Genomic DNA, 40,878 nt, shown 5'->3' with positions numbered 1-40,878 from the left:
TTCTCCTCGGCCGGAGCCTCGGTGGCCGCCACGGCCTCGGCGACGACGGCCTCGGCGGCCTCGACCACCGCGGCCTCGGCCACGGCAGCCTCGGCGCCCGACGCGCCACCGCGCGAGCGGCGGCGACGACGGCGCGGCGCGGCCTCGCCCTCGGCGCCCTCGACGGCCGGGGCCGTCGCGGCGGACGCGGTCACCGCGGCAGCGGCCTCGCCCTCGGCGCCGACCTCGGAGCCCCGGCGGGTGCGCCGGCGCTCGCGGGTCCGCTTCGGCTTCTCCTCGGCCGCCTCGACGGCCGGGCCGCCCGGACGGCCGGAGCGACCGGAGCCGCCCGAGCCGCCGGAGCCGTTCGAGCCGCCGGAGCCGTTCGAGCCGGCGGACCCGCCGCGGCCACCCCGGCCGGAGCGCGCCCCGCGCCCGCCGGTCTCGCCGAGGTCCTCGACCTCCTCCGCGCCCAGGCCGGCGCGGGTGCGCTCCGAGCGGGGCAGGATGCCCTTGGTGCCCGGCGCGATCTTCAGCAGCTCGTAGAGGTGCGGCGAGGTGGAGTAGGTCTCCTCCGGCTCGTTGAACGGCAGGTCCAGCGCCTTGTTGATCAGCTGCCAGCGCGGGATGTCGTCCCAGTCGACCAGGGTGACGGCGGTGCCGGAGGCGCCGGCCCGGCCGGTGCGGCCGATCCGGTGCAGGTAGGTCTTCTCGTCCTCGGGGCACTGGTAGTTGATGACGTGCGTGACGCCCTCGACGTCGATGCCGCGGGCGGCGACGTCGGTGCACACCAGCACGTCGACCTTGCCGTTGCGGAAGGCCCGCAGGGCCTGCTCGCGGGCGCCCTGGCCGAGGTCGCCGTGGACCGCGCCGGCCGCGAAGCCGCGCTGGGTCAGCTGGTCGGACACGTCGGCGGCGGTGCGCTTGGTGCGGCAGAAGATCATCGCGAGCCCGCGGCCGTCGGCCTGCAGGATGCGCGAGACCATCTCGACCTTGTCCAGCGAGTGCGCGCGGAAGATGTGCTGCTCGATGTTGGCGACGGTCGCGCCGGTGTCGTCCGGCGCGGCGGCCCGGATGTGCGTCGGCTGGCTCATGTACCGGCGGGCGAGGTTGATGACCTGGCCCGGCATGGTGGCCGAGAACAGCAGGGTCTGCCGCTTGGCCGGCAGCATGGTGATGATCTTCTCGACGTCGGGCAGGAAGCCCAGGTCGAGCATCTCGTCGGCCTCGTCCAGGACCAGCGCGCGGACCCTGGACAGGTTGAGCTTCTTCTGGCCGGCCAGGTCGAGCAGGCGCCCCGGGGTGCCGACGACGATGTCGACGCCCTTGGTGAGCGCCTCCACCTGCGGCTCGTACGCCCGGCCGCCGTAGACGGCGAGGACGCGCACGTTGCGGACCTTGCCGGCGGTCTGCAGGTCGTTGGTGACCTGGGTGCACAGCTCGCGGGTCGGGACGACGATCAGCGCCTGCGGGAAGTCGGTGAGCTGTTCCTCGGTGGCGCGGCCGGCGTCCACGTCGGCGCGCACGACGGCCCGCTCGATCAGCGGGAGGCCGAAGCCGAGGGTCTTGCCGGTGCCGGTCTTGGCCTGGCCGATGACGTCGTGGCCGGTCAGCGCGACCGGCAGGGTCATCTCCTGGATGGGGAATGGGTGGACGATGCCGACGGCCTCCAGGGCCTCGGCGGTCTCCGGGAGGATTCCCAGCTCTCGGAACGTCGTCTTGATGGGTTCAGCGGTGGTGGACAGGGTGCTGCCTCTTCCGTGTGGGAGGGGCCGAGAGCGAGCGGCGGGCGGGCGGGCGCGCGGCTGCGTACGGACCTGGACGGTCCTGAAACAGCTGCGCGGACGCACAACCGCGCCGGTCCCTGCGGCCGGCCGGTGCGCGCGGCCCGATGGCGGGGCGCGTCGCCGGCGGCGTCGGGGAGGATTCCCGTGAGGGACCTGCGCGGGACCTCCGCCGGGTGGGCGCGGTCTCGGCGGCCCTCGCTCGGCCACTGATGCGGTGCCAAGGCTTGAAGTCCAAGCCATGGTCGGAGCCGATCGGCTCTCCGACCGGGCATCCGCGTACGTGAGTACCCGTGCCTCCGATGCGGACACGTCCGAGGGGACGGTGCCGCTGGGGAGCGGGCTTGCGCGGGACACCGAGACGGCGGTGACACCGTGCGAGCACGACGGGGCTCCGTACCACCATACAGTCAGGCGACGACTCGAACACGTGACGCGTCTGACATTGCCCCCGGCGACCGGCGCGTGACCGGGCGTTCCGGGTGGTCACCCGGCACGCCCGGGGGCTGCCGGTCCGTGTGGGGGAGCCGGGCGGGCGGGACTAAGGTGGCGGGTCATGGAGACCCATGGTGAGACGCAGGACGAGGCCGGCTCGATCGGTGACTGGGCGAGCTGCTCGGCCGACCCGGGCTACCGCGCGGCGGTGCTGGACCTGCTCGGCGCCCTCGCGTACGGCGAGCTGAGCGCCTTCGAGCGGCTCGCCGAGGACGCCAAGCTGGCGCCCGACCTCGCCGACAAGGCGGCCCTGGCCCGGATGGCCTCCTCCGAGTTCCAGCACTACCAGCGCCTGCACGACCGGCTCGCCGAGATCGGCGCGGACCCGCAGGAGGCCATGCGCCCCTTCGTCGAGCCGCTGGAGCTGTTCCACCGCATGACGGCGCCCTCGGACTGGCTGGAGGGCCTGGTCAAGGCCTACGTCGGCGACGCCATCGCGACGGACTTCTACCGCGAGGTGGCCGTCCGCCTCGACGACGACACCCGGGACCTCGTCCTCGGCGTCATGTCCGACACCGGCCACGCCCAGTTCGCCGTCGACAAGGTGCGCCAGGCGATCGAGGCCGACCCGCGGGCCGGCGGCCGGCTCGCCCTGTGGGGCCGGCGGCTGATGGGCGAGGCGCTCAGCCAGGCCCAGCGGGTGGTCGCCGAGCGTGACGCGCTGTCCAACCTGCTGGTCGGCGGCGTGCAGGTGCAGGGCTTCGACCTGGTCGAGGTCGGTAAGATGTTCAACCGGATCACCGAGGCGCACACCAGGCGGATGGCCGCCCTCGGCCTGGCCTCCTAGGGCCCGTCCCGACGACGCGCCCTACGCCGGCCGGTGCCGCCGCGGCGCGCGGTGGGCGCCCCCGCGGTGCGGGTGGTGCCGGTGCGCCGGGGCCCGGCCGGCGGCCACGTCGGGCCGGGCCAGCATCGAGGTGAGCACCACCGAGGCGACCGCCGCCGCGAAGGCCGCTCCGGCCGGGTAGCGCCCGGCGAGGCCGAAGGCCGCGACCGCCCCGCCGACCAGCGCCGCCGCCACCGCGGTGCCGAGCACCAGGGCGCGGGCCGCCGGGAAGTACGCCGGCAGCGCCAGGAGCGCGGCCAGGCCCACGACCAGGCCGATGAGGGCGAAGACGATCGACTCGACCAGCAAGGCTGCCTCCCCGGGGGACGGGCGCGCGGCACTCGAACGGCCGCACCTGCGCCCTACCCCGGTCCGACCGGCCGTACACGCAACGGTGCCCCGCTCCCTCGGGGGGAACGGGGCACCGGGCGGGCGACTCAGAGAGTGCCGAAACCGACCTTGCGGACGGCCTGCTCGCCGATCTCCACGTACGCCAGGCGCTCGGCCGGGACGATGACGCGGCGGCCGTGCTCGTCGGTCAGCGAGAAGAGCTTCGAGCTGCCCTCCAGCGCCTTGGCGACCGCGCTCTCGACCTCATCGGCAGTCTGCGTGCTCTCGATCACGATCTCGCGCGGCGCGTTCTGCACGCCGATCTTGACCTCCACGGCTTCCGTCCCTCCGGGGTTGCAGCCATCCACGCGCGGGCACCGGAGCGCCTGGGACAAGCGTTCGCGACGACCGCGCCGTACGGCTTCACCATAGAGCACGCGATCACCGCGGAGGCGAAGGTCAGCGGATCACCGGAGCCCACCGCGGCCGCGGGCCGGCCCTAGGCCGACTCGCCGGCCGGGTGCATCGGGAAGCCCTTCAGACCGCGCCAGGCGAGGCTGGCGACCAGCCGGACCGCCTCGTCGCGCGGGATCTCCAGGCCCTGCGACAGCCAGTAGCGGGCGGTGATCTGGGCGAGGCCGCAGACCCCGGCGGCGAGCAGCTTGGACTCCGCCTCGGGCAGGTCGGTGTCCTCCTGGATCACCTGGCTGACCAGCGTCGCGCTGGCCTCCGAGGCCCGCTCGACCCGCTCGCGCACGGCCGGCTCGTTGGTCAGGTCCGACTCGAAGACCAGCCGGAAGGCGCCCGACTCGCTGGAGACGTAGTTGAAGTACGCCTCCATCGTCGCGGCCACCCGCAGCTTGTTGTCGATCGTGGTGGACAGCGCCTCGCGGGTCGACTCCACGAGGGCGTCGCAGTGCTTGTCCAGCAGCGCCAGGTAGAGCTCCAGCTTCCCGGGGAAGTGCTGGTAGAGCACCGGCTTGCTGACCCCGGCGCGGTCGGCGATGTCGTCCATGGCGGCCGCGTGGTAGCCCTGCGCGACGAACACCTCCTGGGCGGCACCGAGCAGTTGTTCACGGCGGGCGCTTCGCGGCAGGCGGGCACCGCGCGGGCGCTCCTGCGCCTCCTGGATGGCCGTCACGGCGCTCCTCACTTCGGGGTTCGTACGGGGCTGCGAGGTGACCGATTCTACTTTTCGGTAACCGCGTCCGCGTTCGGCGGACGTGAGAAAAGCCCCCGGCCTCCTTGTCAGGAGCCCACAATACGGCGCTGACCTCGGCATCGGCAGTGGTGTGACGGGGGTGGAACGGCCCGGCCACGCAGGGTGCCCGCCCGGCGGCGGCCGCCCGGCCGGCGCTCACTACCATCGTCCACCATGAGCGGCGCTGAGCAGCAGATACGGTCGGTCGAGGTCCCCGGTGCGGTGCTCGCGGTGCACCGGCCGGCCGGTGCGGGCGGGCCCGGCGGGCGAGGGGCGGACGGGCGGGAGCCGGGGCTGTTCGTGCACGGGCTCGGCGGCTCGGCCAGCAACTGGAGGGCCCTCATGGGCCTGCTCGCCGACCGGATCGACGGCGAGGCCGTGGACCTGCCCGGCTTCGGCGCCTCCGCGCCGCCCGCGGACGGCGACCTGAGCGTCAACGGCCACGTCCGGGCCGTCATCGGCTACCTGGAGGCCGCCGGCCGCGGGCCCGTCCACCTCTTCGGCAACTCGCTGGGCGGCGCCGTCGCCGTCCGGCTCGCGGCCCTGCGCCCCGACCTCGTCCGCACCCTCACCCTGGTCTCGCCCGCGCTGCCCGAGCTGCCGCCGCAGCGCACCGCCTGGCCGACCGGCCTGCTCGCGGTGCCCGGGCTGCCCGGTCTGCTGGGCCGGCTCCCGGCGGGCGCGCGCGGCCCCGAGGAGGCCGCCGACGGCATCCTGCGGCTGGTCTACGGCGACCCGGACGGGCTGCCCGCGGCCACCCGGGCCGAGGTGGTGGCCGAGTACCGGCGCCGGCTCGCGGTGCCGCACGCGGCGCGGGCCCTGGTCGGCTCGGTGCGCGGGATCGTCTCCGCCTACACCGAGCGCGGCGAGCAGGCGCTGTGGCGCCAGGCCGGGCAGGTGCGCGTGCCGGTGCTGCTCGTGTACGGGCTGCGCGACAAGCTCGTCTCCTACCGCTCGGCCCGGCGGGCCTGCGCGGCCTTCGCGGACGCCCGGCTGCTGGTGCTCCCGGAGTCCGGGCACGTGGCGATGATGGAGCACCCCGGGCAGGTGGCGCGCGAGGTGCGGGAGCTGCTGGCCGCCCGCGCCCGGTAGCGGCGGCGCTAACGGCCCCGTTCGCGGCGAGGTCACGCCGGTTCACTCGTTCAGGTGGCAACCAGGCATGTGACCGATGGATGGCCGCGGGCCGGTCCTACCTTTCTGCTGCCGGACCGAACAGGTGTGGGGGGAGAGCCACACACGCCGCGCCACACGGCGGGCAGCAGGCGGTCGGCCACCAGCTTCCGCAGCCCCCGGGAGGGGCAGCAAGAGGAGGTCTTCCGTGCGCGTCGCGCTGCTCACCGAGGGTGCCCGTCCGTACCCGGGCCGTGGCACCGGACCCTGGTGCGACCGGCTGGCCGAGGGCCTGCCGGAGCACGGGTTCGAGCTCTACCTGCTCACCGGCCCGGACGCCCTCGGCGTCGGGGACCGGATCTCGCCCGCCTGGCGCGGGGTCCACGAACTGGCGCTGTGGGGGCGCAGGCCGGCCGGGCGGGCCCCCGGCGCACTCCGCAGACGCCAGTACGCGCGGGCGTACGAGGAACTGGTGCGCGCCCTGGTCCTGCCGGGCGAGCGCGACGGGTTCGGGGCCGGGCTGTACCGGCTGGCCGCGCTCGCCCGGGAGGACGCCGGCCTGTCCGCGTTCCTGGCCTCCGCGCACGCCCGCCGCGCCCTGGAGCGGGTCTGGCGGCTGCCCGGCGCGGACACCTCGGCCGGGCAGCCGCTGGTGTGCGACGTCCTGGTCGCCGCCGACCTCCTGGAGCAGTGCCTGCGCCCGCTGTCCGCGCCCTGGTACGGCACCGGGCCCGGCGGCCTCGGCGGCGCCGACCTGTGCCACGTCGTGGGCGGCGGCCCGGCCGCGCTGCCCGCCCTGGTGGCCCGGCACCTGCACGGCGTCCCGTTCGTCGTCACCGAGCACGGGCTGCACCTGCGCGAGCAGTACCTCGGCTACCGCGAGGCGCCCTACCGGTGGCCCGTCCGGGCCCTGCTGCTGGCCTTCTTCCGGGCGCTCACCGAGGAGACGTACCGGCAGGCCGCGATACTGACCCCGGGCAGCGCGCACGACCAGCAGTGGCAGCGCCGCTGCGGGGCTGACCCGGCGCGCACCCGGGTGGTGTACGAGGGCACGCCCGCGGTGTCCCGGCCCGCCGCCGGACCGGAACCGGCCGCGCCGACCCTGACCTGGGCGGGCGCCCTGGAACCCGGCCGCGACACCGAGCTGATGCTGCACGCCTTCGCCCGGGTGCGGGCCGAACTCCCCGACGCCCGGCTCGTCGTCCACGGCGAGGAGGCGCGGCCCGGCTACCTCGCGCACTGCGCGGCGCTGGCCGGCCGGCTCGGGATCGCGGCGGCGGTGGACTTCACCGGGCGGCCCGACTCGCTCGCCGCGGCCTGGGAGAGCGGCACGGTGGCGGTGTTCTCCGCGCTGGCCCAGCGCCGGCCGCGGCTGCTCGCGGACGCGATGTTGAGCGGGCGGGCGGTCGTGTCGACCGACGTCGGGGTGGCCCGCGAGGTGGTCGGACCGACCGGGCTCCTGGTGCCCCCGCGCGACCCGAGCGCCCTGGCCGGCGCCTGCCTGGCGCTGCTGCGCGACGAGGAGCGGCGCTCGCGGCTCGGGCTCGCCGGACGGCTCAGGGCGCAGGAACGCTTCGCCGTCGAACCGGTGATCGGCGCCTTCCGGGAGATCTACCTGGAGCTCGTCTCGCAGTTCCCGGCCTTCCCCGACGGCGGGGGCGGCGGCACGCCCGGCGAGGCGCCCCGCCCGTTCGCCCGGCCCGCCGAGTTCTGGCTGCGCGGCGGCGCCGACGGGGTCGGCCGCGGCGCCCCCGACGACGCGGCCGAGGACGGCGGCGACGGAGCGCGGGAGCGCGGGGGCCGGCTGCGGACCCCCGGCCGTCCGGCGGCCCTCCGGGCGGACGGCGGGAGCCTGGAGACGGACCCCGGCGCCCTCGCGGAGGCGGTCTGATGTCCGCGGGCGGCGCGGAGGCGGGGGGCGGTGCCGGCCGCCCCTCGGGCGATCCGGTGCGCGAGGTGATGGCCGAGCACCGGGCGCTGTGCGAGCGGGCCGTCGACCCGCTGGAGATCGCCGCCGGGCTGGAGGAGGCGGGCCTCGGGGCCGAGGCGGCGGCCCGCTGCCGGCACGCCGACCTGTTCGCGCTGGCCGACGAGCTGTACGCGCGCGTGCCGCGCCGCCCGTACGTGCCGCCGCAGCCCCCCGGCCGGGAGTGCGGCGCCGCCGCCAGGGCCACGCTCGTCGCCGTCGCCCTGGCCGCCCCGCCGTGCGCGGCGGTGGCCTGGTTCGGGGCGCGCTGGCCGGTGCTGCTGACCGCCGCCGTCCCGCTCGTGCTCGTCCCCGCCCTCACCGCGGACCGGCCGGCCCGCCCGCCCCGGCCGCCGTTCGCCGGCCCCGCCGCCCCCGACGGCCTCGGCCCCGAGGCCGCCCCGCCCGGCACCGGCACCCGCTGGCGCCCCGCCGCCCTCGCCTACGGCCTCGGCCTGGCCGCCCTCCTGCTGCTCCCGCCCGCGCTGCCCGGCGGGGACCGCCCGCTGACCATCGCCCTGGCGCTGGCGGCCGCCGCGTCGGCCGGGTCGGCCGAGCGGGCGGCCCGGTGGTACCGGCAGGTCGGCCGGGGCCACCTGGGCGCGGCGGGCACGCTGGCCGAGTTCCGGGCCCGGATGCGGCCGGTGCTGCCGGTCGCGGTGGCCCTGCACCTCGCCGTCCTCGCGGTGCTGACCTTCGCCGCGCTCGCCGTGCTGACCGTCGTCGCGCCGCGCCCGGGGCCGTCCCGCGGGGGCGGGCTGCTGCACGTGGCCGCCGAGCGCTCCGGCGCCCTCCCGTGGGCGGCGCAGGGCGTGCTGGGCCTGCTGCTGGTGCTGCCCGCGCTGCTGGCGCGCTGCGGCCGGTGGACCGCGGCCGCGCTGGGCGCGCTCGCGGGCCCGGCCGCCACCCTGGCGGTGCTCGGGCTCGGCCGCTCCGGCCCGTCGGCCGCTCTGCTCGGCGGCGGCGGCGTCGCGGCGGTGCTGCTCGGGTACGCCTGGGCGGTGCTCGGCCGCGCCGAGGCGCACCGCTGACCCGTACCGCGCGCCCGTCCGTCCGTCCGCCCGCACGCCCCGATCCCCTGGACCCCGGCCGTCGAACCGGCCCCCGTACATGCCCGATTTCAGCCCGCCAGGTCGACCCCGACCTCGCTTCGTGGAAGGACACCCCCGATGAGGGTGCTGCTGCTGGGTGCCGACGGCTTCATCGGCCGCCGCGTCACCGACCGTCTGCTGCTGGACCAGGAGTTGCAGGTGACGGTCCTCGGCCGGCGCGACTCGGCCGACATCCGCTTCGACCTGACCACCGGAAGCCCGGGCGCGCTGGCGCGCTTCCTGGACGCCGTCGCCCCCCAGGTGGTGATCAACTGCGCGGGCGCCACCTACGGCAGCTCGCGCACCCTGATCCGGGCGAACACGCTGGCGGTCGCCACCGTCTGCGAGGCGATCCGGCGCAGCCGGGAGCCGGCCCGGCTGGTGCACGTCGGCTCGGCGGCCGAGTACGGACCGGTGCCCGGCGGGGTGCCGGTGTCGGAGCAGGCCGAGCCGCGGCCGGTCGGCCCGTACGGGGTGTCCAAGCTGGCCGGGACGGAGCTGGTGCTGGCCTCCGGCCTGGACGCGACGGTGCTGCGGGTGTTCGACGTGGTGGGCCCGGGGGCGCCGACCGCCTCGCTGTTCGGACGGCTCGCGGAGGGGCTGCGCCGGGCGCTGGAGCGGGACGAGTCGCAGGTGCGGATGCCGGACCTGTCCGGATACCGGGATTTCGTGGACGTGCGGGACGTCGCGCGGGCGATCCAGTCGGCGGCGGTGTCGGCCGCGACCGGGGTGATCAACATCGGCAGCGGGCACGCCGTCCGGGCCCGGGACGCGGCGCAGCTGCTGGTGCGGGCGGCGGGCTTCGAGGGGGCCGTCGTGGAGGAGAACCGGCAGGTCCTGCTGCCCGCGCAGGCCGTCGCGGCGGGCGGGGACCACCCGCCCGGGCACGCGCCGGGGCCGTACCTGCCGGGGCACCGCCCGGAGGGGCCGCGGGCCGAGGGCCGGCCGGCCCCGGGGGAGCCGGTGCCGTGGCGGCAGGCGGACGTGCGCACCGCCAGGGACCGTCTCGGATGGCGGACGCAGGTGCCGCTGGAGGAGTCGCTCGGGGACGTCTGGCTGGAGACGGCCTGCCGGGTCTGAGCGGTCCGGGCGGCGGCCCGGCGGGCGCGTCCGGCCCGTTGGGAGGGGCCGGGGCGCCGTCCGGGGGGGCCGAGGCGGCGGGTCCACGATCCGACGCCGCCCGTCTCGCCCATCGGACGGGCTGTCTCGGAATACCGGAGGGGCGTGACACTGTTGGCGTAGCAGAGCCACCCGAGTGGCGGAGCAACATGCCCACAGACAGGCTGGCCCCGGCCACCTGAAACCGACGACCATCGGAGTTTCCGTGTCGCTGCCACCCCTGGTCGAGCCGGCCGACGAGCTCACCGTTGACGAGGTCCGCAGGTACTCGCGCCACCTGATCATCCCCGACGTGGGCATGGCCGGGCAGAAGCGGCTGAAGAACGCCAGGGTGCTCTGCGTCGGCGCCGGCGGCCTCGGCTCGCCCGCGCTCATGTACCTCGCCGCGGCCGGTGTGGGCACGCTGGGCATCGTCGAGTTCGACGTGGTGGACGAGTCGAACCTGCAGCGCCAGATCATCCACGGCCAGTCCGACATCGGCCGCTCCAAGGGGGAGTCGGCGCGGGACTCGGTCAAGGAGATCAACCCCTACGTCGACGTGATCCTCCACGAGGAGCGCCTCGACAACTCCAACGTCATGGAGATCTTCTCCGGCTACGACCTGATCGTGGACGGCACCGACAACTTCGCCACCCGCTACCTGGTGAACGACGCCGCGGTGCTGCTCGGCAAGCCGTACGTGTGGGGCTCGATCTACCGCTTCGACGGCCAGGCCAGCGTCTTCTGGGCCGAGCACGGCCCCTGCTACCGCTGCCTGTACCCGGAGGCCCCGCCGCCGGGCATGGTCCCCTCCTGCGCCGAGGGCGGCGTGCTGGGCGTGCTGTGCGCGTCGATCGGCTCGATCCAGGTGACCGAGGCCATCAAGCTGCTGGCCGGCGTGGGCGACCCGCTGGTCGGCCGGCTGATGATCTACGACGCCCTGGAGATGAACTACCGCCAGGTGAAGGTCCGCAAGGACCCGAACTGCGCGCTCTGCGGCGACAACCCGACGGTCACCGAGCTGATCGACTACGAGGCCTTCTGCGGCGTCGTGTCGGAGGAGGCGCAGGCCGCCGCCGCCGGTTCGACGATCACCTCGAAGCAGCTGAAGGAGTGGCAGGACGAGAAGGAGGACATCTTCCTGATCGACGTCCGCGAGCCCGGCGAGTACGAGATCGTCAGCATCCCCGGCGCGGTGCTGATCCCGAAGAACGAGTTCCTCATGGGCGACGCCCTGGAGAAGCTGCCGCAGGACAAGAAGATCGTGCTGCACTGCAAGTCGGGCGTGCGCTCGGCCGAGGTGCTGGCCGTGGTCAAGGCCGCGGGCTTCTCGAACGCCGTGCACCTCGGCGGCGGCGTGCTCGGCTGGGTGAACCAGATCGAGCCGCACAAGCCGGTCTACTAGGCCCGGCGCGCACGTACGGAGGAGGGCCCCACCGCTCGGCGGTGGGGCCCTCCTCCGTACGCGCGCTTGTCTCGTGACGCTCAGAGCGCGTGCTTGCGCTGGAGCACGTTGTAGGCGATCCAGCCGGGCAGCACCGGCAGCCAGAAGGTGAGCGCCCGGTAGAGGAACACCGCCGGGGTGGCGACGGCGGGGGAGACGTCGGCGACGGTGAGCGCGCCGATCAGGGCGACCTCGACCGGGCCGATGCCGCCCGGCGTGGGGATCGCGGAGCCGGCCGCGTTGGCGGTCAGGAAGACGACGGCGACGGCCGAGAAGCTGACGCTGCCGCCGAAGGCCTGCACGGAGGCGTCCAGGCAGGCGGTGAACGAGAGCGTCAGCAGCAGGATCCCGCCGAAGCCGGTGACCAGCTTGCTGGGCGTCTGCATCAGGTCGAGCATGCGCGGCACCACGCCGAAGAACAGCGAGCGCAGCCGGCCCAGCACGAAGCGGCGCAGCGGCGCGACGGCGGCCACGACCAGGGCGAGCACGGCGGCGGTCAGCACGCCGATGATCACCGCGCGGGAGGCGGAGAGGTCGCCGTTGGTCTGGCTGCCGGTGATCAGGCCGAAGCTGAACAGCAGCAGCAGGTGCCCGGCCAGGCCCGCCAGCTGGGAGGCGCCGACGGAGGCGACCGCCTGACCGGAGCGGATCCCGGCCTTCTGCAGGTAGCGGGTGTTGAGCGCGATGCCGCCGATCGCCGCCGGGGCGACCAGCTTGACGAAGGAGCCGGCCAGCTGGGCGGCCACGGTGCGCCGGAACGGCAGCTTTTCGGGCACGAAGCCGGTGAGGCTCATCGCGGCGGCGACGTAGCTGAAGGCGGCCGCCACGAGGGCCGCCGCGGCCCAGGCCCAGTCCATCTGGGAGAGCTTGAGCTGGGCGGGCTTGATGGTCGTCAGCGCCAGGTACGCGGCGAAGGTGAGCGCGATCACCATGATCAGGCTCTTGGGCTTCAGCCGCTCCAGCTTGGCGGGCTCCATCGGGGCCTCGGGGGCGATCTGGAGGATCTGGCCGCGGATGCGGCTGAGCAGGTCCTCGCCGGCCGCCGCGATGTCCTCCTCGGCCTGCTGCTGGGTGCGCTCGCCGGCCGCGACCTGCTCCAGGGCCTTGGCCCGGGCGGCGGTCTTGCGCTCCTTGGAGAGCTTGGCGAGGTCGATGCGGGTGGAGCGGGAGAGCCCGACGGGCTGGAGCAGCGGCAGGGCCTGGGCGACCCGTTCGGCGCCGAGCACGGCGTTGGCGGCGGCGACGGCGCGCTCCGGGCCGATCCGCAGCGCGAAGGTGGTGACCAGCTGGGCGACGTCGATGCGCAGGGTCAGGTCGGTGGCGGCGATGTCGCCGCCGGACAGGTTGACCAGGCAGGCCGTCTTGTCGTCGACGACCAGCAGCGACTCGCCGGTCAGGCGCCGGTGGGCGATCCGGCGCTCGTGCAGGGCGGCCACCGACTCCCACAGCGAGGCCATCACCCGGTCGGTGACCTCGTCGTCGGAGAGCTCGTCCAGGGTGCGGCCCTCGACGTTCTCGTAGACGAGGATCGCGGCGTCCGGGCCGAGCTCGGAGGTGGCGACCAGCTGCGGCGCGCGGGCCCCGGAGGCCGCCGCCGCGTACGCGATCAGGGCCTCCTGCTCCAGCGCCTGGCGCAGCGACTGGGGGCTGCGGCGCACGGCCACCGAGCGCAGCCGCAGCCGGCGCCAGGCACGGTAGAAGAAGCCGGAGGCCTGCTGCTCGCGGTCGATGATGTGGACGTCCAGCGGCGGGCCGTCCTGCTGCGCGACGTAGTAGCGGCGGGTGCCGCCGGGGGCGTCGGGGGCGCGGTGGGCGCTCTCCGGGGTGAAGCCGACCTTGCGCAGACCGATCATCAGGTGCTGGCCGGTGGGGCGGATGTTGGGCGAGCCGATCGCGTACAGCGTGCCGTAGGCGACGGACCAGCCGATCAGGACGGTGAGCAGCAGCGACAGCGGGGTGGTGTAGCCGCCGAGCAGTTCGGTGATCCCGCTGAAGACCACCACGACCCACAGGGCGACCCGCCATCGTGGTCGGCTCGACATGCCGACGGCGGTCATGTAGGCGATCACCGGCGCCAGGTAGCCGTGGACGGGGTCGGTCAGGGCCCCGTTGCTGTCCATGGGGAGCCTGGTCAGGGCGTCCCTGATGTGTTCGGAGGCGCCCTCGGCGACCCACCAGTCGATGCCCAGCGAGACGCCGTAGGCGAGCACCGAGGCGAGGACGCCGTCGGCGACCCGCAGGCCGTCGCGTTTGATCAGCCGCTCGACCGCGAAGGCCAGCGGCACGGCCAGCACCGCGACGCTGGAGAGCAGGCCGGTGATCGTGGACAGCACCGCGGAGAAGCGCGGCGCGTTGGTCGCGATGTCCTGCTCGATGCCGGTGGTGGTCGAGGTCGCCACGCCGGCCAGGACGAACACGGCGACTATCCCGAAGACGCCGGCGAGGAAGCGCAGGAGGTCGGTCGGGCGGTGCGCGCGGGCGGCGAGCAGCGGCTCGTCGACGTCCAGGTGCGGGGTGTCGTCCAGCGGGTCGTGGAAGGACGCGAGGGCGTGTTCCGCGGTCGTGGCGTCGGGTGCGGGCGCGGGCTCGGGGGCGGGCACCGGCTCCGGGGCGGCCCCGGGGACGGCCGCGCCGGTGGGACGCGGGCCCGCCTCGGGCGCCTGGGCGGGCTCGGGCAGCGGCACGGTCGGGGTCGCGGCGGGGCCGGTCGGCTGGGGGGTCTTGATCGTACGGTCCTTGATCAGGGAGACTTCCGGCGCGGGCCCGGGAGCGGGCTCACCGCCGGGACCTGCGGGCATGCGGGCGGCGGACTCGTCGGAGTCCTCGTGCGCGCCCACGTCTGCCGTCCCGGTCATCTGGTCTTGTCCTCGTATCACTACTCACCGCCCCGGAAGATGGTGGCATGCCCCGGCCCCCCGTGCTGGACAGGGGCCGGATCGGGCGCGGCGGATCGAATCCGCGGGGTTCCGCACGCGCCCCCATAAGGAAGAATGCCGCAGGTGACGGACGCTGACGACGACGGCTTCCCGGCGGACCTGCCGCCCTTCGCCGAACTGGTTCTCGACCTGACCGAGCGGATTCCACCCGGCCGGGTGATGACCTACGGGGACGTTGCCGAGTACCTCGGCCAGGGCGGTCCGCGCCAGGTCGGGCGGGTCATGGCCCTGTACGGCGGCTCGGTGCCCTGGTGGCGGGTGATCCGCGCCGACGGACGCTTCCTGCCCGGCCACGAGCAGCGCGCCCTCGCCCACTACGGCGAGGAGGGCACCCCGTTGCGCGAACTCTCCGACCCGCCGCGCGTGGACCTCAAGCGCGCCCGCTGGGACGGTTCCCAATCCCCCTGAACCCGGGACGCCGAGGGGATTGACGGGGCAGGATCGTAGGCTCGATGCGGGCGGGCCCGCGCGGCCCGCCCCCGTCATGCCCCTGTTCGACCCCAGGAACCTCCGTGAGCGAGCGCAGCGAGCGAACCATCAAGAAGTGCGCATGGGTGAACGCCCCTGCCGAGCGTAGCGAGGCGGGCGCGTGAGCGAGAGCAGCGAGCGAACCATCAAGAAGTGCGCATGGGCGAACGCCCCTGCCGAGCGTAGCGAGGCGGGCGCGTGAGCACCCCCTTCCGGCTCGTGCGCAGCCCGCTCGTCCAGCCCGCACCGCCCGCGCTGGACGAGTACCAGCGCGCCGTGGTCGAGCACCCCGGCGGGCCGCTGCTGGTGCTCGCCGGCCCGGGCACCGGCAAGACCACCACGCTCGTCGAGGCCGTCGCCCGGCGCATCGAGCGCGGCACCGACCCCGAGCGGATCCTGGTCCTCACCTTCAGCCGCAAGGCCGCCATGGAGCTGCGCGACCGGATGTCCGGACGCCTCGCCACCTCCACCCCCGCCCCGCAGGCGACCACCTTCCACTCCTTCTGCTACGCCCTCCTGCGCGCCCACCAGGACCCGGCCGACTACGCCGAGCCGCTGCGCCTGCTGTCCGGCCCCGAACAGGACGTCATGGTCCGCGAACTGCTCGCCGGCGGCGCCGAGGACGCCCGCCTCGGCAGCTCCCGCATCCCCTGGCCGCTGGACCTGCGCGCCTGCCTGACCACCCGCGGCTTCGCCGACGAGGTCCGCGCCGTCCTCGCCCGCAGCCGCGAGCTCGGCCTCGGCGAGGCCGAGCTCGAACGCTTCGCCCAGGGCGTCCAGCGCCCCGACTGGGCCGCCGCCGCCCACTTCCTCGCCGACTACCTCGACGTCCTCGACCTGCGCGGCGTCCTCGACTACGCCGAGCTCGTCCACCGCGCCGTCCTGCTCGCCGAGCGCCCCGAGGTCGCCGAGGACCTGCGCGCCCGCTACGACGTCGTCTTCGTCGACGAGTACCAGGACACCGACCCCTCCCAGGTCCGCCTGCTGCGCCGGCTCGCCGGCGGGGGGCGCGACCTCGTCGCCGTCGGCGACCCCGACCAGTCGATCTACGCCTTCCGCGGCGCCGACATCAACGGCATCCTCGACTTCCCGCAGACCTTCCGCCGCGCCGACGGCGCCCCCGCCGACGTCCGGGTGCTGCGCGTCTCCCGCCGCTCCGGCGCCGTCCTGCTCGCCGCCTCCCGCGAACTCGCCCGCCGCATGCCGATGGGCCGCCTGCCCGCCGACAAGCTCGCCCAGCACCGCGCCCTGCTGCCCTCCCGCGAGGGCGGCCGGGTCGAGGTCTACACCTACCCGACCCCCGGCGCCGAGCTCGACTCCGTCGCCGACCTGCTGCGCCGCGCCCACCTGGAGGACGGCGTGCCGTGGGGCGAGATGGCCGTCCTCGTCCGGGCCGGCGCCCGCTCCATACCGGGCGTGCGGCGCGCCCTCGGCGCGGCCGGCGTGCCCCTGGAGATCGACGGCGACGACCTGCCGCTGCGCGAGGAGCCCGCCGTCGCCCAGCTGCTGCTCGCCCTGCGGGTCTGCGCCGAGCAGGCCGCCCGCGACCGGCACGGCGACCCGGACGCCGCCGATCCCCTCACCACCGACACCGCCCACGCCCTGCTCACCGGCCCCCTCGGCGGCCTCGACGGCTCCGACCTGCGCCGCCTCGGCCGCGCCCTGCGCGAGGAGGAACGCGCCGCGCTGCGCGCCGACGGCCGCCCCGCCGCGGCGCTGCGCCCGGCCGGCGAGCTGGTGCGCGAGGCCCTCGCCGAGCCCGAGCGGCTCGTCGCCCTCGACCCCCTCCACGCCCGCGGCACCCCCGCCCGGCGCGCCCGCGACCTCGGCACGCTGCTGCGCAAGGTCCGCGAGGCGCTCGCCGGCGGCTGCACCGCCGAGGACGCCCTGTGGGCGCTGTGGGAGGGCAGCCGCCGCTGGCGCGAGCGACTGGAGCGGGCCGCCCTGCGCGGCGGCGCCGCCGGCCGCAACGCCGACCGCGACCTCGACGCGCTGTGCGCCCTGTTCGAGACCGCCGCCCGCGCCGAGGAGCAGGTGACCGGCCACCGCAGCGCCCTCGACCTGCTCGCCGAGCTGGAGGCCCAGGACATCGCCGCCGACACCCTCACCGTGCGCACCGTGCGCCCCGAGGCCGTCCGGCTCATGACCGCCCACCGCTCCAAGGGCCTGGAGTGGCGCCTGGTCGTCGTCGCCGGCGTCCAGGACGGCCTCTGGCCCGACCTGCGCCGCCGCGGCTCCCTCCTGGAGGCCGACCGGATCGGCCGCGACGGCCTCGCCGAACCGCTCTCCCCGGCCGCCCTGCTCGGCGAGGAACGCCGCCTCTTCTACGTCGCCGCGACGCGCGCCAAGGAACGGCTGATCGTCACCGCCGTCAAGGCGCCCGCCGAGGACGGCGACGAGCCCTCCCGCTTCCTGCGCGAGCTCTACCGCGAGGACGTCGACCCCGCGACCGGCCGCGTCGTGCGCCGGACCCCGCCCGTCACCGTCGAGGACGTCACCCACCGCCCGCGCCGCCCGCTCGCCGTCCACGCGCTCGTCGCCGAGCTGCGCGCCGTCACCGTCGACCCGGCCCACTCGCCCGAGCTGCGCCGGGCCGCCGCCGAACGCCTCGCCGTCCTCGCCGCCGCCGCGGACGAGGACGGGCTGCCGCTCGTGCCCGCCGCCCACCCCGAGCGCTGGTGGGGCCTGGACGACCCGACCGCCGCCCCCGAGCCGCTGCGCGGCCCCGACCTGCCGGTGCGGCTGTCCGGCAGCGGCCTGGAGCAGCTGGAGAACTGCTCGCTGCAGTGGTTCCTGGACAAGGAGGTCAAGGCCCAGGTCCGCGGCTCGGCCGCCCAGGGCTTCGGCAACGTCGTCCACGCCCTCGCCGACGAGGTCGGCTCCGGGCGCACCCCCGCCGACCTCGCCGTCCTCATGGAGCGCCTGGACACCGTCTGGGACGCGCTGGCCTTCGACGCGCCGTGGAAGTCCCGGCAGGAGAAGACCGAGGCCCGCGCCGCCCTGGAGCGCTTCCTCAACTGGCACGTCCTCGAACGCGGCCGCGACCTCGTCGCCACCGAGCACGGCTTCGACGTCACCCTCGACGTCGGCGGCGTCTCGGTGCGCATCCGCGGCTCGATGGACCGGGTCGAGAAGGACGCGGCCGGGCGCGCCTACGTCGTCGACTTCAAGACCGGCAAGCAGATCCCCACCGACAAGTCGCTGCCCGAGCACAAGCAGCTCGCCGTCTACCAGCTCGCCGTCCGGGCCGGGGCGCTGAACGAGCTGCCCGGCTTCGCCGGCGGCGCCCCGCACGCCGGCGGCGCCGAGCTGGTCCACCTGCGCGAGCCGGCCGCCAAGGCCGCCCAGGACGCCCCCAAGGTGCAGCGCCAGGAGCCGCCCGAGGGCGAGCCGTGGATCGAGAACCTGCTCGCCGAGGCCGCCGGACGCGTCCTCGCCGAGCGCTTCGTGCCCCGCACCGGCGGCGGCTGCGACCGCTGCGCGTTCCGGCGCAGCTGCTCGGCCCAGCGCGACGGGGCCCAGCTGGTGGAGTGATGGTCGCGGGGCAAAGAATGTCCGCCGCTCCGGTTAACGTTGCGGGGTGACCGCCGTGCTCAGCCATCCCGACCAGCTCAAGGAGCTGCTCGGGATCCCGTTCAACCGGGAGCAGATGGCGGCCATCGGCGCCCCCCTCGAACCCGCCGTGATCGTCGCCGGCGCCGGCTCCGGCAAGACCACCGTGATGGCCGCCCGGGTGGTGTGGCTGGTGGGCTCCGGCGCCGTGCGCCCCGAGGAGGTCCTCGGCCTCACCTTCACCAACAAGGCCGCCGGCGAGCTCGCCGAACGCGTGCGCACCGCCCTCCTGCGCGCCGGCGTCGCCGACTCTGACGACGCCGAGCCGCTCGGCGAACCCGAGATCTCCACCTACCACGCCTTCGCCGGGCGCCTCCTCAAGGAGCACGGCCTGCGCATCGGCGTCGAACCCGACGTGCGGCTGCTCGCCGACGCCACCCGCTTCCAGCTCGCCGCCAAGGTGCTGCGCACCAGCCCCGGCCCGTTCCCCGCCCTCACCGGCACCTTCGCCAACCTCGTCGCCGACCTCATCGCCCTCGACGGCGAACTCGCCGAACACCTCGTCGAACCCGACACCCTGCGCGCCCACGACGAGGACCTGCTCGACGCCCTCGCCACGGCCAAGCTCACCAACGACGACCTGCGGGCCGTCCCCGCCACCGCCCGCGCCCGGCTCGAACTGCTGCGCCTGGTCGAGGACTACCGGCGCCGCAAGGCCACCGCCGGACTGATGGACTTCGGCGACCAGATAGCGGCCGCCGCCCGGCTCGCCCAGCGCCGCCCCGAGGTCGGCGAACTCCTGCGCGGCCAGTACCGGGTCGTGCTGCTCGACGAGTACCAGGACACCTCCGTCGCCCAGCGGCTCATGCTCGCCGGGCTGTTCGGCGCCGGGCCCGAGGGCCGTGACGGCGGCCACCCCGTCACCGCCGTCGGCGACCCCTGCCAGGCGATCTACGGCTGGCGCGGCGCCTCCGTCGCCAACCTCGACGAGTTCCCCCGGCACTTCCCGCGGGCCGGCGGCCGGCCCGCCGCCCGCTACGCGCTCAGCGAGAACCGCCGCAGCGGCGGGCGCCTGCTCGCCTTCGCCAACGAACTCGCCGCGCCGCTGCGCGCCATGCACGAGGGCGTCGAGGCGCTGCGCCCGGCTCCCGGCGCCGAGCACGACGGCTTCGTCCGGGCCGCGCTGCTGCCCACCCACGCGGAGGAGGTCGACTGGCTCGCCGACTCCGTCGCCCACCTCGTGCGCACCGGCACCGCGCCCGGCCGGATCGCCGTGCTGTGCCGCGGCGGCGCCGCCTTCCCGGACATCCACGCGGCGCTGGTGGCCCGCGACGTGCCGGTCGAGGTGGTCGGCCTCGGCGGGCTGCTCCAGCTACCCGAGGTGGCCGACCTGGTCGCGGTCTGCGAGGTGCTCCAGGACCCGACCGCGAACGCGGCCCTGGTACGGCTGCTGATCGGCCCGCGCTGGCGGATCGGCCCGCGCGACCTCGCCCTGCTCGGGCGCCGCGCCGCCGACCTCGTGCGCACCGGCCGGCCCGAGGGCGTGGAGGCGCTGGCCGCCGCCGTCGCCGAGACCGACCCGACCGAGGTGGTCTCGCTGGCCGACGCCCTGGAGACCTTCCTCGACGCCGATCAGGGCGATCAGACCGACGACCTCCCGTTCTCCGCCGAGGCCCGGGTGCGCTTCGCCCGCCTCGCCCAGGAGCTGCGCGACCTGCGCCGCTCGCTGTCCGAGCCGCTGATGGACGTCCTGCACCGGGTCCTCGCCGCCACCGGCCTGGAGGTCGAACTCGCCGCCTCCCCGCAGGCACTGGCCGCCCGCCGCCGCGAGACCCTGCACGCCTTCCTGGACGTCGCCGCCTCCTTCGCCGACCTCGACGGCGACCCGGGCCTCGCCGCCTTCCTCGGCTTCCTGCGCGCCGCCCAGGAGTACGAGCGCGGCCTGGACAGCAGCCTGCCCGGCGGCGAGGACACCGTGAAGGTCCTCACCGCCCACAAGTCCAAGGGCCTGGAGTGGGACGTCGTCGCCGTGCCCGGCCTGGTGAAGGGCGCGTTCCCCTCCGGCAGCCCGCGCGAGCGCTGGACCAGCACCAAGCGCGTGCTCCCGCACGCCCTGCGCGGTGACGCCGCCACCCTGCCCGACGTGCGCGGCGGGTGGAACGCCAAGTCGGTGGCCGCGTTCAAGAAGGAGCTGGCCGAGCACTCCGGCGTCGAGGAACTGCGCCTCGGCTACGTCGCGTTCACCCGGCCGCGCTCCCTGCTGCTCGCCTCCGGCCACTGGTGGGGGCCCACCCAGAAGACCGTCCGCGGCCCGTCCGCGTTCCTCGAACAGCTGCGGGAGCACTGCGAGCGGCCCGGCGCGGGCGAGATCGAGCACTGGGCCGAGCAGCCGGAGAAGGGCGCCGAGAACCCGGCCCTCGCCGCGCCCGCCGAGCGGCCCTGGCCGCTGCCGCTGGACCCGGCCGCCCAGCACGCCCGGCGCCGCGTCGCCGGCGTCGTGCGCGCCCGCCTCGCCGGCGCGCCCGCCCCCGACCCGGAGCCGATGGGCGCCGAGGACCGCCGCCAGGTCGAGTCCTGGGACCGCGATCTCACCGCCCTGCTGGGCGAGTTGGAGCGGACCCGGCGCAGCGTCCGGGAGGTGCCGCTGCCCGCCGCCCTGTCCGCCACCCAGCTGCTGCGCCTGGCCGCCGACCCGGACGGCTTCGCGCACGACCTCGCCCGCCCGATGCCGCGCCCCCCGCAGCCCGCGGCCCGCCGGGGCACGCGCTTCCACGCGTGGGTGCAGTCCCGGATCGAACCGCTGCTGCTGGTCGAGCCCGGCGCGCTGCCCGGCGCGGACGACGACGGCGTCGAGGACGAGCAGGACCTGGAGCGCCTCAAGGAGGCGTTCCTGCGCACCCCGTACGCCGGCCGGCGCCCGTACCGGGTGGAGGCGCCGTTCCAGCTGGTGCTGGCGGGCCGGGTGGTGCGCGGCCGGATCGACGCGGTCTACCGGGAAGGTGACGAAACGTCAGGATCCGGTGGTGCGTCACGCTACGAAGTGGTGGACTGGAAGACCCACCGCGAGGAGACCGCCGACCCGCTGCAGCTCGCGGTCTACCGGGTCGCGTGGGCCGAGTACGCGGGAGTCCCGCCGGAGCAGGTCACGGCGTCGTTCCTGTACGTCCGCAGCGGGCGCGTCGTGCGACCGTCAGGACTTCCCGACCGAAAAGAGTTGGAACGGCTCCTGATCGGGAACAGTGAAGAATGAGTCACGGAGAGCATCCAAGTCATCATGGCAACGGGCGAAACCTGTGCGTAGTGCACGTTTCGCGCCTATTGTGGGGTCGGTAACCGGTCAACCCCCGTACTCCGGCCGCCGGCGAGGCCCGCATTTCCTAACCCTCAGTCATCGCCGCAGGTGCCTCCGGGCATCGGCGTCTTCTGCTGGAGAAACCGAAGTTGAGCGCGACCGGATGGATCAGAGAGCGGTTCACCGGGCCGACCCCGGGACCCGCTCCGGGCACGACCGGCACCTGGCCGAGGACGGCGCTCGCGCTGCCCTACATCGGCATGGCGCTGATCGTCCTCCTCGACTACGTCAGCGGCACCGAGGTCACGGTCGAACCCGCCCTCACCGCCGTACCCGCGCTGGCCGCCGTGGTCAGCCGCCGCACCTGGTACCCGCTCGCCATCGGCCTGTGCACCGAGGCCGTGGCCTTCCTGATGGCCTTCCGCGGCGACGCGCTCGGCCAGTCCGTGCACGCCGCCAGCGTCGTCGCGATCGTCCTGGTCGCGGCGATCGGCTGGGTCAGCGCCACCCTGCGCCTGCGCCAGGAACGGGCGCTCGCCGACGCGCAGCTGGTCGCCTCGATCGCCCGCCGCGTGCTGCTGCGGCCCGTCCCCGAGCGGGTCGGCACCGTCCGCGCGGCCGTCCACTACGAGGCCGCCGCCGCCCACGCGCGGATCGGCGGCGACCTGTACGAGGTCGTCAACACCCGCCACGGCGTCCGGGCCGTGGTCGGCGACGTGCGCGGCAAGGGCCTCGGCGCGGTCGAGACGGCCGCCGCCGTCCTCGGCGCCTTCCGCGAGGCCGCGCACCAGGAGCCCGCGCTGGACCGGGTGGCCGGCTGGCTCGCCGTCAGCCTCGACCGGGCCCTGCACGAGAACGACCACCCCGGCGTCGAGGAGGAGTTCGTCACCCTCGTGCTGATCGGCGTCGCCCCGGACGGCACCGCCCAGATCGTCAACTGCGGGCACCCCTCGCCGCTCCTGCTGCGCGGCGCCGAGGTCCGCCCGCTCGAACTCGCCGAGACCGTGCCGCCGCTGGGTGTCCTCGACCCGGCCGACGTCCGCCCGCCGGTGCACCGCACGGCCCTGCTGCCCGGGGACCGGGTGCTGCTGTTCACCGACGGCGTCATCGAGGCCCGGGACCGCTCCGGCGCCTTCTACCCGCTCGCCGAACGCCTCCCGCACTGCGCCGACGGCCGCCCGGCCGACGTCCTGCTGCGCCTGCACGAGGACGTCGTGCGCCATGTCGGGCGCCAGCTCGGCGACGACGCGGCCATGCTGCTCCTCCAGTACGAACCCCAGTCCGCCCAGATCGCCCACGTCCCGCACCAGAACGGGGCCCTCTCGCACCTCAACTGAGGCCCGGGGCCGCAACGGCCGAGGGCCGGAGGCTACAGCGCCACCTCGACCACCAGCGGCCGGTGGTCCGACACCCCGGTGTGCGGCGCCGCCGCCGGGCCCACCGCGGTCCGCGGCACACCGACCGCCAGCACGTGGTCGAACTGCACCGCGGGCCGGTGCGACGGGTACGTCGGCGTGCGCGCCAGGTCGTACCAGCCCTGCAGCCGGGCCCGCGGCTCGCGCACCCGCCGCCGGCGCGGCCCGGCCAGCACCGGCCGGGCCCGCCGCGCCTCGCGCAGCTCCCGCACGCGCGTGCGCGGCGCGGTGCGCTCCAGCGCCGTCGCCCCGCCGAGCACCGTGCGCGGCACCGCGCCCACCAGGTTGAAGTCGCCCAGCACCAGGTACGGCTGCGGCAGGTCCGCGATCCAGCGCCGGATGCCGGCCAGCTGCGCCATGTTCCACCCGGGCACGAAGGACAGGTGCGCGGCCACCACCGTGAACGGGCCGCGCTCGCCCTCCAGCACCGCCGCGAGGGCGGCCCGCGGCTCGTCCGGCACGGGGGTCAGGCCGCGCCGCCCGGCCACCCGCAGCGGCAGCCCGAACGGCGCCGGGGCGAAGCGCCGGGCCCGCCAGTGGCGCACCGGCAGCCGGGTCAGCAGCGCCGTCCCGTACGAGGGCGCGGCGCCGTCGCCGACCTCGCCCGGCCCGTACACCTTCAGGCCGTTCGGCCCGGACGGCTCGCGCACCCAGCCGGCCACCGGCGCCGGGCGCCCGTGCAGCGCGGCGGCGAAGCGCCAGTCGGCGGCCCCCATCGCCTTGGCGGCGACGGCCGCCTGGTCGGTGCAACCCGAGCGCGACTGGTGGCGGTCCACCTCCTGCAGGGCCAGGACGTCCGCGTCCAGCGCGGCCACCGCCTGCGCCAACGGGTCGCCGGCGTCGGCCGGATAGGGCCGCGGGGCGCCGTCCGCGGCGAGCGGCTGACCGTGCAGCAGGTTGAAGGTGGCGATGCGCAAGTGGCTCACACCGCACGACGGTACCCGCTCGCCGGGGCCGGTCGCGTCGCTTGAGCCGGGAGGGCATACCGGGTATACATACTGAGTATGTCCATCCGTCACGGTCTGCTCGCCCTGCTCGACCAGGGCCCGCGCTACGGCTACCAGCTGCGCACCGACTTCGAGGCGCGCACCGGCGCCACCTGGCCGCTCAACGTCGGGCAGGTCTACACCACGCTCGCCCGCCTGGAGCGCGACGGCCTGGTCGAACCCGCGGGGGAGGACGACGAGGGCCACCAGTTCTACGCCGTCACCGAGGCCGGCCGGGCCGAACTGCGCGCCTGGTTCGACACCCCGGTGCCGCGCACCAACCCGCCGCGCGACGAACTCGCGATCAAGCTCGCGATGGCCGTCACCGTGCCCGGGGTCGACGTCTCCGCCGTCGTCCAGGGCCAGCGCCGGCACAGCATCAAGGCGCTCCAGGACTACACCCGGCTCAAGGGCCGGGCCCTGGCCGGCGAGGCCCGGCCCGGCGCCGGCGCCGCGCCCGCCTCGGCGGGCAGCGACCTCGCCTGGCTGCTCGTCCTCGAACAGCTGATCTTCCAGACCGAGGCAGAGATCCGCTGGCTCGACCACTGCGAGACCCGCCTCGCCCAGCAGGCCGAGCTCCAGCAAGCCCGGGCCGCCGAGGCTACCGAGGCCGCCGAGGCGGGCGGGGCCGCCGGCCAGGAGCCCGCCCGCACGTTCCGCCCCGGCCGGCGCCGCACGCGGTCCTAGCGCCGCGGGCCCCGCCCCGCCCCGGCGGCGCGCGGCCCCGGCCCGCCGGGGCCCCACCGACGTCACCGATCCACCGGCCCGGCCGCGACCGGGCCCACAACCAGCAAGAGGGGGGACCGTGTCCTACACAGACCCGACCAGCACCGGCGTCCGGCCCGTCCTGCACCTGGACGGCATCAGCCGGGTGCACGGCCAGGGCGCAGCAGAGGTGCACGCCCTGCGCCAGATCGACCTGCGGGTCAATCCCGGCGAGTTCGTCGCCGTCATGGGCCCGTCCGGCTCCGGCAAGTCGACCCTGCTCACCCTCGCCGGCGGCCTCGACACCCCGACCGGCGGCCAGGTCCTCGTCGAGGGCGTCGCCCTCGGCGGCCTGAGCCGCAAGCGCCTCGCCGAGGTCCGCCGCCGCTCCGTCGGCTACGTCTTCCAGGACTACAACCTGATCCCGGCCCTCACCGCCGCCGAGAACATCTCCCTCCCGCGCGAACTGGACGGCCTCTCCGCCCGCGCCGCCCGCCGCGAGGCCCTCGCCGCGCTGGAGGAGCTCGGCATCCCCGAGCTCGCCGACCGCTTCCCCGACGACATGTCCGGCGGCCAGCAGCAGCGCGTCGCCATCGCCCGCGCCCTCATCGGCGACCGCCGCCTCGTCCTCGCCGACGAACCCACCGGCGCCCTCGACTCCACCACCGGCGAGGCCGTCCTCGCCGTCCTGCGCGCCCGCTGCGACGCCGGCGCCGCCGCCATGATGGTCACCCACGAGGCCCGCCACGCCGCCTGGGCCGACCGCGTCGTCTTCCTGCGCGACGGCCGCATGGTCGACGAGAGCATCAGCCAGGACGCCGGCAGCCTGCTCGTCAGCGCCGCCACCAACGCCAAGCGCCAGGGGGAGGAGTGAAGTTCAGCTCCTGGCGGGTCGCCCTGCGCATAGCCCGCCGCGACGCCCTGCGCGCCAAGGGCCGCAGCGCCCTCGTGGTCGCCATGGTCGCCCTGCCCGTCCTCGGCGTCACCGGCGCCGACGTCGTCTACCGCAGCGCCCAGCTCAGCCCCGCCGAACGCGCCACCCGCCTGATGGGCCGGTCCGACGCGGAACTGCGCTTCCTCGAAGGCGGCGTGACGATCAAGCAGGCCCCCGACCCCAGCGAGGGCAGCAGCTTCGAGCAGCCCGTCGCCACCAAGGCGGGCGCACCCGACCTCACGCCCGAACAGCAACGCAGCCGCGACACCGACCCCGCCGCACTCGCCGGCGCCCTCCTGCCCGCCGGCACCACCCTCGTCCCCGAGCGCATGGGGTCCTACACCGCCACCAGCAGCGCCGAGGGCCTCATCTCCGTCGACACGACCGAGGCCGACCTCACCGACCCCGTCTGGCACGGCAAGATCAACATCGTCGGGGGCCGCGCACCGAGCGCCCCCCGCGAGATCGCCGTGACCCGCACCTTCCTCGACCGCTCCGGCCTGGGGCTCGGCGCCACCACCACCGTCCGCGGCCTCGACGCCACCCCCTTCACCATCACCGGCGTCGTCGAGTACCCCGGCGACCTCAGCGCCACCACCCTCGTCGCCCGCCCCGGGGAACTCGTCGAACCACTCGCCAAACTCCCCGGCGCGACCCCGCGCACGGGCGGCAACTGGCTCGTCAAGATGCCCGCCGGCACCGTGCTCGACTGGCCCAAGGTCACCGAACTCAACAAGTACGGCTTCACCGCCGCCTCCCGCGCCGTCCTCCTCGACCCGCCGCCGCGCGCCGCCGTCCCCTTCTACGCCGACCAGAACAACGGCACCGGACCCGCGCTCCTCGACCGCACCGCCATCGTCATCCTCGGCACCGTCGTCGGCATGGCCCTCCTGGAGATCGTGCTCCTCGCGGGCCCCGCCTTCGCCGTCGGGGCCAGGCGCTCCCGGCGGCAGCTCGGCCTGATCGCCGCCGGCGGCGGTGACCGCGCCCAGATCCGCGCCGTCGTCCTCGGCGGCGGCGTCGTCCTCGGCACCACCGGCGCCGCGGCCGGCCTCGCCGTCGGCATCGGCCTCGTCGCCCTCCTGCGCACCCGCGCCGAGGACTACGCCGGCCACCGCTTCGGGCACTTCGCCCTCCAGCCGCTCGACCTCGCCGGGGTCCTGCTCATCGGCGTCGTCACCGGCCTGCTCGCGGCCATCGTCCCGGCCGTCCAGGCCGCCCGCCAGGAGGTCGTCTCCGCACTCACCGGCCGCGACTCCCTCAAGCCGCCCAACCGCTGGCTCGCCCTCCTCGGCCTCCTCATGCTCGGCGGCGGCACCGCCCTCGCCCTGCTCGGCGCCGCCAGCGGCATCGCCAGCCGCACCATCGCCGTCCTCGGCGGCTCGATGATCGCCGAACTCGGCATGGTCGCCCTGGTGCCCTACCTCGTCGGCCTCTTCGGCCGCACCGGCCGCTGGCTGCCGCTCGGCCCCCGCCTCGCCCTGCGCGACTCGGTGCGCCACCGCGGCCGCACCGCCCCCGCCGTCGCCGCCGTCATGGCCGCCGTCGCCGGCTCCGTCGCCGTGTCCATCTACGCCGCCAGCACCGACGAACAGAACCGCCGCGGCTACGAGGCCTCCGCCCCCGCCGGCGCGGTCCTCCTCGGCACCGGCTGGGGCGCCGCCTCCGACGGCTCCCTCCTGCCCCGGATGCGCGACGCCGTCGAATCCAGCGTCCCCGACCTCGGCCCGCGCGCCGACGTTAAGAAGCTCACCTACCCCGCCGGCTGCGGGGAACACCAGGGCACCTGCGGATGGATCTCTCCCCTCCTGCCCAAGGACCTCCGCTGCCCCCTGGAGGACGACCACGGCAGCCTCTCCTCCGACGAGATCAAGCGGCTGCGCCACGACGACAAGCGCTGCCAGTTCAACGCCGGCCGACGCGGCACCACCGTCTACGGCGGCATCGGCGCCGGCGACGCCACCATGCTGCGCAACCTGCACGGCATCACCGACCCGGCCGCCGTCCAGGCCCTCGCCGACGGCAAGGCCGTCGTCCTCGACCCGCGCTACATCAAGGACGGCAAACTGATCCTCCAGACCAACGACCCGATGCCGCTGCCCGCCGCCGGCACCAAGTCCGCCCCCTACGTCCCGTCGGAGGAAGAGGACCGCAAGCGCCGGCACGAGACCACCATCGACGCCTACCTCGCCAACTCGCCCATCCAGACCGGCATCGCCGTCATCAGCCCCGACACCGCCCGCCGCCTCGGCCTCGGCGTCGTGGACGGGGGCTCCGTCTGGCTGCCCGCCACCGCACCCAGCGACGGCGCCGAGCAGAAGGCCGCCGGTGCCATCGGCAAACTCGCCGACCACACCGAGTTCTCGGTCGAACGCGGCTACCAGCCCAAGGGCGACCTCATCAGCCTCGGCCTGGCCGGCTTCGCCGCCCTCGTCGCCCTCGGCGCCGCCGGCATCGCCACCGGACTCGCCGCCGCCGACTCCCAGCGCGACCTCACCACCCTCGCCGCCGTCGGCGCCACACCCCGGATCCGGCGCACGCTCTCCGGCTTCCAGTGCGGCGTCATCGCCGCCATGGGCACCCTCCTCGGCATCGTCTGCGGAGCCGTCCCCGCCGTCGCCCTGCGCAAGGTCCTCGGCGCGGTCGAGCCCTACCCCGGCATCAGCCCCGAGGAGATGGCCAACCGCTCCCTGGTGATCGTCCCGTGGGGCAACGTCGGCCTCCTCGTGATCGGCCTGCCGATCATCGCCGTCGGCCTCGCCACCCTGCTCACCCGCTCGCGGATCACCCTGCTGCGCCGCAGCGGCTGAGCCCGCGCCACCCGCCCGTCACCCGCCCGTCACCCGCCCACGGCAACCGTCCGTCACCCCGCCCGCCGCGCCACGGCGGGCGGGGTGACGGACGTTACAGCCCCCTTCGGGCCCGGCAGCCGGACGGCCGGGGCGGGCACCCGCACGGGCGAACTACAGTCGTCGGTATGACGAGAACCCCGGACAGCGCCGTCCGCTCCTACATCGACCAGCACCGGTCCGCCTTCCTGGCCGACCTGTCCGACTGGCTGCGCATCCCGTCGGTCTCCGCCGACCCGGCCCGCGCCGGGGACGTGCGGCGCTCCGCCGAGTGGCTGGCCGCCAAGCTGCGCGACACCGGCTTCCCGGTGGCGGAGGTCTGGGAGACGGACGGCCTGCCGGCGGTGTTCGCCGAATGGCCCTCGGGCGACTCGTCCGCCCCGACCGTCCTGGTCTACGGGCACCACGACGTCCAGCCGGCCGCGAAGGAGGACGGCTGGGACACCGACCCGTTCGAGCCGACCGTCGTCGACGGACGGATGTTCGCGCGCGGCGCGGCCGACGACAAGGGGCAGGTGTTCTTCCACACCCTCGGCGTGCGGGCCCACCTGGCCGCCACCGGGCGCACCGCGCCGGCCGTCAACCTCAAGCTGCTGATCGAGGGCGAGGAGGAGTCCGGCTCGCCGCACTTCCCGGCCCTGGTCCGGCGCGAGGCCGAGCGGCTGGCCGCCGACGTGGTGATCATCTCGGACACCGGCATGTGGTCGCGGACCACGCCGACCGTCTGCACCGGCATGCGCGGCCTGGCCGACGCCCAGATCGACCTGTACGGGCCGGACACCGACATCCACTCCGGCTCCTTCGGCGGCGCCGTCCCCAACCCGGCGCAGGTCGCGGCCGAGCTGGCCGCCGCCCTGCACGACGGCGACCGGCGGGTCGCCGTGCCCGGCTTCTACGACGGCGTGATCGAGCTGACCGAGCGCGAGCGCGCGCTGTTCGCCGAACTGCCCTTCGACGAGGAGCAGTGGCTGGCGGTCGCCAAGTCCTCCGGCACGCGCGGCGAGGCCGGCTACTCCACCCTGGAGCGGATCTGGGCCCGCCCGACCGCCGAGGTCAACGGCATCTGGGGCGGCTACACCGGCCCCGGCGGCAAGACCATCGTCCCGGCGTCCGCGCACCTCAAGCTCTCCTTCCGGCTGGTGGCCGGGCAGGAGGTGGAGAAGGTCCGGGAGGCCGTGCGCGCGTGGGTGGCCGAGCAGGTGCCCGCGGGCATCCGCTACGAGCTGGTCTTCCCCGGCGCGACCCGGCCCTGCCTGACGCCGCTGGACCACCCGGCGCTGCAGTCCGTCGTCCGCGCGATGGGCCGGGCCTTCGAGCAGAAGGTCCTCTTCACCCGCGAGGGCGGCTCCGGCCCCGCCGCCGACCTCCAGGACGTGCTCGGCGCGCCGGTGCTGTTCCTCGGCATCTCGGTGCCCTCCGACGGCTGGCACTCGGTCAACGAGAAGGTCGAACTCGACCTGCTGGCCAAGGGCGTGGAGACCGCCGCCTACCTGTGGGGCGACCTGGCCGAGAACTTCCGGCCCGGCGCGTGAACGGGCGCGGCGAGGCGGGCGCGTGAGCGAGCGCAGGAACGGGTGCGGGCCCACCGGGCCCGCCCCGGCAGTCAGATCACTCATCCGGATGATTCACCTGATGCACCACGTGGGGATGGAACGACGTGAGCACCGTGCCTGAGACCGAACGCCCCCTGTACCTGGCACTGGCCCGGGCCGGAGTGGACCGGGCGGCCGAGCACCGGTTCGACGAGCCCTGGCTCGCCGCGGCCTGGAGCCACCCGAACACCCGGGTGCTGCCGATCGCGGGCGGCGAGGCCTTCGTCGTCGACACCGCCGGGGGCACCGAGCTGGTCCTGCTGCCCTCCTTCGAGGCGCCGCAGACCGGCGACCGGTACTTCCTCGGCACCGACGACGACGGCGTCTCCTACTTCGCGCTGGCCGGCGAGAGCCTGCCCGGGCGCCTGGACGGCGACGCCCGTCCGGCCGGGCTGCGCGAGGTCGGCGCGCTGCTGTCCGACCGCGACGCGGGGCTGCTGGTGCACGCCGTCGCCCTGGAGCACTGGCACCGCCTGCACAGCTTCTGCTCGCGCTGCGGCCACCCGACCGAGAAGGCCGGCGCCGGGCACGTGCGGCGCTGCACCTCCTGCGCGGCCGAGCACTACCCGCGCACCGACCCGGCGGTGATCATGGTGATCACCGACGAGCAGGACCGCTGCCTGCTCGGCCGCCAGGCGCTGTGGCCCGAGGGCCGCTGGTCCACCCTGGCCGGCTTCGTCGAGCCGGGGGAGTCGATCGAGCAGGCCGTCGCCCGCGAGGTCCACGAGGAGGCCGGCGTGCGGGTCGGCGAGGTGCGGTACGTCGCCAGCCAGCCCTGGCCGTTCCCGTCCAGCCTGATGCTCGGCTTCACCGGCAAGGCGCTGCCCGGCGGCACCGAGATCACGGTGGACGGCGAGGAGCTCGCCGAGGCGCGCTGGTTCTCCCGCGAGGAACTGCGGGCCGGCATGGAGGCGGGGGAGATCCTGCCGCCCTCGGGGATCTCGATCGCGCGCCACCTCGTCGAGCTCTGGTACGGCGAACCGCTGCCGTCCGCGGCGCGCTGGTAAACCGCTCCCGGGCGCTCCCGGAAAGCCCGGGAAGGTCCGGGAGAGTTCGGGAAAGCTCGGGAAAGCTCGGGAAAGCTCAAGAAAAGGGGGCGCGCGGCTCATGCCGTGCGCCCCCTTTTCCGATTTCGATCCCTTTCGGAAGCCGCACCCTCCGGATGTTCGTGACCGGACGGGCCGTACCCGCCCAGGCCGCCCGCCGCCCGGCGCGCACCGCCGACCCGCGCGGACGACATTGCCGGAAACGGCTGAAACCGCGTCACCGCGCTCGCTACATTCACTCGGGTGACAATCCCCCGGGGCACCGCCCAATCCCCCAAATACCAGCGCCTCGCCGCCGACCTGCGCCGCCGCATCGCCGAGGGCGAGTTCACCGCCGACGCCGCCCTCCCGGTCGAGAGCGAACTGGAACGCCAGTACGGAGTTGCCCGCAACACCGTCCGCCTCGCCGTCGACGTCCTCGTCAACGAAGGCCGGCTCGTCCGCCTCCAGGGCAAGGGCACCTACCTGCGCGAACACCCCGTCCTCGACCACCGCGCCTACGGCCCCGCGCTGCCCACCGCCCCGCGCGACTGCCTCGCCGTCCCCACCGCCGTCTACCTCGGCGAGGCCGCCGACGCCGGCCGCGAACTCGGCACCGACTTCGAGATGATGATCGTCCGCGCCCGCGTCGACATCGCCGAACGCCTCGGACTGCGCCCCGGCGAGGCCATCGTCGTGCGCCGCCAGCTGCGCACGCTGGACCGCGAGCCGTACTCGATCGAGGAGAGCCACTACCGGGCCGGGCTCGCCGCCGGCACCCCGCTGATGGAGCCCGACGCCGTCGAGGGCGGGGACGAGGCCGTCCTCGCGGCCCTCGGCCGCACCGAGATCGGCGCCGTCGACCACCTCGTGGCCCGGATGCCGGGACCGGAGGAGGCCCAGTGGTTCCAGGGCGGCCCCGGCGTGCCGCTCATGGTGCAGACCCGCGTCACCTACGACCGGCGCGGGCCGGTGCGGGTCATCGAGACCCGCTACTCGGCCGACCGCTGCCGGCTCGTCTACGGCGTCGGCGACCTCGGCGCGCGCACCACGCTGCCCGCGCCCGCGACGCCCGTCGACCAGGCCCCGGCCGACGCGCCCTGAGACGCGCGCCGGGGCCCGGCCGCCGGGCCCGGATCAGGCCGCGAGGGCCTTCTTGACCTGCAGCAGGCTCGGGTTGGTCATGACCACCCGCTCGCCGCCGCCCGCCGGCGTCACCAGCACCGTCGGGACCGTCTGGTTGCCGTTGTTCACCGACTCGACGAAGGACGCCGACGCCGGGTCCTCCTCGATGTTGATCTCGGTGTAGCCGATGCCTTCACGGTCCAGCTGGCTCTTGAGTCGATTGCAGTACCCACACCAGGTCGTGCTGTACATCGTGACGGTGCCGGACATCGGGGGGACTCCTTCGGGAGGGGGCGGACGGTCTCTGGTTCTCCGGACGCAACGTCCGACGCGCGGCGGGCATTCCGGCCGCCGCGTCCCGGAAGGGCCGCGGCCGCCACGCTCGGGAGGCCGCCGCGTCGCGGAGAGGCAGAGCGATCATCCTGCGATCACACCGGGCCTGTGGACAACCCGGCCCCGGTTGTCCCACCGGGCTGAGAGGATGGAACGCATGCAGGAAGACCTCTTGAGCGGCGGCCCCGGCGACCTCTGGACCGACCCCGCGGCGGCGGCCCGCGACGCCGGCCCCGACGCCGTGCTCGCCGGCCTCGACCCCGAACAGCGCGCCGTCGCCACCGCCCTGCACGGGCCCGTCTGCGTCCTCGCCGGCGCCGGCACGGGCAAGACCCGCGCCATCACCCACCGCATCGCCTACGGCGTGCGCAGCGGCGTCTACCAGCCCCAGCAGGTCCTCGCCGTCACCTTCACCGCCCGCGCCGCCGGCGAGATGCGCGGCCGCCTGCGCCAGCTCGGCGCCGACGGCGTCCAGGCCCGCACCTTCCACTCCGCCGCCCTGCGCCAGCTCCAGTACTTCTGGCCCCGCGCCGTCGGCGGCCCCGTCCCGCAGCTGCTCGAACGCAAGATCCAGCTCGTCGCCGAATCCGCCGGCCGCTGCGGCCTGCGCGTCCAGCGCACCGAACTGCGCGACCTCACCGCCGAGATCGAATGGGCCAAGGTCACCCAGATCGGCCCCGACGACTACCCCGCCGCCGTCCAGAAGTCCGGCCGCGACGCCCCCCGCGACCCCGCCGAGACCGCCCAGGTCTACCGCGTCTACGAGGAGGCCAAGAGCCGCCGCGGCGTCATCGACTTCGAGGACGTCCTCCTGCTCACCGCCGCCATCCTGGAGGACCGCCCCGACATCGCCGACCAGGTCCGCGCCCAGTACCGGCACTTCACCGTCGACGAGTACCAGGACGTCTCCCCGCTCCAGCAGCGCCTCCTCGACCAGTGGACCGGCCCCGGCGGCGGCGCCAGCCTCTGCGTCGTCGGCGACGCCAGCCAGACCATCTACTCCTTCACCGGCGCCACCCCCGACTACCTGCTGAACTTCCGCAGCCGCCACCCCGAGGCCACCGTCGTCAAGCTCGTGCGCGACTACCGCTCCACCCCCCAGGTCGTCCACCTCGCCAACGGACTCCTCGCCCAGGCCCGCGGCGAGGCCGCCCGCCACCGCCTCGAACTCGTCTCCCAGCGCGAAGCCGGCCCCGAACCCGGCTACACCGAGTACGAGGACGAGCCCACCGAGGCCGAGACCACCGCCCGCCGCATCAAGGACCTCCTCGCCACCGGCGTCCGCGCCAGCGAGGTCGCCGTCCTCTTCCGCACCAACGGCCAGTCCGAGGTCTACGAACAGGCCCTCGCCGACCTCGGCGTCCCCTACCAGCTCAAGGGCGCCGAGCGGTTCTTCGAACGCCCCGAGGTCCGCGACGCCGGCGTCCTGCTGCGCGGCGCGGCCCGCGCCGCCGCCGACCCCCTCACCGCCGGCGCCCCCGACCTGGCCGGCCAGGTCCGCGCCGTCCTCGCCAGCCGCGGCTTCACCCCCGAACCGCCCGCCGGCTCCGGCGCCGTCCGCGACCGCTGGGAGTCCCTCGCCGCCCTCGTCCGGCTCGCCGAGGAGTTCGAGCGCACCCGCACCGCCGAAGGACTGGGCGCGGACCTCGCCGCCTACGTCGCCGAACTCGACGCCCGCGCCGCCGCCCAGCACGCCCCCGCCGTCGAAGGCGTCACCCTCGCCTCCCTGCACGCCGCCAAGGGCCTCGAATGGGACGCCGTCTACCTCGTCGGCCTCACCGAGGGCACCCTGCCGATCATCTACGCCAAGACCGACGAACACGTCGAGGAGGAGCGCCGCCTCCTCTACGTCGGCGTCACCCGCGCCCGCAAGCACCTCTCCCTCTCCTGGGCCCTCTCCCGCTCCCCGGGCGGCCGCGCCAGCCGCAAGCCCACCCGTTTCCTCGACGGGCTGCGCCCCGGCTCCGCCGCCCCCGGCACCCGCACCGGCGCGCGGGGCGGGCGCGGGGGCGTGGAGTTCGGCGAGCGCGCCGCCGGGCGGAAGGTCCGCGGACCGGTCAAGTGCCGCGTCTGCGAGCGCGTCCTGACCGACGCCGTCGAACGCAAGCTCCGCCGCTGCGAGAGCTGCCCGTCCACCATGGACGAGGCGCTGTACGAGCGGCTGCGCGAGTGGCGCGCCCGGCAGGCCAGGAAGCAGGGCGCCCCCGCCTACGTCGTGTTCACCGACGCGACGCTCATGGCGATCGCCGAGGACGTGCCCGCGAACCGCCAGGAACTGGCCCAGATCTCCGGGGTCGGCGCCATGAAGCTGGACAAGTACGGGGCCGCCGTGCTCTCGTTGTGTGCGGGGGAGGAGCCCGAGGAGGAACCGGACGGCGTCATGGACGACGGTCCGGTCGAACCGGCGTGAGCCGGTCCGGGCGTGGTCACGGGGACTGCTCAGGGGACTCCCGCGGGGCATCGGAACGCGCCGTCCGGCGCGACGCGAAACGCGACGCGAAAACCGCCGTGAAAAATAGTTTGCGCGGCGTACCGGGAGCGCAATAGCCTGCCGGAGCGGTCAAGGGGACGCGAACGCACGGGGTGACGCCTGTGCCGAGTTCCCGCGCCCAAAGCTTCACCAAGACAGACATCCGAACATCGGAGCAGGGGAAACCCGGCTCCGCGAGACGCCGAGAGGAGGCGAAGACAGTGGGAAACATCATGATCACCAAAATGACTGGCCGGACCGTTGTCGCTGCCTCCCTGCGTGATGCCCTCCTGTGGGCGCCCGCAGAGCTCGGTGGAACCGGTCTGGGTCTCGACACCACCGGTGTCTCCGTCGTCCCCGCCGTCGCTGTCAGTGGTCTCGGACACACTGATCTGTGCGTCGCGAGCGGCAGGAGCGTCGAAGGCGCCTCCGTCGAGACCGGTCTGTCCCGCGATTGGGCGTCGTTCGGCACGCCGCGCTCCGAGCGCGACGAGCGACCGACCCAGGCACCGAAGGCGGTCGTAGCCGCAGCCATGCATGGCGGCTATGCGCAGGTCATCGGTGCCGGAAACGCCCAGAAGCAGAACGAGCAGCAGATCAACAAGCAGGCCATGGCCGCCTTCATCGGCGCCACGGCCATCCGGATGCGGGCCTTCCGCGGGCCTGAACCCTGGAGAGAACGAACCTGAACCTCAGGTCGGCACCTCCAGGGCCGCGGAACCCGTCACACCGGGATCCGCGGCCCTTCTGTTTTGTCCGGTACGCAAGACCACCCAGGCCCCCCGGGGCCTCCGGCCCAGCCCCACCAGTCAGCCGGGCCGGAACCACTGAGAAGACGAGGAAGACGCAGACAGTGTCCACGGTCATCACACCGCCCACCCCGTCCGTACCGCCGACAAGCCAGATCACCAAGGCCGACCAGGCCGACCCCCCGGAGGTTCTTTCCATGCAGCTCAGCTCGATCGAGCAGGCCGAGGCACTCGGTCTCCCCATCCCCTGCCGCGCCTTCGACCCCGAGGTCTTCTTCGCCGAGACGCCCGCCGACGTCGAGTACGCGAAGTCCCTCTGCGGCACCTGCCCGGTCAAGGAGGCCTGCCTGGCCGGCGCCCTCGAGCGCCGCGAGCCCTGGGGCGTCTGGGGTGGCGAGCTCTTCGTCCAGGGCGTCGTCGTGGCCCGCAAGCGGCCCCGTGGCCGTCCGCGCAAGACCGAGGTCATGGCGTGAGCCCCGACCTCGGAGCCGGAGCCGTCCGCCGGGGAGAGCAGCCCCCACTGGACAGTTCCCTCCGCCGCTCCGTGCGGATCGCCGCCGCCAAGGCCGACGCGGCCCGCACCAACCCCTTCCCGACGACGCACCACGAGCAGGACCACCACATGACCGCCGCCATCGACCCCGCCGTCCGCGCCGAACAGGCCAACGAACTTCAGATCCAGAACAGGACCCTCGAAATGCAACTCCTCCACGAATCCCTGGCCCGCGCCCATATGCAAGACCGGCTGCACGAGGCCGAGCACCAACGGCTCGTCCTGCGCATCGCCAGGGCGCGCAAGCTCAAGCAGCGGGCCGAGCGCGCCTCGCTGCGGGCCCGCAAGGCCCTCGCCGTCGCCCTGATGTAGTCCGGCCCCGGTTCGACGCGCGCGCCCCGTGGCCACGCGCGGCCACGCGCGTGCAGGCGCGCACGGACAGGCACAGGACGAACGGCAGACCCCCGTCGCACCGCAGGCCGCCCCCCGCACCCGGGGAGCGGCCTGCGGCCGTTCTGCTGGCTACTCGGCTCCGACTCGTCGGTGCCCCGGGCTTCCCCGGCCCCTCAGCGGCCCTTGCGGGCCCGCTTGCCACCCGGCCCCTGCTCGGCGAACTCCGGCAGCCACTCCAGCATCTCCGCCCGGAACGGCGCCTTCGCCCCCAGCTGACACAGCACCCCGATCGTGCTCAACGTCACCCGGTGGATCAGCAGGTACGACGGCGGCAGGTTCAACTGCTTGCCCAGGTTGTAGGCAGGCGACCGCGGATCCGCGATCCGCGCCGCCTGCGCCCGCATCCACGCCCGCGTGAAGTGGAAGGAATCCACCGCCGCCGGCTCGATGATCGGCACCAGGTAGTCCAGCACCGCGTCCGCATCCAGCTCGATCGAGGGCTTCACGAAGCCCTCCTCCCGCAGCATCTCCAGCACACCCGCCGCATCACCGGCCAACGCCATCCGCAGCGACGCCCCGATCGGCGCCGGCAACCCACCCGGCAACCGGTCCACCGTGCCGAAGTCCAGCACCCCCAGCCGCCACCCCGACACCGGACCGTCGTCCTTCAACAACCGGAAATTGCCCGGATGCGGATCCGCGTGCAACAACCCCGTCCGCGCCGGACCGGCGAACAGGAACCGGGCCAGCAGCCGGCCCGCACGGTCCCGCTCCTCCTGGCTCCCGCCCGCGATCACCTCCGCCAGCGGCGTGCCGTCCATCCACTCCGTCACCAGCACCTGATCCGCCTGCGCCACCACACCCGGCACCACGATGTCCGGATCGCCCGCGAACACCTCGGCGTGCCGACGCTGCGCCTGCGCCTCCAGCTCGTAGTCGAGCTCCTCGGAGACCCGCTCGCGCAGCTCGACGATCAGCGGCTTGATGTCCAGCCCCGGGATCAGCGGGCCCAGCAGCCAGGCGACGCGGCCGAGTTGCGACAGGTCCGCGAGCAGCGCGTCACCCGCGCCCGGGTACTGCACCTTGACGGCGACCCGGCGGCCGTCGTGCCAGACCGCCCGGTGCACCTGGCCGATCGAGGCGGCGGCCGCCGGCCGGTCGTCGAACTCCCGGAACAGCTCACGCCAGTTGGCCCCGAGGCGCTCGGCGAGCGCGGTGTGCACCTTGGCGGCGGGCATCGGGGGAGCGGCGTCCTGCAGCTTGGTGAGCGCCGCCCGGTACGGGCCGGCGACCTCCTCGGGCAGCGCGGCCTCGAAGACGGACAGCACCTGCCCGAACTTCATGGCCCCGCCCTTGAGTTCGCCGAGCACCTTGAACAGCTGGTCGGCGGTGGCCTGTTGCAGCTCGGCCGTCACCACCTCGGCGGACCGACCGCCGATCCGCCTGCCCAGGCCGAGCGTGGCGCGGCCGGCTATCCCCAGGGGCAGGGCGGCGAGCCGTGCCGTGCGGGTCACTGCCTTGCGCGGAAGATCGCTCACCGGGCCTCCATCCGACACACCCCCGGCCACCCGGTACCGGACGGCCGACCATCACTACGCCATTGTGCCCGCTCGCCGCCCCGCACCAGCCCGTATTTCGCGCAGGCGTGAGCGGCGCATCGGTGTCGGACCGGTGGCGTACGGGCGGCGTACCGGCGGCGGATCCGCGGATCAGCGGGGCAGGCGCAGGGCCAGGCCGTCGAGGACGACCTCCAGGCCGTAGCCGAACTTGCTGTCGCGGATGGTCACCGGGTCGGTGCCGGCGGCGGTCGCGTAGGCGTCGGCGAGGTGCTCGAAGTCGTCGGCCGCCTCCTGGGCGGCGGGCATGAGGCGGGCGATGAACTCGGCCTCCGTCTGGCCGGACCGGGCCACCGTGGTGAGCCAGGCCGACTCCGTGGTGCCCATGCCGATCGTGTAGCAGACCAGGGTGTCGATCGCCCGGACCGGCTCGGGGAACCCGGCGGCGGTGAACAGGACGGTCAGCTGCTCGGCGAACGACATCAGGTTGGGGCCCAGGTAGGCGAGGCCCGCCTGGCCGAGGACGGACGACAGCCAGGGGTGGCGCAGCACCGTCGCGCGGAAGGCCTGGGCGGCGTCGGTGGCCGCGGCGCGCCAGTCGGGGCTGTCGGCGGGCGGGAGGACGATCTCGCCGAAGACCTCGTCGACCGCGAGCTCCATGAGCTCGTCCTTGGTCGCGACGTGGCGGTAGAGGGAGGTCGCGCCGGCGTTCAGGCGGGCGGCGAGTTTGCGCATGCTCAGCGCCTCGATGCCCTCGGCGTCGAGCATCACGATCGCCTCGCGGACGATCGCGTCCCGGCTGAGCGAGGGCTGGTCGGGCTCGCGCTGGCGGCGGGCCCATACGGACGGGATCGGGTTCGTGCTGGCGGCCATCGGCATCCCCTTCTGCGTACACCGTTCGCATTCAGCGTACAGCAAGCGCTAGTTGCGCACACTGTTCCTCGATGCGTACAGTGTGCGCAGCGACGGAACGCAGTGCGCACCGAAGGAACGGTGTGCGCATGGAGAGGGGAGATCTCATGCAGGCCCGCAACCCGCACCGCTGGTGGATCCTGATCGTGCTGTGCCTGAGCTCGTTGGTCCTGGTGATCGACAGCATGGCGCTGACCGTGGCCGTGCCCTCGATGACGGCCGACCTCGGCGCGAGCGCCCAGGACACCCAGTGGATCCTCGACTCCTACGTCCTGGTCTTCGCCGGGCTGCTGCTGACCTCCGGCAGCCTCGGCGACCGCTTCGGCCGACGGAAGATCATGATCATCGGCCTGCTGCTCTTCGGCGCGGCGTCCCTGGCCGCGACCTTCTGCACGAACCCCGGTGAGGTGATCGCCTCCCGCGTCGCGATGGGGGTCGGCGGCGCGCTGATCATGCCGTCGACGCTGTCGATCCTCATCACCGTCTTCGACGAGGACGAGCGCGGCAAGGCGATGGCGGCCTGGGGGTCGGTGGCGATGCTCGGCCTCGTCGGCAGCCCGGTCCTCGGCGGCGTGCTGATCGACCACTTCTCGTGGCACTCGATTTTCTTCCTCAACGTCCCGGTCGTCGCCCTCGCGATCCTCGCCGGTCTCGTGCTGATGCCGGAGTCCAAGGGGCCGTGGCAGAAGCCGGACCCGCTCGGCGCAGTGCTGTCCGCGGTCGGCATGACGGCGCTGATCTGGTGGATCATCGAGATCCCGCAGCACGGCGCGTTCGGCGGCCGGTCGCTGGTCACCCTCGGCGTGGCGGTGGTGGCGCTCGTCGGGTTCGTGGTCTGGGAGAACGTCACCGACGCGCCGATGGTGCCGCTGGTCCTCTTCGGGCACCGCGACTTCAGCGGCGGCTCGCTCTCGCTGACGCTCGTCCAGATCGGCAACGGCGGGTTGCTGCTGGTCCTCACCCAGTACCTGCAGTTCGTGCTGGGCTACTCGCCGGTCAAGGCGGGGCTCGCGTTCATGCCGCTCGCCGTCGCCGCGCTGATCGGCAACGGGGCCGGGGCCAAGTTCGCCGCGAAGATCGGCAACCGCCTCCTGATCCTCTCCGGGATGCTCGCGATGGCCGCCGCCTTCGGGCTGCTGACCACCGTCACGGCCGACGGCGGCTTCACCGTTCCGGCGGTCGCGCTCGGCCTGCTCGGGCTCGGGGCCGGTCTGGCCATGCCGGCCGCGGTGGGGGCGCTGATGGGCACCATCCCGGCGGAGAAGGCGGGCGTCGGCTCAGCGCTCAACGACACGATCCAGCAGGCCGGCACCGCGCTCGGCATCGCGATCCTCGGCTCGCTGCTGTCGAGCGGCTTCGCCGCCCGGATGCCGGCGGGGCTGCCGGACGGGGCGAGGCACTCGATCGCCGGGGCGCTGGCCGTCGCGAAGGGGGACGCCGGGCTCGTGCACACCGCTCGGGAGGCGTTCACGAGCGCGATGACGACCACCTTCACGATCAGTGCGATCGGGGTGCTCGCGGCGGCGCTGGTGGCCACGCTGGTCATGCGGGGCCGCCCGGCGGGGGCGGAGCAGGGGGCGGCGGAGCAGGGGGCGGCGGCCGATGCGGCCGACGAGCGGGCGGAGGATGCGGAGCTCGCCGCCTGACGGGGCGCAGCCCGAGGTGTCCACACCGAGAAGGCCGGTGCCCCTGGGGGTACCGGCCTTCGGTGCTGTGTGCGAGAAGTCGGCGGGGCCGACTTCTCGGTCTTGTCCAGCTACTCCATGTTC

30 protein-coding genes are annotated in these 40,878 nt (G+C 74.9%); 21 read left to right on the top strand and 9 right to left on the bottom strand.

What is annotated here, in order from left to right:
* On the bottom strand, nt 1-1,724 hold a 1,724-nt coding region (locus tag ACFVU9_RS36910; protein WP_387601197.1), incomplete at its 3' end, for a DEAD/DEAH box helicase.
* Nucleotides 1,725-2,319: 595 nt separating this feature from the next.
* On the opposite strand from ACFVU9_RS36910, the gene ACFVU9_RS36905 reads away from it, so the two are divergent.
* Nucleotides 2,320-3,045: a ferritin-like fold-containing protein gene (locus tag ACFVU9_RS36905; protein ID WP_380438227.1), complete on the top strand. Its 726-nt coding sequence runs from the start codon at nt 2,320-2,322 to the stop codon at nt 3,043-3,045.
* A 21-nt stretch (nt 3,046-3,066) separates the two neighbouring features.
* Here the strand turns inward: ACFVU9_RS36905 and ACFVU9_RS36900 are convergent, their stop codons facing one another.
* From ACFVU9_RS36900 to ACFVU9_RS36890, 3 genes are all read right to left on the bottom strand, one after another.
* Entirely contained in the window at nt 3,067-3,393 is a 327-nt protein-coding gene (locus tag ACFVU9_RS36900) for a hypothetical protein (protein ID WP_387601191.1), read from the bottom strand.
* Between the two features lie 128 nt (nt 3,394-3,521).
* A complete protein-coding gene (locus ACFVU9_RS36895) occupies nt 3,522-3,749 on the bottom strand; it encodes a DUF3107 domain-containing protein (protein ID WP_359963217.1) in 228 nt (75 codons plus the stop codon).
* Between the two features lie 164 nt (nt 3,750-3,913).
* A complete protein-coding gene (locus tag ACFVU9_RS36890; protein ID WP_380438231.1) occupies nt 3,914-4,555 on the bottom strand; it encodes a TetR/AcrR family transcriptional regulator in 642 nt (213 codons plus the stop codon).
* Nucleotides 4,556-4,789: 234 nt separating this feature from the next.
* On the opposite strand from ACFVU9_RS36890, the gene ACFVU9_RS36885 reads away from it, so the two are divergent.
* The 5 genes from ACFVU9_RS36885 to moeZ all read left to right on the top strand — a co-directional run bounded on the left by ACFVU9_RS36885 (nt 4,790) and on the right by moeZ (nt 11,285).
* A complete protein-coding gene (locus ACFVU9_RS36885) occupies nt 4,790-5,707 on the top strand; it encodes an alpha/beta fold hydrolase (protein ID WP_387601188.1) in 918 nt (305 codons plus the stop codon).
* Nucleotides 5,708-5,933: 226 nt separating this feature from the next.
* Nucleotides 5,934-7,616 (top strand): DUF3492 domain-containing protein, encoded by a 1,683-nt coding sequence (locus ACFVU9_RS36880; RefSeq protein WP_387601185.1) that lies wholly within the window; start codon nt 5,934-5,936, stop codon nt 7,614-7,616.
* A complete protein-coding gene (locus ACFVU9_RS36875; RefSeq protein WP_387601183.1) occupies nt 7,616-8,722 on the top strand; it encodes a hypothetical protein in 1,107 nt (368 codons plus the stop codon). The genes ACFVU9_RS36880 and ACFVU9_RS36875 overlap by 1 nt, the downstream gene beginning before the upstream one ends.
* Before the next feature lie 138 nt (nt 8,723-8,860).
* Complete coding sequence (locus ACFVU9_RS36870) at nt 8,861-9,862, top strand: NAD-dependent epimerase/dehydratase family protein (RefSeq protein ID WP_380438239.1); 1,002 nt, start codon at nt 8,861-8,863, stop codon at nt 9,860-9,862.
* 244 nt (nt 9,863-10,106) lie between these two features.
* A complete protein-coding gene (gene moeZ, locus ACFVU9_RS36865; RefSeq protein WP_380438241.1) occupies nt 10,107-11,285 on the top strand; it encodes an adenylyltransferase/sulfurtransferase MoeZ in 1,179 nt (392 codons plus the stop codon).
* Between the two features lie 80 nt (nt 11,286-11,365).
* On the opposite strand, the gene ACFVU9_RS36860 is transcribed toward moeZ, so the two are convergent.
* Nucleotides 11,366-14,179 (bottom strand): flippase-like domain-containing protein, encoded by a 2,814-nt coding sequence (locus ACFVU9_RS36860; RefSeq protein ID WP_380438243.1) that lies wholly within the window; start codon nt 14,177-14,179, stop codon nt 11,366-11,368.
* Between the two features lie 135 nt (nt 14,180-14,314).
* Here ACFVU9_RS36860 and ACFVU9_RS36855 point away from each other — a divergent pair, with 135 nt between their 5' ends.
* The 4 genes from ACFVU9_RS36855 to ACFVU9_RS36840 all read left to right on the top strand — a co-directional run bounded on the left by ACFVU9_RS36855 (nt 14,315) and on the right by ACFVU9_RS36840 (nt 22,909).
* A complete protein-coding gene (locus tag ACFVU9_RS36855) occupies nt 14,315-14,668 on the top strand; it encodes an MGMT family protein (RefSeq protein ID WP_380498924.1) in 354 nt (117 codons plus the stop codon).
* Between the two features lie 258 nt (nt 14,669-14,926).
* Nucleotides 14,927-18,262 (top strand): ATP-dependent helicase, encoded by a 3,336-nt coding sequence (locus ACFVU9_RS36850; protein ID WP_387601179.1) that lies wholly within the window; start codon nt 14,927-14,929, stop codon nt 18,260-18,262.
* A gap of 46 nt (nt 18,263-18,308) precedes the next feature.
* Nucleotides 18,309-21,530, top strand: a complete 3,222-nt coding sequence (locus tag ACFVU9_RS36845) for a UvrD-helicase domain-containing protein (protein WP_387601176.1) — start codon at nt 18,309-18,311, stop codon at nt 21,528-21,530.
* 191 nt (nt 21,531-21,721) lie between these two features.
* Entirely contained in the window at nt 21,722-22,909 is a 1,188-nt protein-coding gene (locus ACFVU9_RS36840) for a PP2C family protein-serine/threonine phosphatase (protein WP_380438251.1), read from the top strand.
* Nucleotides 22,910-22,941: 32 nt separating this feature from the next.
* On the opposite strand, the gene ACFVU9_RS36835 is transcribed toward ACFVU9_RS36840, so the two are convergent.
* On the bottom strand, nt 22,942-23,913 hold the full coding sequence (locus ACFVU9_RS36835; protein WP_380438253.1) for an endonuclease/exonuclease/phosphatase family protein: 972 nt from the start codon (nt 23,911-23,913) through the stop codon (nt 22,942-22,944).
* 78 nt (nt 23,914-23,991) lie between these two features.
* Here ACFVU9_RS36835 and ACFVU9_RS36830 point away from each other — a divergent pair, with 78 nt between their 5' ends.
* The 6 genes from ACFVU9_RS36830 (at nt 23,992) to ACFVU9_RS36805 (ending at nt 32,182) form a co-directional block, all read left to right on the top strand.
* Nucleotides 23,992-24,660, top strand: a complete 669-nt coding sequence (locus tag ACFVU9_RS36830) for a PadR family transcriptional regulator (RefSeq protein WP_387601172.1) — start codon at nt 23,992-23,994, stop codon at nt 24,658-24,660.
* A gap of 118 nt (nt 24,661-24,778) precedes the next feature.
* Complete coding sequence (locus ACFVU9_RS36825; protein WP_380438257.1) at nt 24,779-25,552, top strand: ABC transporter ATP-binding protein; 774 nt, start codon at nt 24,779-24,781, stop codon at nt 25,550-25,552.
* Nucleotides 25,549-28,422 carry an FtsX-like permease family protein gene (locus ACFVU9_RS36820; protein WP_387601168.1) on the top strand — a complete coding sequence of 958 codons (2,874 nt, stop codon included), beginning with the start codon at nt 25,549-25,551 and terminating at the stop codon, nt 28,420-28,422. The genes ACFVU9_RS36825 and ACFVU9_RS36820 overlap by 4 nt, the downstream gene beginning before the upstream one ends.
* 167 nt (nt 28,423-28,589) lie before the next feature.
* Nucleotides 28,590-29,993, top strand: coding sequence for a dipeptidase (locus tag ACFVU9_RS36815; RefSeq protein ID WP_380438262.1), 1,404 nt, complete (start codon nt 28,590-28,592; stop codon nt 29,991-29,993).
* A gap of 125 nt (nt 29,994-30,118) precedes the next feature.
* Entirely contained in the window at nt 30,119-31,060 is a 942-nt protein-coding gene (gene nudC, locus ACFVU9_RS36810; RefSeq protein ID WP_380438264.1) for an NAD(+) diphosphatase, read from the top strand.
* Nucleotides 31,061-31,342: 282 nt separating this feature from the next.
* Entirely contained in the window at nt 31,343-32,182 is an 840-nt protein-coding gene (locus ACFVU9_RS36805) for a GntR family transcriptional regulator (protein WP_380438266.1), read from the top strand.
* A 33-nt stretch (nt 32,183-32,215) separates the two neighbouring features.
* On the opposite strand, the gene ACFVU9_RS36800 is transcribed toward ACFVU9_RS36805, so the two are convergent.
* A complete protein-coding gene (locus tag ACFVU9_RS36800) occupies nt 32,216-32,473 on the bottom strand; it encodes a mycoredoxin (protein WP_329928084.1) in 258 nt (85 codons plus the stop codon).
* A 304-nt stretch (nt 32,474-32,777) separates the two neighbouring features.
* Here ACFVU9_RS36800 and ACFVU9_RS36795 point away from each other — a divergent pair, with 304 nt between their 5' ends.
* The 4 genes from ACFVU9_RS36795 (at nt 32,778) to ACFVU9_RS36780 (ending at nt 36,620) form a co-directional block, all read left to right on the top strand.
* Nucleotides 32,778-34,946, top strand: a complete 2,169-nt coding sequence (locus ACFVU9_RS36795) for an ATP-dependent DNA helicase UvrD2 (RefSeq protein WP_387601194.1) — start codon at nt 32,778-32,780, stop codon at nt 34,944-34,946.
* A gap of 293 nt (nt 34,947-35,239) precedes the next feature.
* Complete coding sequence (locus ACFVU9_RS36790) at nt 35,240-35,695, top strand: hypothetical protein (RefSeq protein WP_380498916.1); 456 nt, start codon at nt 35,240-35,242, stop codon at nt 35,693-35,695.
* Nucleotides 35,696-35,859: 164 nt separating this feature from the next.
* Nucleotides 35,860-36,228 carry a WhiB family transcriptional regulator gene (locus tag ACFVU9_RS36785; RefSeq protein ID WP_380438270.1) on the top strand — a complete coding sequence of 123 codons (369 nt, stop codon included), beginning with the start codon at nt 35,860-35,862 and terminating at the stop codon, nt 36,226-36,228.
* Between the two features lie 149 nt (nt 36,229-36,377).
* Nucleotides 36,378-36,620, top strand: a complete 243-nt coding sequence (locus ACFVU9_RS36780) for a hypothetical protein (protein WP_359966313.1) — start codon at nt 36,378-36,380, stop codon at nt 36,618-36,620.
* Nucleotides 36,621-36,814: 194 nt separating this feature from the next.
* On the opposite strand, the gene ACFVU9_RS36775 is transcribed toward ACFVU9_RS36780, so the two are convergent.
* Together ACFVU9_RS36775 and ACFVU9_RS36770 are read right to left on the bottom strand one after the other, a co-directional pair.
* Nucleotides 36,815-38,179, bottom strand: a complete 1,365-nt coding sequence (locus ACFVU9_RS36775) for an ABC1 kinase family protein (RefSeq protein WP_387601163.1) — start codon at nt 38,177-38,179, stop codon at nt 36,815-36,817.
* 171 nt (nt 38,180-38,350) lie between these two features.
* Nucleotides 38,351-39,070 (bottom strand): TetR/AcrR family transcriptional regulator C-terminal domain-containing protein, encoded by a 720-nt coding sequence (locus ACFVU9_RS36770; RefSeq protein WP_387601161.1) that lies wholly within the window; start codon nt 39,068-39,070, stop codon nt 38,351-38,353.
* 128 nt (nt 39,071-39,198) lie between these two features.
* On the opposite strand from ACFVU9_RS36770, the gene ACFVU9_RS36765 reads away from it, so the two are divergent.
* The gene (locus tag ACFVU9_RS36765; protein WP_387601158.1) at nt 39,199-40,755 is read left to right on the top strand and encodes an MFS transporter; all 1,557 of its coding nucleotides are present in this window, start codon (nt 39,199-39,201) and stop codon (nt 40,753-40,755) included.
* Nucleotides 40,756-40,878: the final 123 nt, after the last annotated feature.

The organism is Kitasatospora sp. NPDC057936, from assembly GCF_042887525.1.
Lineage (GTDB): Bacteria > Actinomycetota > Actinomycetes > Streptomycetales > Streptomycetaceae > Kitasatospora.
The sequence above is the reverse complement of the archived record's forward strand: the minus strand, read 5'-3'. Positions and strand labels throughout refer to the sequence as shown.

Coding starts and splice junctions, on each gene's coding strand:
- ACFVU9_RS36905 (WP_380438227.1), top strand. CDS start 2,320: ATGGAGACCCATGGTGAGACGCAGGACGAGGCCGGCTCGATCGGTGAC.
- ACFVU9_RS36885 (WP_387601188.1), top strand. CDS start 4,790: ATGAGCGGCGCTGAGCAGCAGATACGGTCGGTCGAGGTCCCCGGTGCG.
- ACFVU9_RS36875 (WP_387601183.1), top strand. CDS start 7,616: ATGTCCGCGGGCGGCGCGGAGGCGGGGGGCGGTGCCGGCCGCCCCTCG.
- ACFVU9_RS36870 (WP_380438239.1), top strand. CDS start 8,861: ATGAGGGTGCTGCTGCTGGGTGCCGACGGCTTCATCGGCCGCCGCGTC.
- ACFVU9_RS36860 (WP_380438243.1), bottom strand. CDS start 14,179: ATGACCGGGACGGCAGACGTGGGCGCGCACGAGGACTCCGACGAGTCC.
- ACFVU9_RS36855 (WP_380498924.1), top strand. CDS start 14,315: ATGCCGCAGGTGACGGACGCTGACGACGACGGCTTCCCGGCGGACCTG.
- ACFVU9_RS36830 (WP_387601172.1), top strand. CDS start 23,992: ATGTCCATCCGTCACGGTCTGCTCGCCCTGCTCGACCAGGGCCCGCGC.
- ACFVU9_RS36815 (WP_380438262.1), top strand. CDS start 28,590: ATGACGAGAACCCCGGACAGCGCCGTCCGCTCCTACATCGACCAGCAC.
- ACFVU9_RS36800 (WP_329928084.1), bottom strand. CDS start 32,473: ATGTCCGGCACCGTCACGATGTACAGCACGACCTGGTGTGGGTACTGC.
- ACFVU9_RS36790 (WP_380498916.1), top strand. CDS start 35,240: ATGATCACCAAAATGACTGGCCGGACCGTTGTCGCTGCCTCCCTGCGT.
- ACFVU9_RS36780 (WP_359966313.1), top strand. CDS start 36,378: ATGACCGCCGCCATCGACCCCGCCGTCCGCGCCGAACAGGCCAACGAA.
- ACFVU9_RS36770 (WP_387601161.1), bottom strand. CDS start 39,070: ATGGCCGCCAGCACGAACCCGATCCCGTCCGTATGGGCCCGCCGCCAG.
- ACFVU9_RS36765 (WP_387601158.1), top strand. CDS start 39,199: ATGGAGAGGGGAGATCTCATGCAGGCCCGCAACCCGCACCGCTGGTGG.